General features: G+C 44.1%; 44 protein-coding genes and 1 pseudogene. 20 read left to right on the top strand and 25 right to left on the bottom strand.

Annotated elements, in window-relative coordinates:
* From FCV43_RS11435 to rpoC, 9 genes and pseudogenes are all read left to right on the top strand, one after another.
* Nucleotides 1-113 (top strand): annotated as a pseudogene (locus FCV43_RS11435) (elongation factor Tu); the annotation flags it as partial.
* A 257-nt stretch (nt 114-370) separates the two neighbouring features.
* Nucleotides 371-748, top strand: a complete 378-nt coding sequence (gene secE / locus FCV43_RS11430; protein ID WP_017053176.1) for a preprotein translocase subunit SecE — start codon at nt 371-373, stop codon at nt 746-748.
* Between the two features lie 12 nt (nt 749-760).
* Nucleotides 761-1,309, top strand: coding sequence for a transcription termination/antitermination protein NusG (nusG, locus tag FCV43_RS11425; RefSeq protein WP_017053177.1), 549 nt, complete (start codon nt 761-763; stop codon nt 1,307-1,309).
* A 138-nt stretch (nt 1,310-1,447) separates the two neighbouring features.
* Nucleotides 1,448-1,876, top strand: coding sequence for a 50S ribosomal protein L11 (gene rplK / locus FCV43_RS11420; protein ID WP_017053178.1), 429 nt, complete (start codon nt 1,448-1,450; stop codon nt 1,874-1,876).
* Nucleotides 1,877-1,880: 4 nt separating this feature from the next.
* Nucleotides 1,881-2,585 (top strand): 50S ribosomal protein L1, encoded by a 705-nt coding sequence (gene rplA / locus FCV43_RS11415; protein ID WP_017053179.1) that lies wholly within the window; start codon nt 1,881-1,883, stop codon nt 2,583-2,585.
* A 252-nt stretch (nt 2,586-2,837) separates the two neighbouring features.
* A complete protein-coding gene (gene rplJ / locus FCV43_RS11410) occupies nt 2,838-3,332 on the top strand; it encodes a 50S ribosomal protein L10 (RefSeq protein ID WP_017053180.1) in 495 nt (164 codons plus the stop codon).
* 57 nt (nt 3,333-3,389) lie between these two features.
* Nucleotides 3,390-3,758 (top strand): 50S ribosomal protein L7/L12, encoded by a 369-nt coding sequence (gene rplL, locus FCV43_RS11405; protein ID WP_017053181.1) that lies wholly within the window; start codon nt 3,390-3,392, stop codon nt 3,756-3,758.
* 251 nt (nt 3,759-4,009) lie between these two features.
* Nucleotides 4,010-8,038 carry a DNA-directed RNA polymerase subunit beta gene (rpoB, locus tag FCV43_RS11400; RefSeq protein ID WP_017053182.1) on the top strand — a complete coding sequence of 1,343 codons (4,029 nt, stop codon included), beginning with the start codon at nt 4,010-4,012 and terminating at the stop codon, nt 8,036-8,038.
* 66 nt (nt 8,039-8,104) lie between these two features.
* Complete coding sequence (gene rpoC, locus FCV43_RS11395; RefSeq protein WP_136995248.1) at nt 8,105-12,307, top strand: DNA-directed RNA polymerase subunit beta'; 4,203 nt, start codon at nt 8,105-8,107, stop codon at nt 12,305-12,307.
* Nucleotides 12,308-12,619: 312 nt separating this feature from the next.
* On the opposite strand, the gene FCV43_RS11390 is transcribed toward rpoC, so the two are convergent.
* Nucleotides 12,620-13,114: an Rsd/AlgQ family anti-sigma factor gene (locus tag FCV43_RS11390; RefSeq protein ID WP_040887246.1), complete on the bottom strand. Its 495-nt coding sequence runs from the start codon at nt 13,112-13,114 to the stop codon at nt 12,620-12,622.
* 172 nt (nt 13,115-13,286) lie between these two features.
* Here FCV43_RS11390 and nudC point away from each other — a divergent pair, with 172 nt between their 5' ends.
* Both nudC and hemE read left to right on the top strand, forming a co-directional pair.
* Nucleotides 13,287-14,072 (top strand): NAD(+) diphosphatase, encoded by a 786-nt coding sequence (gene nudC / locus FCV43_RS11385; RefSeq protein ID WP_136995247.1) that lies wholly within the window; start codon nt 13,287-13,289, stop codon nt 14,070-14,072.
* A gap of 292 nt (nt 14,073-14,364) precedes the next feature.
* Nucleotides 14,365-15,432: a uroporphyrinogen decarboxylase gene (gene hemE, locus FCV43_RS11380; protein WP_017053186.1), complete on the top strand. Its 1,068-nt coding sequence runs from the start codon at nt 14,365-14,367 to the stop codon at nt 15,430-15,432.
* A gap of 141 nt (nt 15,433-15,573) precedes the next feature.
* On the opposite strand, the gene FCV43_RS11375 is transcribed toward hemE, so the two are convergent.
* Nucleotides 15,574-16,518, bottom strand: a complete 945-nt coding sequence (locus tag FCV43_RS11375; RefSeq protein ID WP_136995246.1) for a D-2-hydroxyacid dehydrogenase — start codon at nt 16,516-16,518, stop codon at nt 15,574-15,576.
* Nucleotides 16,519-16,589: 71 nt separating this feature from the next.
* Between FCV43_RS11375 and FCV43_RS11370 the strand changes: the two genes are divergently transcribed.
* Nucleotides 16,590-17,183 (top strand): YjaG family protein, encoded by a 594-nt coding sequence (locus tag FCV43_RS11370; protein WP_017053188.1) that lies wholly within the window; start codon nt 16,590-16,592, stop codon nt 17,181-17,183.
* 60 nt (nt 17,184-17,243) lie between these two features.
* Here FCV43_RS11370 and FCV43_RS11365 read toward each other — a convergent pair whose 3' ends face one another.
* Entirely contained in the window at nt 17,244-18,341 is a 1,098-nt protein-coding gene (locus FCV43_RS11365; RefSeq protein WP_136995245.1) for a CNNM domain-containing protein, read from the bottom strand.
* 263 nt (nt 18,342-18,604) lie between these two features.
* Here FCV43_RS11365 and hupA point away from each other — a divergent pair, with 263 nt between their 5' ends.
* A complete protein-coding gene (gene hupA, locus FCV43_RS11360) occupies nt 18,605-18,877 on the top strand; it encodes a nucleoid-associated protein HU-alpha (RefSeq protein ID WP_017053190.1) in 273 nt (90 codons plus the stop codon).
* Nucleotides 18,878-18,920: 43 nt separating this feature from the next.
* Nucleotides 18,921-19,616 carry a DUF1481 domain-containing protein gene (locus tag FCV43_RS11355; protein WP_017053191.1) on the top strand — a complete coding sequence of 232 codons (696 nt, stop codon included), beginning with the start codon at nt 18,921-18,923 and terminating at the stop codon, nt 19,614-19,616.
* 71 nt (nt 19,617-19,687) lie between these two features.
* Here FCV43_RS11355 and purD read toward each other — a convergent pair whose 3' ends face one another.
* Complete coding sequence (gene purD / locus FCV43_RS11350) at nt 19,688-20,980, bottom strand: phosphoribosylamine--glycine ligase (protein WP_017053192.1); 1,293 nt, start codon at nt 20,978-20,980, stop codon at nt 19,688-19,690.
* Nucleotides 20,981-21,316: 336 nt separating this feature from the next.
* Nucleotides 21,317-22,909 carry a bifunctional phosphoribosylaminoimidazolecarboxamide formyltransferase/IMP cyclohydrolase gene (gene purH, locus FCV43_RS11345; RefSeq protein WP_136995244.1) on the bottom strand — a complete coding sequence of 531 codons (1,593 nt, stop codon included), beginning with the start codon at nt 22,907-22,909 and terminating at the stop codon, nt 21,317-21,319.
* Nucleotides 22,910-23,192: 283 nt separating this feature from the next.
* Between purH and zntR the strand changes: the two genes are divergently transcribed.
* The 3 genes from zntR (at nt 23,193) to FCV43_RS20770 (ending at nt 24,593) form a co-directional block, all read left to right on the top strand.
* Nucleotides 23,193-23,591 carry a Zn(2+)-responsive transcriptional regulator gene (gene zntR / locus FCV43_RS11340; RefSeq protein WP_017053194.1) on the top strand — a complete coding sequence of 133 codons (399 nt, stop codon included), beginning with the start codon at nt 23,193-23,195 and terminating at the stop codon, nt 23,589-23,591.
* Between the two features lie 81 nt (nt 23,592-23,672).
* Entirely contained in the window at nt 23,673-23,975 is a 303-nt protein-coding gene (locus tag FCV43_RS11335; protein ID WP_113795407.1) for a hypothetical protein, read from the top strand.
* A gap of 72 nt (nt 23,976-24,047) precedes the next feature.
* The gene (locus tag FCV43_RS20770; RefSeq protein ID WP_113795408.1) at nt 24,048-24,593 is read left to right on the top strand and encodes a prepilin-type N-terminal cleavage/methylation domain-containing protein; all 546 of its coding nucleotides are present in this window, start codon (nt 24,048-24,050) and stop codon (nt 24,591-24,593) included.
* A 119-nt stretch (nt 24,594-24,712) separates the two neighbouring features.
* Here the strand turns inward: FCV43_RS20770 and fis are convergent, their stop codons facing one another.
* The 6 genes from fis to aroQ all read right to left on the bottom strand — a co-directional run bounded on the left by fis (nt 24,713) and on the right by aroQ (nt 29,588).
* Nucleotides 24,713-25,009 carry a DNA-binding transcriptional regulator Fis gene (gene fis, locus FCV43_RS11325; RefSeq protein ID WP_004729744.1) on the bottom strand — a complete coding sequence of 99 codons (297 nt, stop codon included), beginning with the start codon at nt 25,007-25,009 and terminating at the stop codon, nt 24,713-24,715.
* Nucleotides 25,010-25,032: 23 nt separating this feature from the next.
* Nucleotides 25,033-26,001, bottom strand: a complete 969-nt coding sequence (gene dusB / locus FCV43_RS11320; RefSeq protein ID WP_040887248.1) for a tRNA dihydrouridine synthase DusB — start codon at nt 25,999-26,001, stop codon at nt 25,033-25,035.
* A gap of 139 nt (nt 26,002-26,140) precedes the next feature.
* Entirely contained in the window at nt 26,141-27,028 is an 888-nt protein-coding gene (gene prmA, locus FCV43_RS11315; RefSeq protein WP_136995243.1) for a 50S ribosomal protein L11 methyltransferase, read from the bottom strand.
* A gap of 189 nt (nt 27,029-27,217) precedes the next feature.
* On the bottom strand, nt 27,218-28,561 hold the full coding sequence (gene accC / locus FCV43_RS11310) for an acetyl-CoA carboxylase biotin carboxylase subunit (RefSeq protein WP_017053198.1): 1,344 nt from the start codon (nt 28,559-28,561) through the stop codon (nt 27,218-27,220).
* A gap of 15 nt (nt 28,562-28,576) precedes the next feature.
* A complete protein-coding gene (gene accB / locus FCV43_RS11305) occupies nt 28,577-29,044 on the bottom strand; it encodes an acetyl-CoA carboxylase biotin carboxyl carrier protein (RefSeq protein WP_136995242.1) in 468 nt (155 codons plus the stop codon).
* 94 nt (nt 29,045-29,138) lie between these two features.
* Nucleotides 29,139-29,588, bottom strand: a complete 450-nt coding sequence (gene aroQ, locus FCV43_RS11300; RefSeq protein WP_113795413.1) for a type II 3-dehydroquinate dehydratase — start codon at nt 29,586-29,588, stop codon at nt 29,139-29,141.
* A 131-nt stretch (nt 29,589-29,719) separates the two neighbouring features.
* Here aroQ and FCV43_RS20390 point away from each other — a divergent pair, with 131 nt between their 5' ends.
* Nucleotides 29,720-29,872 (top strand): hypothetical protein, encoded by a 153-nt coding sequence (locus FCV43_RS20390; protein WP_170961650.1) that lies wholly within the window; start codon nt 29,720-29,722, stop codon nt 29,870-29,872.
* 9 nt (nt 29,873-29,881) lie between these two features.
* Here the strand turns inward: FCV43_RS20390 and acs are convergent, their stop codons facing one another.
* From acs to FCV43_RS11285, 3 genes are all read right to left on the bottom strand, one after another.
* The gene (gene acs / locus FCV43_RS11295) at nt 29,882-31,831 is read right to left on the bottom strand and encodes an acetate--CoA ligase (RefSeq protein WP_136995241.1); all 1,950 of its coding nucleotides are present in this window, start codon (nt 31,829-31,831) and stop codon (nt 29,882-29,884) included.
* A 230-nt stretch (nt 31,832-32,061) separates the two neighbouring features.
* Nucleotides 32,062-32,697, bottom strand: a complete 636-nt coding sequence (locus FCV43_RS11290) for a 3'-5' exonuclease (RefSeq protein WP_017053202.1) — start codon at nt 32,695-32,697, stop codon at nt 32,062-32,064.
* 4 nt (nt 32,698-32,701) lie between these two features.
* Nucleotides 32,702-34,528 carry a DUF294 nucleotidyltransferase-like domain-containing protein gene (locus tag FCV43_RS11285; protein WP_136995240.1) on the bottom strand — a complete coding sequence of 609 codons (1,827 nt, stop codon included), beginning with the start codon at nt 34,526-34,528 and terminating at the stop codon, nt 32,702-32,704.
* A gap of 239 nt (nt 34,529-34,767) precedes the next feature.
* On the opposite strand from FCV43_RS11285, the gene FCV43_RS11280 reads away from it, so the two are divergent.
* Both FCV43_RS11280 and FCV43_RS11275 read left to right on the top strand, forming a co-directional pair.
* On the top strand, nt 34,768-35,958 hold the full coding sequence (locus FCV43_RS11280) for a 3-phenylpropionate MFS transporter (RefSeq protein ID WP_136995239.1): 1,191 nt from the start codon (nt 34,768-34,770) through the stop codon (nt 35,956-35,958).
* A 154-nt stretch (nt 35,959-36,112) separates the two neighbouring features.
* Nucleotides 36,113-39,550, top strand: a complete 3,438-nt coding sequence (locus FCV43_RS11275) for a PAS domain-containing hybrid sensor histidine kinase/response regulator (protein ID WP_136995238.1) — start codon at nt 36,113-36,115, stop codon at nt 39,548-39,550.
* 115 nt (nt 39,551-39,665) lie between these two features.
* On the opposite strand, the gene FCV43_RS11270 is transcribed toward FCV43_RS11275, so the two are convergent.
* The 11 genes from FCV43_RS11270 to FCV43_RS11220 all read right to left on the bottom strand — a co-directional run bounded on the left by FCV43_RS11270 (nt 39,666) and on the right by FCV43_RS11220 (nt 53,385).
* On the bottom strand, nt 39,666-41,369 hold the full coding sequence (locus FCV43_RS11270) for a sodium:solute symporter family protein (RefSeq protein WP_017053206.1): 1,704 nt from the start codon (nt 41,367-41,369) through the stop codon (nt 39,666-39,668).
* A 10-nt stretch (nt 41,370-41,379) separates the two neighbouring features.
* Nucleotides 41,380-41,646 carry a DUF4212 domain-containing protein gene (locus FCV43_RS11265; RefSeq protein WP_017053207.1) on the bottom strand — a complete coding sequence of 89 codons (267 nt, stop codon included), beginning with the start codon at nt 41,644-41,646 and terminating at the stop codon, nt 41,380-41,382.
* A 260-nt stretch (nt 41,647-41,906) separates the two neighbouring features.
* Nucleotides 41,907-42,542 (bottom strand): response regulator transcription factor, encoded by a 636-nt coding sequence (locus FCV43_RS11260; protein ID WP_017053208.1) that lies wholly within the window; start codon nt 42,540-42,542, stop codon nt 41,907-41,909.
* 207 nt (nt 42,543-42,749) lie between these two features.
* Nucleotides 42,750-44,600, bottom strand: coding sequence for a protein-disulfide reductase DsbD (locus FCV43_RS11255; protein WP_136995237.1), 1,851 nt, complete (start codon nt 44,598-44,600; stop codon nt 42,750-42,752).
* A gap of 177 nt (nt 44,601-44,777) precedes the next feature.
* Nucleotides 44,778-45,266, bottom strand: a complete 489-nt coding sequence (locus FCV43_RS11250; RefSeq protein ID WP_017053210.1) for an arginine repressor — start codon at nt 45,264-45,266, stop codon at nt 44,778-44,780.
* A gap of 322 nt (nt 45,267-45,588) precedes the next feature.
* Nucleotides 45,589-46,053 (bottom strand): aspartate carbamoyltransferase regulatory subunit, encoded by a 465-nt coding sequence (gene pyrI, locus FCV43_RS11245; protein WP_017053211.1) that lies wholly within the window; start codon nt 46,051-46,053, stop codon nt 45,589-45,591.
* 16 nt (nt 46,054-46,069) lie between these two features.
* Nucleotides 46,070-46,999: an aspartate carbamoyltransferase gene (pyrB, locus tag FCV43_RS11240; RefSeq protein ID WP_017053212.1), complete on the bottom strand. Its 930-nt coding sequence runs from the start codon at nt 46,997-46,999 to the stop codon at nt 46,070-46,072.
* 508 nt (nt 47,000-47,507) lie between these two features.
* Nucleotides 47,508-48,518, bottom strand: a complete 1,011-nt coding sequence (argF, locus tag FCV43_RS11235; RefSeq protein WP_017053213.1) for an ornithine carbamoyltransferase — start codon at nt 48,516-48,518, stop codon at nt 47,508-47,510.
* Between the two features lie 99 nt (nt 48,519-48,617).
* Entirely contained in the window at nt 48,618-49,532 is a 915-nt protein-coding gene (gene arcC, locus FCV43_RS11230) for a carbamate kinase (protein ID WP_017053214.1), read from the bottom strand.
* 107 nt (nt 49,533-49,639) lie between these two features.
* Nucleotides 49,640-50,860, bottom strand: a complete 1,221-nt coding sequence (gene arcA, locus FCV43_RS11225; protein WP_113795421.1) for an arginine deiminase — start codon at nt 50,858-50,860, stop codon at nt 49,640-49,642.
* Nucleotides 50,861-51,939: 1,079 nt separating this feature from the next.
* On the bottom strand, nt 51,940-53,385 hold the full coding sequence (locus tag FCV43_RS11220; protein WP_113795422.1) for a YfcC family protein: 1,446 nt from the start codon (nt 53,383-53,385) through the stop codon (nt 51,940-51,942).
* Nucleotides 53,386-53,534 lie beyond the last annotated feature (149 nt).

The raw sequence follows: 53,534 nt of genomic DNA, 5'->3' as shown, positions 1-53,534 counted from the left end.
AAATGACGGTTGAGCTAATCGCTCCAATCGCAATGGACGAAGGTCTACGCTTCGCAATCCGTGAAGGTGGCCGTACAGTTGGTGCTGGTGTTGTTGCTAAAATCTTTGCTTAAGATTTGACTAACTACTAGTAAAAAGGGCATCATTTGATGCCCTTTTTTCTGTGCTAACCTTTAAGGTTGTATAAAAGGGTAAGTTTGATGATTTTTTCATCAACACTTGCTTTAAAAGCATAGAAAAAAGGTTAAGTTTATCTTAATCGATAAATAAAGTAGCGGCTCTGAAAATGTTCTGGAGTGGTTACAAGGAAATAGCCCTGCAACAGCGGGGTATTGTCGTCTATATTTATGACTTATCACAGGTTGGTTTTATGAAAGCAAATGCTGAAACTCCTGATAGCTCAAGTGCAGCAGATACTTTTAAGTGGTTTATCGCTTTTGCTCTGTTAGCCGCCGCTGTTGTGGGTAATTACCTGTATGGTGAATTATCGGTAGTAATTCGCGTTGCAGGTGTCGTTGTTCTTATCGCTGGTGCATTAGGTACTGCGGCAACAACAACTAAAGGTAAAGCTGCGATCTCTTTTGCTCAAGAGTCTCGAGTTGAAGTTCGTAAAGTGGTTTGGCCTACTCGCCAAGAAACTATGCAAACTACTTTGATCGTATTAGCTGTATGTATTGTAATGGCATTAGTGCTGTGGGGCATTGACGGCATTATGGTTCGTCTTGTTGCATTCGCAACTGGTGTGTGAGGATTCTAATTCATGAGTGAAGCTCCAAAAAAACGTTGGTATGTAGTTCAAGCCTTTTCTGGTTATGAAGGTCGTGTATCTCAATCGTTACGCGAACATATTAAAATGCATGACATGGAAGAATTCTTTGGTGACGTACTTGTACCGACTGAAGAAGTGGTAGAAATGCGTGCAGGACAACGTCGTAAAAGCGAACGTAAGTTCTTCCCTGGTTACGTACTTGTGCAAATGATCATGAATGATGAATCATGGCACTTAGTTCGTAGCATTCCACGTGTTATGGGCTTCATTGGTGGTACCTCTGATCGTCCGGCACCAATCACCGACAAAGAAGCTGATGCTATCTTGAATCGTTTAGAGAAAGCGAGCGAAGCTCCACGTCCTAAAACGATGTTTGAAGCTGGTGAAGTGGTTCGAGTTAATGATGGTCCATTTGCAGATTTCAACGGTACAGTTGAATCAGTAGATTACGAGAAAAGCCGCATTAAAGTGTCAGTATCGATCTTTGGTCGTGCGACACCAGTTGAGCTTGAATTTGGTCAAGTGGAAAAACTTGATTAAAAACTGGCCTTTTAGGCTTGTTATAGGCGTGAAATGTGATTATAATTTCGCGCCTTTTTCCGCTATTGCGAAAAAGATTTTTACAAACGGGGAGCTTACCAATAGGTTGGCGTTAGTACCCAAAATTTAGGAAATATCATGGCTAAGAAAGTTGAAGCTTATATCAAACTGCAAGTAGCAGCTGGTATGGCAAACCCAAGTCCACCGGTTGGTCCTGCTCTAGGTCAACACGGCGTTAACATCATGGAATTCTGTAAAGCGTTCAACGCAAAAACAGAATCAGTAGAGAAAGGTCTACCGACTCCAGTTGTTATCACAGTATACAGCGATCGTTCTTTCACGTTCGTAACTAAGACTCCACCTGCTGCAGTTCTTCTTCTGAAAGCTGCTGGTGTTAAGTCTGGTTCAGGTCGTCCGAACACTGAGAAAGTTGGTACTGTTACTGACGCTCAAGTTCAAGAGATCGCAGAAACTAAAGCTGCAGACATGACTGGCGCAGACATCGAAGCGATGAAGCGTTCTATCGCAGGTACTGCTCGTTCAATGGGCCTAGTGGTAGAGGGTTAATAAAATGACAAAACTTACTAAGCGTATGCGCGTTATCCGCGACAAAGTTGAAGTGACTAAAGAATACGAAATCAACGAAGCAGTAGCTCTTCTTAAAGAACTAGCAACAGCTAAATTCGTAGAAAGCGTTGATGTAGCAGTTAATCTTGGTATTGACGCTCGTAAATCTGACCAAAACGTTCGTGGCGCAACTGTGCTACCACACGGTACTGGTCGTGATATCCGTGTTGCTGTGTTCACTCAAGGTGCAAACGCAGAAGCAGCTAAAGCAGCTGGCGCAGATATCGTAGGCATGGAAGATCTTGCTGAGCAAGTTAAGAAAGGCGAAATGAACTTCGACGTAGTTGTTGCATCTCCAGATGCGATGCGTGTTGTTGGTCAACTAGGTACAATCCTAGGTCCTCGCGGTCTTATGCCAAACCCTAAAGTTGGTACTGTAACTCCTAACGTTGCTGAAGCAGTTAAAAATGCTAAAGCGGGTCAGGTTCGTTACCGTAACGACAAAAACGGTATCATCCACACTACTATCGGCAAAGCTACTTTCGAAGCTGCACAGCTTCAAGAGAACCTAGAAGCTCTTCTAGTTGCTCTTAAGAAAGCTAAGCCTTCTTCAGCGAAAGGTACTTTCCTGAAGAAAGTAAGCATCTCTACTACTATGGGTGCTGGTGTTACTGTTGATCAAGCAAGCTTGAACACTGCAGTAAACTAATTTGCATAGGCGATGAGTTAGTGTATAATTCGTCGCCTAATAAATTGTGGTTGGGTGAAATTTGAAGCAATTCAATTCTCATCTATCTCCAAGACCGTAGGCGCTGTTATTTATCGAATGGTATTTGATGGCTTAATGCAACCTACGTAGGCGATTTAGGATTGTAGGTCATTTTTGGCTTTCATGAATATATCGTAAACGCTCTCTACATAACGTAGTGAGTGCTGTAATCACAACCAGAGGTTAATCCAAATGGCTTTAAATCTTCAAGACAAAAAAGCAATTGTTGCTGAAGTCAACGAAGCAGCCAGTGGTGCACTTTCTGCAGTTGTAGCTGACTCTCGTGGCGTTACTGTTGGCGCGATGACTTCTCTACGTAAACAAGCGCGTGAAGCGGGTGTTTACATGAGAGTTGTTCGTAACACACTAGCACGTCGTGCAGTAGAAGGTACTGAGTATGAGTGTCTACAAGACACATTTACTGGTCCATCTCTACTTGCATTCTCTAACGAGCACCCAGGTGCTGCAGCACGTCTTTTCAAAGACTTTGCTAAAGAGAATAAAGACTTCGAGATCAAAGCTGCTGCATTTGAAGGCGCAGTTACTGATGCTGATGTACTAGCGACACTACCAACTTACGACGAAGCAATTGCACGCCTAATGATGTGCATGAAAGAAGCTTCTGCTGGCAAGCTGGTACGTACTATCGCTGCTGTTCGCGACCAAAAAGAAGAAGCTGCGGCATAAGCCCTGCTTTAAACTGGTTGCTATTTAAACTTATTGTTGACTTAAAAGAGAATTGTTATGTCTATTACTAACGAGCAAATCCTAGACGCAGTTGCAGAAATGTCTGTAATGCAAGTTGTTGAGCTTATCGAAGCTATGGAAGAGAAATTTGGTGTATCAGCTGCAGCTGCAGTTGTTGCAGGTGGCGCAGCTGGCGGTGACGCTGCTGAAGAGCAAACTGAATTTGACGTAATCCTAACTGCAGTTGGCGGAAACAAAGTTTCTGTAATCAAAGCAGTACGTGGCGCTACAGGTCTTGGCCTGAAAGAAGCTAAAGGTCTAGTTGACTCAGCTCCTGCATCTCTAAAAGAAGGCGTTGAAAAAGCTGAAGCTGAAGCGCTTAAAGCGACTTTAGAAGAAGCTGGTGCAACTGTTGAAATCAAGTAATTATTACTTAATTTCTTAGCCTAACGGCTAATGGCTGGTGGTTTATTAACCACCGGCCTTTTTGCGCTGTAGGGTATAGGTGAATTTTCCGCTGTTTTAGCACCTTTATCTGAGCAAAAGTATTTCGCATAAACTTTGTTGAAATACCACTACTGGAAAACAGTTGTTAGTCACTACCCCCCTCCTTAGCACAAGATTAGGGAGCAGAGATTGGGTAGTTTGGGTCACTTATCAGCGAGCTGAGGAACCCCATGGTTTACTCTTATACCGAGAAAAAGCGCATCCGTAAGGATTTTGGTACTCGTCCACAAGTTTTGGACATTCCATACCTGCTATCGATCCAGCTTGATTCTTTCGATAAATTTATTGAACAGGATCCAGAAGGACAATACGGTCTTGAGGCTGCTTTTCGTTCTGTATTTCCAATTCAGAGCTATAACGGCAATTCCGAGCTGCAATACGTTAGCTATCGTCTTGGTGAGCCAGTTTTTGATGTTAAAGAATGTCAAATCCGTGGTGTAACTTATTCAAAACCACTACGCGTAAAATTACGTTTAGTTATTTTTGATCGAGATGCACCGGCAGGTACCGTAAAAGACATTAAAGAACAAGAAGTCTACATGGGCGAAATTCCGCTTATGACAGACAATGGTACCTTCGTAATTAATGGTACCGAGAGGGTTATCGTATCCCAGCTGCACCGAAGCCCAGGCGTGTTCTTCGACAGCGATAAGGGTAAGACCCACTCTTCTGGTAAAGTTCTATATAACGCACGTGTAATTCCTTACCGCGGCTCATGGTTAGACTTTGAGTTCGATCCTAAGGATAACTTATACGTACGTATTGACCGTCGCCGTAAATTACCTGCGTCGATCATTCTTCGTGCACTTGGTAAAACGACAGAAGAGATCCTAGATCTGTTCTTCGACAAAGTGAACTTCGAAGTTAAAGATCAAACGCTACTTATGGAACTTGTTCCAGAGCGTTTACGTGGTGAAACTGCATCATTTGACATTGAAGCAAATGGTAAAGTTTATGTAGAAACTGGCCGTCGCGTAACTGCGCGTCATATCCGCCAACTTGAAAAAGATGGCGTTGATTTCATCGAAGTACCTGTTGAGTACATCGTTGGCAAAGTTGCGGCTAAAGACTACATTGATGAAGCGACTGGCGAAGTTATTGTTGGTGCAAACCAAGAAATCAGCTTAGAAGCTCTTGCTAACTTGTCACAGGCAAGTCATAAGCAACTAGAAGTATTATTTACTAACGACCTAGACAATGGTTCGTTCATGTCTGACACATTGCGTGTTGACAGCACAGTAGATCGTATTTCAGCTCTAGTTGAAATCTACCGCATGATGCGTCCTGGCGAGCCACCAACGAAAGAAGCAGCTGAATCTTTGTTTGAAAGCTTATTCTTCTCAGAAGAACGTTATGACTTATCGACTGTTGGTCGTATGAAGTTTAACAGTTCAATTGAGCGTGAAGATGCTGGTGAGCAAGGTACGCTAGACGAAACTGACATCATCGCAGTAATGCGTAAACTGATCGGCATTCGTAACGGTAAAGGCGAAGTGGACGATATCGACCACCTTGGCAACCGTCGTATCCGTTCTGTTGGTGAGATGGCAGAAAACCAATTCCGTGTTGGTTTAGTTCGTGTAGAACGTGCAGTTAAAGAGCGTTTGAGCCTTGGTGACCTTGATGCAATCATGCCTCAAGACCTGATCAATGCTAAGCCTATTTCTGCCGCTGTTAAAGAATTCTTTGGCTCTTCACAGCTTTCACAGTTTATGGACCAAAACAACCCATTGTCAGAAGTAACGCATAAGCGTCGTATTTCTGCTTTAGGTCCTGGTGGTCTTACTCGTGAACGCGCAGGCTTTGAAGTACGTGATGTACACGTAACTCACTACGGTCGTCTATGTCCGATCGAAACGCCTGAAGGTCCAAACATCGGTTTGATTAACTCACTTTCAGCATTTGCACGTTGTAACGATTTCGGTTTCTTAGAAACGCCTTATCGTCGTGTTGTTGATGGTGTAGTTACTGACGAAGTTGATTACCTGTCTGCTATTCAAGAAGGCCAGTTTGTTATCGCTCAGGCGAACGCTGCTCTTACTGAATCTGGATCTTTTGCTGATGAGTTGATTACTGCTCGTCAAAAAGGTGAATCAGGTCTTCACCCTCGCGACCATGTAAACTACATGGACGTTGCAACAAACCAAGTAGTATCTATCGCTGCTTCGCTTATCCCGTTCCTAGAACACGATGATGCGAACCGTGCATTGATGGGTGCGAACATGCAACGTCAAGCTGTACCAACACTAAAAGCTGATAAGCCGTTAGTAGGTACAGGTATCGAACGTAACGTAGCGGTTGACTCAGGTGTAACTGCAGTCGCTAAACGTGGCGGTATGATTCAGTCTGTTGACGCGTCTCGTATCGTAGTTAAGGTTAATGAAGACGAGTTAGTACCTGGCGAAGCGGGTATCGACATCTACAACCTAACTAAGTACACACGTTCGAACCAAAATACATGTATTAACCAACGCCCAACCGTGCTTCCTGGTGAACCAGTATCTCGCGGTGATGTAATTGCTGATGGTCCTTCAACAGACCTTGGTGAGCTAGCGCTTGGTCAAAACATGCGTATCGCATTTATGCCTTGGAATGGTTACAACTTCGAAGACTCGATCTTAGTATCTGAGCGCGTAGTTCAAGAAGACCGTTTCACGACAATTCACATTCAAGAACTATCTTGTGTGGCTCGTGATACTAAGCTGGGTTCTGAAGAGATCACTGCTGATATTCCAAACGTAGGTGAATCTGCTCTGTCTAAACTAGACGAGTCAGGTATCGTTTACATTGGTGCTGAAGTTAAGGGTGGCGACATCCTAGTTGGTAAAGTAACCCCTAAAGGTGAAACACAACTGACTCCTGAAGAGAAGCTACTACGTGCTATCTTCGGTGAGAAAGCATCAGATGTTAAAGATACATCACTACGTGTACCTAACTCTATCTCAGGTACGATCATTGATGTTCAAGTTTTCACTCGCGATGGCGTAGAGAAAGACAAGCGTGCGCTTGAAATTGAACAAATGCAGCTGAAAGATGCTAAGAAAGACTTAACTGAAGAATTCCAGATTCTTGAAGGTGGTCTACTAGCTCGTGTTCGTACTGCACTACTCAATGGTGGTTACTCTGAAGCTAAGCTTGATGCGATTGATCGTAAGAAGTGGCTAGAACTAACGTTAGATGACGAAGCACAACAATCACAGCTTGAGCAACTTGCTGAGCAGTGGGATGAGCTTAAAGCAGACTTCGATAAGAAGTTTGAGACTAAACGTCGTAAAATCACTCAAGGTGATGATCTAGCGCCTGGCGTTCTTAAGATTGTTAAAGTTTACCTAGCGGTGAAACGTCGTATCCAGCCTGGTGATAAGATGGCGGGTCGTCATGGTAACAAAGGTGTAATCTCTAAGATTAACCCTGTTGAAGACATGCCATACGATGAGAAAGGTCAACCTGTAGACATCGTGTTGAACCCACTGGGTGTACCATCACGTATGAACATCGGTCAGATCCTAGAAGTACACTTAGGTTTGGCTGCGAAAGGTATCGGTGACAAGATCAACCAAATGCTGAAGGAACAACAAGAACTGCATAAGTTCCGTAACTTCCTACAGACGGTTTATGATCTCGGCAACACTCGTCAGAAAGTTGATATTGCTGAACTGTCTGATGATCAAGTGCGTACCTTGGTTCAGAACCTACGTGGTGGTCTACCAATCGCTACGCCTGTGTTCGACGGTGCTTCTGAAACGTTGATCAAAGAGCTATTGAAATTAGGTGACCTTCCTGAATCTGGTCAACTAAAATTATTTGATGGCCGTACAGGTGATCAGTTCGAGCGTCCTGTAACTGTTGGTTACATGTACATGCTAAAACTGAACCACTTGGTTGATGACAAGATGCACGCGCGTTCGACTGGCTCTTACAGCCTAGTAACTCAGCAACCACTTGGTGGTAAAGCTCAGTTCGGTGGCCAGCGTTTCGGTGAGATGGAAGTATGGGCACTAGAAGCATACGGTGCTGCATATACTCTACAAGAAATGTTGACTGTGAAGTCGGATGATGTGAATGGCCGTACTAAGATGTATAAGAACATCGTAGATGGCGATCACAGCATGGAACCAGGCATGCCAGAATCGTTCAACGTATTGTTGAAAGAGATTCGCTCGCTAGGTATCAACATCGAGTTAGAAGATAAAGAGTAATCCTTAGGGATTATTTGTTAGAAAGGCGCTCGCCGAGCGCCTTTTCACTCCTTACAGGGGCTGATCGTGAAAGACTTATTAAACTTTCTAAAAGCACAGCATAAGACCGAAGAATTTGATGCAATCAAAATCGGTCTTTCTTCACCAGACATGATTCGTTCATGGTCTTTTGGTGAAGTTAAAAAACCAGAAACAATTAACTATCGTACGTTCAAGCCTGAGCGTGATGGTCTGTTCTGTGCGCGTATTTTTGGTCCAGTAAAAGACTACGAATGTCTTTGTGGCAAATATAAGCGTCTGAAGCACCGCGGTGTTATCTGTGAGAAGTGTGGCGTAGAAGTTACACAAACTAAAGTTCGTCGTGACCGTATGGGCCACATTGAACTCGCTTCACCAGTTGCTCACATCTGGTTCTTAAAATCACTACCGTCTCGTATCGGTCTACTAATGGATATTCCATTACGTGATATCGAACGTGTTCTTTACTTCGAAATGTACGTAGTAACAGAACCGGGTATGACGGATCTAGAAAAATCTCAGATGCTTACTGAAGAAGAGTATCTAGATCGCCTAGAAGAGTGGGGTGACGAGTTCACTGCTAAGATGGGTGCAGAAGCGATCAAAGATCTGCTGTCTACTATGGATATGCACCAAGAAGCTGAACAAATGCGCGAAGAGTTAGAAACAACTAACTCTGAAACTAAGCGTAAGAAACTGACTAAGCGTCTTAAGTTAGTTGAAGCATTTATTCAGTCTGGCAATGATCCACAATGGATGATCCTTACGGTTCTTCCAGTACTTCCGCCAGATCTACGTCCTCTAGTACCACTAGATGGCGGTCGTTTTGCGACTTCTGATCTGAACGATCTATACCGTCGTGTGATCAACCGTAACAACCGTTTGAAGCGTCTTCTAGAGCTAGCTGCTCCGGACATCATCGTACGTAACGAAAAGCGTATGCTGCAAGAGTCTGTTGATGCACTTCTTGATAACGGTCGTCGTGGTCGTGCGATTACAGGTTCTAACAAGCGTCCTCTGAAATCTCTTGCTGATATGATCAAGGGTAAACAGGGTCGTTTCCGTCAGAACTTGCTTGGTAAACGTGTAGATTACTCTGGTCGTTCTGTAATCACAGTAGGTCCAACTCTACGTTTGCACCAGTGTGGTCTTCCTAAGAAGATGGCACTTGAGCTATTCAAACCATTCATCTACAGCAAGCTAGAAACTCGTGGCATGGCGACGACAATCAAAGCAGCTAAGAAAATGGTAGAGCGCGAAGAAGCGATCGTTTGGGATATCCTAGACGAAGTAATTCGTGAACACCCAGTACTATTGAACCGTGCACCAACACTTCACCGTCTTGGTATTCAAGCGTTCGAACCAGTACTAATCGAAGGTAAAGCGATTCAGCTTCACCCACTAGTGTGTGCGGCATATAACGCCGACTTCGATGGTGACCAAATGGCGGTACACGTACCACTGACTTTGGAAGCTCAACTAGAAGCTCGTACCCTAATGATGTCGACGAATAACATTCTGTCGCCAGCATCAGGTGATCCGATCATCGTACCTTCTCAGGACGTTGTATTGGGTCTTTACTACATGACACGTGACAAGATCAACGTGAAAGGTGAAGGTATGTACCTTGCTGGCCCTGAAGAGGCTGAGAAGGCATACCGTACTAAGACTGCTGAGCTACATGCTCGCGTTAAAGTACGTATCACTGAAACAGTAGTAGACGAAGACGGTAACAGCACAACAAACACTGGCTTAGTTGATACAACTGTTGGTCGTGCAATGCTATGGCAAATCGTACCGAAAGGTCTTCCATACAGCATCGTTAACCAAAAGCTTGGTAAAAAACAGATCTCTAACCTGCTTAACGAGGCATATCGTAAGCTTGGTCTGAAAGATACCGTTGTTTTTGCTGACCAAATCATGTACGCAGGTTTCGCATACGCAGCACTATCTGGTGTTTCTGTTGGTATCGACGATATGGTTGTACCTCAAGCGAAGTACGACGAAATCGACGCAGCTGAAGAAGAAGTTCGTGAAATCCAAGATCAGTTCCAATCTGGTCTAGTTACTGCTGGTGAACGTTACAACAAAGTTATCGATATCTGGGCGTCTACCAACGACCGTGTTGCGAAAGCGATGATGGATAACCTATCGTTCGAAACAGTAGTTAACCGTGATGGTGATGAAGAACAGCAAGAGTCGTTTAACAGCATCTACATGATGGCTGACTCGGGCGCTCGTGGTTCTGCTGCACAGATTCGTCAGTTGGCGGGTATGCGTGGTCTGATGGCGCGTCCAGATGGTTCAATCATCGAAACGCCAATCACAGCGAACTTTAAAGAAGGTCTAAACGTACTTCAATACTTCATCTCAACGCACGGTGCGCGTAAAGGTCTTGCCGATACAGCACTGAAAACGGCGAACTCGGGTTACCTAACTCGTCGTCTAGTAGACGTTGCACAAGATGTTGTAGTACATGAGCACGATTGTGGCACTCACGAAGGTATCGACATGATGCCTCACATTGAAGGTGGTGACGTTAAAGTTGCACTTTCTGAGCTTGCTCTTGGTCGTGTTGTTGCTGAAGATGTTCTTAAGCCTGGTACTGAAGATGTACTGATCCCACGTAATACTCTAATTAATGAGAAGTGGTGTCAGATCATGGAAGATAACTCAGTAGATAGCATGAAAGTGCGCTCAGTAGTTACCTGTGATGCAGACTTCGGTTGTTGTGCACAGTGTTACGGTCGTGACCTAGCACGTGGTCACCTAGTGAACCAAGGTGAGGCAGTTGGTGTTATTGCTGCTCAATCTATCGGTGAACCGGGTACACAGCTAACGATGCGTACGTTCCACATCGGTGGTGCGGCATCTACTGCAGCAGCAGAGAACAGCATCCAAGCGAAAACAACTGGTACTGTGAAGCTTCACAACGCTAAGTTTGTAATCAACAAAGACAAGAAACTGGTTATCACCTCTCGTGCATCTGAGATGACGATTGTTGATGAGTTCGGTCGTACTAAAGAGAAGCACAAACTTCCTTACGGTTCGGTTCTGAGCAAAGCAGACAACGATTCAGTAGAATCTGGTGAAGTTGTTGCTAACTGGGAAGCGCACACCATGCCAATCATCACTGAAGTGGCAGGTCGCATCCAATTTGTTGACATGATCGATGGTGTTACTGTTACTCGCCAAACAGATGACCTAACGGGTCTATCTTCAAGTGAAGTAACTGATGCAGCCGCTCGTCCAGCAGCAGGTAAAGATATGCGTCCAGCTATCAAACTTGTTGATGCAGCAGGCAACGATGTAATGATTCCTGGTACTGATATGCCAGCTCACTACTTCCTACCTGGTAAAGCGATTGTTAACATCGAAGATGGCGCAGAAGTTGGCATCGGTGACACATTATCCCGTATCCCTCAGAAATCTGGCGGAAACAAAGATATCACCGGTGGTCTACCACGCGTAGCTGACCTATTCGAAGCTCGTAAGCCGAAAGAGCCTGCGATCCTTGCTGAGCACACAGGTACTGTGTCGTTTGGTAAAGAAACGAAAGGTAAGCGCCGTTTAGTTATTACTCGTGATGGCGGTGACGCTTACGAAGAGATGATTCCTAAGCACCGTCAGCTAAACGTATTTGAAGGTGAGAAGATTGAACGTGGTGATGTAATCGCCGACGGTCCTGAAACTCCACATGATATTCTACGTTTACGTGGTATCCGCGCAGTAACTCAGTACATCGCAAACGAAGTACAAGAAGTATACCGTCTACAAGGCGTTAAGATTAACGATAAGCACATTGAAACTATCGTTCGTCAAATGCTTCGTAAGTGTACTATCACTAAAGCGGGTGACTCTGAGTTCCTGCCTGGTGAGCAAGTTGAATACTCACAAGTTAAGATCGCTAACCGTGTACTAGAAGCAGAAGGCAAGGAGCTAGTGAGCTTCGAGCGTGAACTACTAGGTATCACTAAAGCATCTCTTGCAACTGAGTCATTCATCTCAGCAGCGTCGTTCCAAGAAACGACTCGCGTACTAACAGAAGCTGCGGTTTCTGGTAAACGTGATGAGTTACGCGGCCTGAAAGAGAACGTTATTGTTGGTCGATTGATTCCAGCTGGTACTGGTTTCGCTTACCACCAAGAGCGTCAAAAACAGCGTGAAGAAGAGCAAGAAGGTCCATCTGCTGAACAAGCAACAGATAACCTAGCGGCACTTCTAAATGCAGGTTTCTCTTCTAACGAGTAAGCTAGTGTAGAGATAAAGGCAGCGTAATGTTGCCTTGATAGATAAATCCTCGGGCCATGCTCGGGGATTTTTTTTATCTTTAGAAAATGAGCCATTTAATGCTGGTTGCTTTCTATCTGTAGGGAACAACTCAAGTAGTAAAGAAGAAAGAAGAAAGAAGAAAGTTAAGGAAAGGAGCTAAATCGCTGATGAGAAGCGATAGTTCGACCTCCTAAGCTGATTAGAGCTCTTAGGCTAGCATTGCGGTGCACAAAACCCTCTTACCATCGTAAGAAGGTTTCGGTATCTAATATTATCTTAGATATCGTGTTATCAAGCGCCTGGTGGAACGGCTAAGCTGTCAGCGATGAGTCGAATGAGCTGATCTTCAACTTCAAAGCGAGCTTCCGTTACTTCGCCAATAAATGAGAGATCGCTGTCTAGATTCTCAAGTAAATCTTCGCTCTGTATCGCTGCGTATTTGTCCGTAAAATTCAGTAGGGGCTCTGTGGTTAACACAATCTTGCCATAAGCTTGATTGATCTCTTCTGTCACTTCGAAACCTGTAGAACGCCACTTATCCATGACCATATCGTAAATTTTGAAATGTCCTTCAGAAATATAATCAACGAGATGTTGGCAAAATACCTGAAGCTCTTTTGGTGAAGGGAGCTCTGAGACAGCGCTGTTTGTTGTACAGGGCTGTAAAGTTGCGAGTTTACAGTATTCAACAATCAGTGATTGTCTGGTCTCGAGCCAATGGTCGATGACCTCACTTGAGCCACCCCACTGTTCTTGTACTTGTTTGAATTTATTTAGCATGACCATGTCCTCATGATCGGACCACAAGAGTGGTGATCGTCATCCGTGAAAAGCAAAGTATCCATAACACAATTTAAATTCTTATCTACCTGAGTTTTCGTTGATATTTCAATCTAAATTCTGGTATGAATTTAGATTGCCAGTAAAATGGAATAACTGCAAGTGGAGAGGAACAGAGATGTTAAAAAAAAGTGACAAAACAACCAGCGACGTTTATTGGTGCATCGTTCTTGGCAGTGACTTATGGGTTGTAGATGGCACGCTTCCTTTAGGGAGTGCAAGTGAACTCGGCTTACCTTATGAAAAAGCCGTAAACATTGGAACCTATCAGGGGATTCCAGTGATGTGGTTAAACGATGCTGATGTAGATTGTCGCTATCCATTGACCTCTTTGCGCGAGTTACTATTATTACCTGAAGCACTTTTTCTTCTCGCAAGCAAAGCTGTGCAGTATGGACACATGACACAAACTATGCGTTTCTGCGCTCAGTGCGGAGGACGCAATCACCTAAACCATAATCAGGTGGCGATGCAGTGTGGTGATTGTCGGACATTGCATTATCCGCGTATTTTTCCATGCATTATTGTTGGGGTAAGAAATAGTAAGCAGATACTGTTAGCGCAACATCCAAGGCACCGTAATGGTATGTACACAGTTATTGCAGGCTTCTTAGAAGTGGGCGAGACGTTAGAGCAATGTGTAGCGAGAGAAGTAAAAGAAGAAACTGGAATTGATGTGAAAAATATTCAATATTTCGGTAGCCAACCATGGGCATTTCCATCCAGTATGATGATGGCTTATATCGCAGAATATGAGTCAGGGGAGTTAAAACCAGATTATAGCGAGCTGACCGATGCGCAGTGGTTCTTGCCGAGTGAGATGCCAGCTGTTGCGCCTGAAGGGACGATTGCTCGTGCGTTGATTGAACATACGCTCGATCTGCTACATGAACCGACCACGTGAAAACGATAGTAATTCAACAAAATAGCTTTCAAATGATAAAAAAAACCCTCCGGTCAAGGAGGGGGTAAGTAAGATGTCGTTATGAGATGCTGAGTACTCTCATACTCAGTATTTATTATTTTAATTTTCGCTAGCGAGCAAATTTTTATCACGCTCTATAAACAGGTGCAAATTAAGCATTGATTTAAAAGTTAATAACTTGATCTAGGTTGCAAAGCACACAGCTTTTACAGTTAAATCAGTGTTAGAATAATGGCAAATAAATAGATATAGCTTTAATTGGAAGAACGGAATGACAGAATTAAAAAATGATCGCTATCTACGCGCCTTACTTAAGCAACCTGTAGATTGCACTCCGGTTTGGATGATGCGCCAAGCAGGCCGTTACCTACCAGAATATAAAGCTACGCGTGCACAAGCAGGCGATTTCATGTCTTTGTGTAAAAACGCAGAGCTAGCATCAGAAGTGACGCTTCAGCCTTTGCGTCGTTTCCCTCTTGATGCTGCGATCTTATTCTCAGACATTTTAACCATCCCTGACGCTATGGGACTTGGCCTATACTTTGAAACTGGCGAAGGTCCGAAATTCGAGCGACCAATTACTTGCAAAGCAGATGTAGAAAAAATCGGTGTGCCAGATCCTGAAGGTGAACTTCAGTACGTAATGAATGCAGTACGCCAAATTCGTAAAGATCTAAAAGGCGAAGTGCCTTTGATTGGTTTTTCTGGTAGCCCTTGGACACTAGCGACATACATGGTTGAAGGTAGCAGCTCTAAAGCCTTCACAAAGATCAAAAAAATGATGTATGCAGAGCCAGCAACCTTGCACCTGCTGCTAGATAAACTGGCTGACACGGTTATTGAATACTTAAATGCACAGATTAAAGCTGGCGCTCAGTCGGTGATGGTATTTGATACGTGGGGTGGAGTATTAACGCCTCGTGATTACAATGAGTTCTCACTTCGTTACATGCATAAAATTGTTGATGGACTGATTCGTGAAAACGAAGGTCGCCGTGTTCCAGTTACTTTGTTTACCAAAAATGGTGGCATGTGGTTAGAATCAATTGCGGCAACAGGTTGTGATGCGGTTGGCCTAGATTGGACGATTAACATAGCTGATGCAAAAGCTCGCATTGGTGACAAAGTCGCTCTACAAGGCAATATGGATCCATCGATTCTTTACGCTCAGCCTGAACGTATTCGCCAAGAAGTTAGCTCTATTCTTGAAGGGTTTGGTGATGCAGGAACAGGACATGTTTTCAACTTAGGTCACGGTATCCACCTAGATGTTCCACCTGAGAATGCAGGTGTGTTTGTTGAAGCGGTGCATGACTTGTCTAAGCCATACCATAAATAACGAATTGGTTATTTAATTGATTTAAAACGCCGACTTATCACAAGTCGGCGTTTTTATTTATCAGTTCCAAGGGTGGCTAAATGAGTGCGAACATAAGGAAGAACGCTCTGCTCGAACCAGTTATTTTTCTTGAGCCAAATATTAATAGCCCTTATCAAAATCAATTATATTATTGAGTTGGAAGCCATCTCGCCAAAGCTGGTAGTTGTGCGCGAGTATATTGACCACCTGACGAGGTTCACTCAAGGCCGCGATATGTGGAGTCACTGTTATCTGATTAAGCTTCCAGAAAGGGTGCGTAGGAGACAGCGGCTCATTTTCAAACACATCCAGAAAAGCATGTTCAATCCAACCGTTTTTTAGTGCCAATAAAAGAGATTTATTATCTAAAGTCTCACCTCGCCCAACATTAAATAGCAACGCTCGTTTGCAGTAACTCAATGTCTCTTCATTTAAGAGTGAACGGGTATTTTCAGTTGCAGGTAACGTATTTACAATAATATCCGCTTGCTGAAAGGCGGCTTTTATTTCATTGATATGGAAAGTGTCTTTAAAGCTAAACTTTTCATTCACACTTAGGTTTTTGGTTGGGATCCCTGTTCGATTTATTCCAATAGTATGTAACCCGAGAGCTGACGCAGTTTGAGCAAGGTGGCTACCAATGGATCCCGTGCCCAGAATAACCATCACTTTTCCGGTCAGTGACTGATAGAAGTGGGGTTGCCATTGCTGTTTGGCTTGTTGCTGGTGGTAGAGCGCAAAATGGCGGTAGTGGCTCATTGAGTAGCCCAATACATATTCTGCTATCGCTGGTCCAAAAATGCCTTTGATGTTCGTTAGCGTATAGTCTTGACGCAAATCACCCGACACTAAAGCATTAATTCCTGCATAAGTGGATTGGAGCCAATCGAGTTGCGTGAACTCATTGAGTTTCGCCGCTGCAAGTGGGGGAGAAGCGAGTACAATGTCAGCTTGAGCAGGATCCTCACAGATCTCTAAATCGGGTAGAGACTGATTTTGAATGAGTTGTTTATAGGTGTCATCGTGTTCTGTGAGAATATACAGCTTATTCGAGAAATTGTTCATAGGCTTGTCTTTTTTCCCTAAGGTTTATCAAGTACACTTCTGCTGTCCTTTTCTGCAACTATTGAGTCACTATGCTACAGAATCCACTTCAGGTTCGTCTTGAAAAATTTGAACCTTGGCAACAAATTACTTTTATGGCTTGCCTGTGCGAGCGTATGTACCCTAACTATGCCATGTTTTGTGATAATACGAAATTTGCAGAAGCTCGCGTATATCGTGACGTGCTTGATAGTATCTGGGAAATTTTGACGGTCAAAACGGCTAAAGTTAATTTTGAACGTCAATTAGAAAAATTAGAAGAGTTATTTCCAAGCGCTGATGATTTTGATATCTACGCTGTCTATCCTGCAATGGATGCGTGCCAAGGGCTATCTACGTTATTGCATGGATTACTGGATCGTGAACAGCTATTTGACTGCATGATTAAGCTGAGCCAACAATCAGTACTGACGGTTGCTCATTTAGAGCAAGCTCAAGGCGAAGATGAAATCACAAACGACAATCAAAAAGATAATGAAGCAGTTTGTGAGGAGTGGGACGTTCAATGGGCTATTTTCAGACCATTACGTGAAGCGGAAACTCGTGACATTGAATTAATCAAAGATTTGCGTCAAGAATTGCGCGATGAACCGTTAAGTAATATCGGTATCACGATCGATTACTAATCACGGAAACCATGTCTAAAACAAAAAAAGCTCCTCGTAGGAGCTTTTTTTATACCGATGTTATTCGTGATTTTTAGTCTGTTCGTACTCATTTGAGATGGTGTCGTCGTCATCTCGACTTTCAATCACACCATGCTTGGTTTTCCACACTTCCCAGCGCTGAAACGCGAGTTCCTGCATATCCGTATTTTTATCCGCTTCATCGATAATCTCTTCCCCTAGTAGGTATTCAAAAATATCTTCTAAGGTGATTAAGCCTTGAATTGTTCCGTACTCATCCACGACGAGAGAGAGTTGCAGTCGATTAGCCATCATTTGGTCGAATGCTTTCGGGAGTGCTAGGTTATTGAGCATGACGTGAATCGGGCGCATGACCGCACCGAGCCGCTTCTCACCTTGGCCTAACTGCTGGAGCCTGAATAACTCAAGTCGGTGCACAAACCCGATGATATTGTCTTTCTGCTCGCTGTATATTAAAGGGCGAGAGAATGGTGTGTCTTTATGATGATTAAGAAAATCATTGATGCTTATCTCTGCATCGACCCGAAAAACGACCGTTCTTGGCGTCATGACTTGGGTGACCGGTACTTCTTGGATACCCAGTAAATTACTTAGAATTTTAGATTCACCTTCTGCAAATTCGCCGCTTTCTTTGGCGAGAATTGCCATTGCGGATAATTCATCACGCATTTTGGGCGCTACATGCCCTCGCGCCAAACGTTTGGTGATTTGTTCTGAGAACCATACAAAAGGAGTCAATGCCCATACCATCCAGCGCAGTGTGGTTGCCGTCATTGGAGAGAGTTGACGCCAATAAGTGGCACCGATTGTTTTCGGAACAATTTCAGAAAAAACTAAAATCCCCAGAGTTAACACAGCTGAAAAAACACCAAGCCATTGACTGCCGAAAACTACAGAAGCTTGAGCACCTGCCGTCGCGGCACCAATAGTGTGTGCGATGGTATTTAAAGTTAAGATCGACGCTAATGGTCGGTCAATGTCTGATTTCAGTTTAGATAACGCTTCAGCCGCAGGGTGTTCTTGTTGGCGCAGTTGTGCGATGTAACTAGGGCTGATACTCAGTAATACCGCTTCGAGAACTGAACAGATGAATGACACTCCAATTGCGATGGAGATGTAGATAATTAACAGCAGCATAATGCCTCTATATAAAAATAATTAAGGTCTCAATTGCACACGTTTTCAACGGTTTTACTGCAACTGAGACTCTATAAATTGGTTCTCAAAGCAGTAAAAACAAGGCATGGAGAAGGTTAATAGGTAACAAATTGTGAGTTATTACTCATATTATGGTTAAAAGTACGGCATTGGGACTAAAGATCGATGACAAACCTTTGCCAGATGGGGCATTTATGTTTTAGAGTGAGTTGAATTCGATAACCTATGAGAAGGGAAACCTAATGAACAAGACCCAATTAATCGACTTTATTGCTGAAAAAGCAGACCTTTCTAAAGCACAAGCAAAAGCGGCACTTGAAGCAACTCTTGGTGGCGTAACTGACGCTCTTAAAGAAGGTGACCAAGTCCAACTAATTGGTTTTGGTACATTCAAAGTGAACCATCGCAATGCACGTACTGGCCGTAATCCTAAGACTGGTGATGAGATCCAAATTGCTGCTGCAAATGTTCCTGCGTTTGTTGCTGGTAAAGCACTGAAAGATTCAGTGAAATAATTTAGACTACGCCGAGGTACTTTTATCTCGGCGTGATTCCTTAATGAAAAAACTTCTTTTAGCTTCTGTACTCACTTCTTTCCTACTTGGATGTTCCACGACATCACCACGCCCTAATTTAGATCAGTTTTCAGAGTATTCTGGCGGCCTGTCTATGGGTGATGCAACAAGCTTCTATTGGTACACCGAAAAGTTAACCAAACCAAACACCGCCGCTGATTATGTGAGTGCCGGGGATTACGGTTGGTATAAATCTGATTACCGATGGGATGAAAATCAACTGCGTGAATTCATTCGAGAAGGTCAACAGCTCAGCTTTTCTGACAACGGCTTGGTGCCATATCGCATTCATGTTCGTTTTAATAAAGAAGGTGACGCGATTTATCAGCAATACCGTTTGAATGGAAAAGTATTGCCTTTGCAACGTGAACAATTGCAGCGTTATCAACAAGAGTCGCTCGCTATTATTGATACAACAAAACAGCAGAATAGAGATGGTGTAGAGCTCATTCAAGGTTATTGGGACGGCAGCGAGTTTGAAACGTGCTCTGGACGCGAGTTTAATAAATTTGAATTTAATCAAACGTTACCGAGCTTTGTGATAAACCGTTTAGCCTCCATTGATAGCTATGTGGCGTTTTTAGGTAGGCAATCAAATCGTAAGCTTGAAGTGACAGAGTTGTTGATGCTTGCCGATGACGATCACGACTGTATTGAAAGAACATCGTTGCTTGACTAGCAAGAAGATGATTAAGAATTAAAAAAAGGCGCTCATTGAGCGCCTTTTTTGTGTCACATTAACGGGCCGGATTATTTTAGCTCGTTTTCGCGCTCAATCGCACGGTAACCAATGTCATTGCGGTGGAACATGCCATTCCAGCTTACTTGCTTTGTTAACGCGTAAGCACGTTCCTGAGCTTCAGATACGCTATTTCCCAGAGCGGTAGCACATAGTACTCGTCCCCCGTCGGTGATCACGTCACCAGCAGTGTTATTCGCAGTACCAGCGTGGAAAACCTTTTGGCCTTCAACTTCGCTTGTTGGTAGTGAAATTACATCACCTTTTGCGTAGTCAGCAGGGTAACCGCCAGCCGCAAGAACCACACCGATAGACGCTCGTGGATCCCATTTAGACTCTGCTTCATCGAGTTTCTCGTCGATAGCCATTAGGCAAAGCTCAACAAGATCCGATTCCATACGCATCATGATAGGTTGCGTTTCTGGATCGCCGAAGCGGCAGTTGTATTCGATAACCTTAGGTGTGCCGTCAGCATCGATCATTAGGCCTGCGTAAAGGAAACCGGTGTAAGGTGCACCTTCTGCATCCATGCCACGTACCGTTGGGTAGATAACTTCCTCAAGGATACGGTTGTGGATTTCAGGAGTTACCACTGGAGCAGGAGAGTAAGCACCCATGCCGCCAGTATTAGGACCCGTGTCTTTGTCGCCAACACGTTTGTGGTCTTGGCTGGTGGCCATAGGCAGAACGCTAGAACCATCAACCATTACGATGAAGCTTGCTTCTTCGCCTTCAAGGAACTCTTCGATAACCACGCGGCTGCCTGCTTCGCCAAATGCGTTGCCCGCTAGCATATCTTTGATTGCGTCTTCAGCTTCTTCAAGCGTCATCGCAACGATAACGCCTTTACCCGCCGCAAGACCGTCAGCTTTTACGACGATTGGTGCACCTTGCTCACGTACGTAAGCGATAGCTGGGTCAATCTCAGTGAAGTTTGCGTAATAACCCGTTGGGATGTCATGACGAGCTAGGAAGTCTTTAGTGAATGCTTTAGAGCCTTCAAGCTGCGCTGCTGCTTGAGTTGGGCCAAAGATCGGCAGACCGACTTCGCGGAATGCGTCAACCACACCAATAACCAGTGGCGCTTCAGGGCCAACAATAGTCAGTTCGATTTTTTTCTCTTGAGCAAACGCGACTAAACCTGCGATGTCTTCAACACCGATGTTTACGTTCTCAAGTTTCGGCTCAAGCGCAGTGCCTGCGTTACCTGGAGCGATGAATACCGTTTCAACGTTTGGGTTTTGTGCTGCTTTCCAACCTAGTGCGTGCTCACGACCGCCGGCACCAATAATCAATACATTCATTTATTTATCCCTTGATAGCTGCGCCATATTGCTAATCTCTGTGTCGAGCTTGCTCATTTATACTTATAAACTCCGCGAGCTCTCCTTGACCTTATCAATATGGCTTTGCTCTAAAATGAAAATTTCTAAATTAAGAGTATTTCAAATTAGCTAAATTAAATAAGTTTTGCTCAAAGTAGTTGGTGCTTGCGTCATTCAACTATTCGAGGTCTCTTTAAATCAGTGGGAGCGCTAACAAGGCGACAAGCGAGCTTATCCCTATGAGCATAGCTCGCTATGTGATTAGGGTAAGCGAGCGTAGTCAACGCAGTTACCGCCCCAATGATGACAAGAGAATTAGTGGCGGAAGTGACGCATACCAGTAAAGATCATCGCCATGCCATGTTCGTCTGCTGCTGCGATAACTTCATCATCACGCATAGAGCCGCCTGGCTGGATAACGCACTTGATGCCTGCTTCTGCTGCCGCGTCGATACCGTCACGGAATGGGAAGAACGCGTCAGATGCCATCACACAACCTTCAACTTGTAGACCTTCGTCAGCCGCTTTGATGCCTGCTATTTTCGCAGAGTAAACGCGGCTCATTTGGCCAGCGCCGACACCAATCGTCATGTCACCTTTCGAGTAAACGATAGCGTTAGACTTAACGTACTTCGCTACTTTCCAGCAGAATAGTGCATCTTTTAGCTCTTCAGCTGTAGGTTGGCGCTTAGAAACGACTTTTAGGTCGTCTTCAGACACCATGCCTTGGTCGCGATCTTGTACTAGTAAGCCACCGTTAACGCGTTTCACGTCAAAACCAGTCGTCTTCGTTGTCCACTCACCACACTCAAGCAGGCGAAGGTTTTTCTTAGCCGCTACGATTTCTACTGCCTCAGCAGAAACAGAAGGTGCAATGATAACTTCAACGAATTGGCGCTCAGTGATAGCCGTTGCTGTAGCTGCGTCTAGTTCACGGTTGAATGCGATGATGCCGCCAAATGCAGACGTTGGGTCTGTTTTGAATGCACGGTCGTAAGCTTCTAGGATGTCTTCACCTAGTGCTACACCACATGGGTTAGCGTGCTTAACGATCACACATGCTGGCTGGTCGAACTCTTTCACACACTCAAGTGCTGCGTCGGTGTCAGCGATGTTGTTGTAAGAAAGGGCTTTACCTTGAATTTGGCGAGCAGTAGAAACAGATGCTTCTTCAGGGTTCGCTTCAACATAGAATGCAGCAGCTTGGTGGCTGTTCTCACCGTAGCGCATGTCTTGTTTTTTCTCGAACTGTTGGTTGAACGTGCGAGGGAATTTCGATTCAGTATCGCCTTCCTTGTTCTCGCCGTAGCTAGGAACCATAGTACCGAAGTAGTTAGCTATCATGCCGTCGTAAGAAGCTGTGTGCTCGAATGCTGCGATAGCGAGGTCGAAGCGAGTCTCTAGCGTTAGAGATTTCTCGTTCGCGTCCATTTCAGCAACAACGCGCTCGTAGTCGTGTGCGTTAACCACGATAGTTACATCTTTGTGGTTTTTCGCTGCAGAGCGAACCATTGTAGGGCCACCGATGTCGATGTTTTCAACAGCGTCAGCGAGGGTACAACCTTCTTTAGCAACGGTTTCTGCGAATGGGTATAGGTTTACCACAACCATATCGATAGGGTTGATACCGTGAGTGGCCATTACGTCATCATCTTGGCCACGACGGCCAAGCACGCCACCGTGAACTTTCGGGTGCAGAGTCTTAACACGGCCATCCATCATTTCAGGGAAACCAGTGTAGTCAGATACTTCTGTCACAGAGATGCCTTTTTCAGCAAGCAGGCGAGCGGTACCGCCTGTCGATAATATATCTACACCACGGTTAGTTAGAGCTTGTGCAAACTCAACGATACCAGTTTTGTCTGATACGCTGATAAGAGCGCGGCGAATAGGGCGAGCGTTATTCATGCTTCCATCTTCCTCAAATTCACGGAGTTAAAGTTAAACTAAAGATATTTGCCAAAAAATGAACCTGTTCTTATTGCATTTTAAAGTCATACATTAAAAACTGGGTTTATTTTGGTAAAGACCTTTTGCGTTAATGGAGTGTATCTGTAACTCAAATTTGATGGCGCACATTCTAACCAATTAATGACATAAAAGCTCGCGCAATCGATTGGCATCTCAAAAATAATTATAAAAAAGTGCATTTAGGCGCTTAAAAGTAACGAAATGGTTAATAGAGGACATTATGTTTCAGATAGGAGAATTGGCAAAACGTTGTGGTGTAAGTACTGATACGCTACGTTTCTATGAGAAAAACCAGTTGCTTCATCCTGCTGGGCGAAGTGAATCTGGGTATCGTCTATATAATGAAAAAAATCAGCAACAAGTTACCTTCATCTTAAAAGCAAAATCTCTAGGGTTAAGTTTGGACGAGATAAAAGAGCTATTAGAGATTAAGTTGGAAGCAACACAGCATAGTTGTGCGGAAGTAAAATCGATCACGTCTTCTAAGCTCGATATGATTGATGAGAAGATTGCAGAATTGACGAAGATCAGAAGTGCATTGAAAAAGATTAATGACGCCTGTTGTGGGCATGTTGACGATGATGCGAGCCACTGTTCTATCTTGGCTGCATTAGAATAATGAGGGTTTTGTCTAGGCTCTTTCGATATTTGACGGCGAGATCAACTACACTGCTATAGTGTGTTTTATTTGGAGCAAAGAATGGCAGATCAAAATGTAGCGCAAATTTTAACGGCGTTTAGCAAAATTGAAGCTCAGCTGACGGCTCAGAATCGCACCTTGTCTGAATTGGCTGGAAAAGTCGATAAGCTTGAAAAGCAAAATATACAGCTGGTTAAGATGATTCAAGAAAAAACACACCTTGATAAATCAATGCAACAGTTAGATGGTGAGGGTAAAGTTGAAGTTACTCGACGCTTAAAGGTGTTGGAAGATAAATCAAAGAAAATTATCGATATGCTACAAGCGGGTGGTATTGGTGGTAAGAAAAGAGCTTGGCCTTAATGAATTCTATTTAGTCTTTGATACTTCAGATAGAATACGTGCCCATTTGTTGTTCAGTTAGTAGACGTGAAAATGAAATTAACGAAAGGTTTTACATTAATCGAGTTGGTTGTTGTGATTGTTGTTTTGGCTATTTTAACCGTTGTCGCTGCGCCAAGGTTTTTATCTATTAATGAAGATGCCGACGTATCCGTGGTTAAAGGTCTTAAAGGTGCATTATCATCATCGTTTGGGATCGCCTATGGAAAGTTGATTGTTGATGAGCATGATGTGACAAATCGCGTAATACTATTGGACCCACGAGATCCGGAAGATGCTTGGTGTAAGCCAATAGCACCAGAGGTTCAATGTTCATTTGCTTATGGCTACCCTTCAAGCCGTGGCACGATTAAATCGGTAACTGAACTTGGTGATGATTGGAATATTAACCAGAGTGGTGGGGATCAAAAAGTATTTAAAATATATCTTAAAAAAGATGCCGATACGACGAGCACCGAAGGTACTTATAGTGATTTTTCACCATTAGCAGGCTCTTGCTATGTTGAATATATCGTGGATTACACACTAGGTTTAGAACTCGATGACCGGATCCGAATAGCAAATAAAAACTGCGGCTAATGTTATACCGTTGATGGTTATTTTTCGCAGTTAGTCTAGTTCACTTTCATTGTTTCATTTACAAAAAAAGCCAAACTACGAATAGCTTGGCTTCAAAGTAAAATCACAGACGAACTGTATTAGTTCATGCCGTATTTTTTAAGTTTCTTACGAAGAGTACCACGGTTGATACCCATCATAGTTGCTGCGCGAGTTTGGTTGCCGCGAGTGTATTGCATGATAGTGTCTAGTAGTGGCTGTTCAACTTCTGCCAAAACTAACTCATATAATTCGCTGACTTCCTGACCATTTAATTGAGCAAGATAGTTTTTCAACGATGCTTTAACAGAGTCACGTAGTGGCTTCTGAGTGATTTGATCTTGTGATGTAACTGTAGTCACTGTTAATGCTTCTGAAGTCAGATTTTGTTCGAACATATTTGGTCTAGCTCTTCTCGTAATTATGATGCAACGTTATCAAAATAACCTTCTAACGCTTCAAGTTGCAGCGGTGCTGCTTCTATCGCATTGAAGGTACGGCGAAACTCACTGGCTTGCTCATGCTCTTTTAGATACCAACCCACATGCTTGCGAGCAATGCGAGGGCCTAAGTACTCCCCATAAAACTGGTGAAGTGCGTCAACATGACCAAGTAAAATGCTTTTTACCTCCTCAAGAGGAAGTGCAGGCATCGTGGTACCGTTTACCAAGTAGTGTTGGATTTCCTGAAAAATCCAAGGTCGGCCCTGGGCGGGACGTCCTATCATTAAAGCGTCTGCGCCAGTGTACTCCAGCACATACTTCGCTTTCTCAGGACTGTCGATATCACCATTGGCGATAACCGGAATCGAGATAGCTTGTTTAACCGCTTTAATATTGTCGTATTCGGCCTCTCCTTTGTACATACAAGCTTTTGTGCGCCCATGTAGCGCTAAAGCTTGGATGCCGCAGTCTTCGGCTAATTTCGCAATATGGACACAGTTTCTGTTTTCTGTGTCCCAGCCAGTACGGGTTTTCAATGTCACAGGAACATCGACTGCATTGACTACCGCCTTAAGAATATCTTCGATAATCTCTGGATACTGTAGCAAAGCAGAACCGGCCAGCTTTTTATTTACTTTTTTTGCTGGGCAACCCATGTTGATATCGATGATTTGCGCACCGTTTTCAACACTAAATTGAGCTGCCTCGGCCATAAGCTGTGGGTCAGCACCTGCAATCTGTACAGAGCGAATGCCCGATTCGCCCTCATGTACCATGCGTTGTTGCGACTTCGATGTTTTCCATACTTTGGGGTTAGAGGACATCATTTCACTGACAGCCATCCCCGCACCATAGCGAAGACATAACTCACGGAACGGTCTATCCGTTACTCCAGCCATAGGGGCCACGATTAGATTGTTCTTAAGTTTATAATTTCCGATTTTCAAAACATCATCACAGTTCTGTACCAGCAAGGGCGCGCATTTTACGCATTTTTTCGCTCCGTGAAAAGACTAATATTTGAGCATTTACAATTTGTTTATGTAATTTGTATAAATTTCAGTCAATTAGGGCGTAAAGTCTTATCTAGCCTTGCTTGTAACCAGATATACGACACCACTCTTGCTGCTCTACTATCGGATCTATGTGAAGCTCATCACGATAATAATTGGCAACATCTTCAGCTTGTGTATCTAAAACACCCGACATGGCAAGTTGACCATTTGGCTTAATTAAGCCTTTGATGATGCCTGAAAGTTCACGCAGTGGACCAGCAAGAATGTTGGCAACGACCACATCAGCAGTGAAATTTTCAGGTTGGTCTTGAGGTAGGAATAGCTCAAGTTGATCGGCAACACCATTGCGTTGTGCATTATCTTTAGAGGCCGTTAATGCTTGAGGATCGATATCGATCCCAACCACTTTTGCCGCACCAAGCTTGATCGCCGCGATCGCAAGGATCCCTGAACCACAACCGAAATCAAGAACCGTTTTTCCTTTTAGGTCTAGGCCCTCTAGCCACTCTAAGCAAAGTGATGTTGTTGGGTGAGTACCTGTACCGAACGCTAAGCCAGGATCAAGCATCACGTTAATCGCATCAGGTTCTGGAACGTCACGCCAGCTAGGGCAGATCCATAAACGCTCACCAAATTTCATTGGGTGGAAGTTGTCCATCCATTCGCGTTCCCAGTCCTTGTCTTCAAGCTGCTCAACTTTGTACGCGAAACCAGTCTCAAGCATGTTGCTGTTCTTGATTAGAGTGATGACTAGCTCAGTATCGGCTTCTGCGTCATATAACGCGACGATATCGGTGTCTCCCCAGAGTCGGGTTTCCCCCGGCAGAGGTTCAAATACAGGCGTATCGTGTGCGTCTAAAAAGGTGACGGATAATGCACCCGTCTCTTCCATTAGCATGTCGCCAATTTGCTCTGCGTTGGCGTTAGTCGCATTAAGTTTGATTTGAATCCAAGGCATGATATTTGCTCTTTCGTTTCACGATGATTGAAAATTTGCTGCAGAGTCTACCAGAGTTCTACACAATTCAGAAAATAGAATAAAAAATGCCCACCGAAGTGAGCATTTTATGCGTTTTATGTTTCAATATTTCTGTACTTGATACGTCAATATCGAACACTTAAGCTTTTGTGTACAAGCTAAAAGTGATTATTGAAGGCCAAGTTTTTTCTCAAGGTAGTGGATATTTGCACCACCGTGTTGGAAATTCTCGTCATTCATAATGGCTTGCTGTAGCGGTACGTTCACGTGAATACCTTCCACAATCATTTCTGAAAGGGCGTTCTTCATGCGAGCGATTGCAACGTCGCGGTTCTCACCGTAAGTGATGAGCTTACCGATCATTGAATCGTAATGTGGCGGTACTGTGTAGCCCGTGTAGATATGAGATTCCCAACGAACGCCCATACCACCTGGAGCGTGGAAGCGTTGAATTTTGCCTGGAGAAGGCAGGAATCGCACAGGATCTTCAGCGTTAATACGACACTCAATTGAGTGACCACGCAGTTTGATATCATCTTGTGTAAATGATAACGGCTGACCAGCAGCAATGCGCAGTTGCTCTTTCACTAAATCGATACCAGTAACCATTTCAGTGATAGTGTGCTCAACTTGAATACGAGTATTCATTTCGATGAAGTAGAATTCGCCATTTTCGTATAGGAATTCAAATGTACCAGCGCCACGGTAACCAATTTCGATACAGGCACGAGTACAACGCTCACCGATGTATTTACGCATCTCTTCAGTGATGCCTGGTGCCGGAGCTTCTTCCACTACTTTTTGGTGGCGACGCTGCATTGAACAGTCACGCTCACCTAGGTGGATTGCATTACCTTGGCCATCTGCTAGCACTTGTACTTCAATGTGACGTGGGTTTTCTAGGAATTTCTCCATGTAAACCATGTCGTTGTTGAAACATGCTTTTGCTTCAGCACGCGTCATCGCGATAGCTTCTGTTAGCTCTGATTCAGAACGAACCACACGCATACCACGACCACCGCCGCCGCCAGAGGCTTTAATGATTACTGGGAAGCCGATACGTTTCGCGTGAGCTTTATTCTTTGCATCATCATCGTTAAGAGGGCCGTCTGAACCAGGTACACAAGGTACGCCCGCTTTTTTCATTGATGTGATAGCCGATACTTTGTCGCCCATCATGCGGATGGTTTCGGCTTTAGGGCCAACAAAGATAAAGCCAGAGCGTTCTACTTGCTCAGCAAAATCTGCGTTTTCAGATAGGAAGCCGTAGCCTGGGTGAACAGCAACGGCACCTGTTACTTCCGCTGCGCTGATAATGCGAGGAATGTTCAGGTAGCTGTCGATACCACGAGCAGGACCAATACAGATGGTCTCGTCAGCAAGGAGTACGTGTTTTAAATCACGGTCAGCAGTAGAGTGAACTGCAACGGTTTTAATGCCAAGCTCTTTACATGCACGCAAAATACGTAGCGCAATTTCGCCACGGTTTGCGATAACTAATTTATCTAACATATCGAGTGACCTCTATTATTCGATCACAACAAGTGGTTGATCAAACTCAACGGGTTGGCCATCTTCAACAAGAATGGCAACCACAACACCAGATTTATCGGCTTCGATTTGGTTCATCATTTTCATCGCTTCAACGATGCAAAGAGTTTCGCCAGCAGTCACTTGTTGGCCTACTTTAACAAATGGTTTTGCATCTGGGCTTGACGCTCCGTAGAAAGTACCAACCATTGGCGAAAGAACTTGGTGTCCTGCTGGTGCTGCTGGTGCAGATTCTTCAGCTGTTGCTGCCACTGCAACTGGTGCCGCGGCTACTGGTGCTGCTGCAGGAGCGGCCATCGGTGCTGCTGCGTATTGGACTGGAGCTGGTGCGCCTGTGTGGTTACGACTGATTCGTACCGACTCTTCACCTTCAGAGATTTCAAGTTCAGCAATACCAGACTCTTCTACTAGTTCGATAAGTTTTTTGATTTTACGAATATCCATCTTTTCTTTCTCTTTGTCTTGTTAAGTGACCTAAACTCTATGACCGAGTAGGTAAGTATTAGTTCTATCTATCTATTCTTATGTAATAAATAGACTACTTCGACTGGAGCTTGTTCAGTGCCGCAGCCAAAGCAAATTGGTAACCTTGCGCGCCTAATCCACAAATAACGCCTTCTGCTTTATCGGATAGATATGAGTGATGGCGGAATGGTTCACGTGCATGAACATTGGATAAGTGCACTTCAATAAATGGGATCGCAACCCCGAGCAATGCATCACGTAGTGCTACGCTCGTATGAGTAAAAGCGGCAGGGTTGATGATGATAAAATCAACCTTTTGGTATGCAGCATGGATTGCTTCGATCAGTTCATATTCACGATTTGATTGCAGGTGGGTTAACTCCACCTCGGCTTCCTTAGCTTGTTCTGACAGGGCCGTCACTATTTGATCTAACGTTTGAGAACCGTAATGTGCGGGCTCTCTTAAACCGAGTAGATTAAGATTTGGGCCATTCAGAAGTAGAATGCTTAACTTTGCAGGCATCTTGGGCTTATCTTCCTTTATCGTGAAACGAATACCAATATTCCCATATTATTTACAAATCAGCGTTAATTTCTAGTGAAAAAAACACTGATTTTTAAATTTAGAACCAGATTATAGCTAATTCAGCGCAAATGGCAGCAATTTACTGGTCTTATCTCTCTGTTAGGGGGATGGTTTTTGTAACCAAGTTAACAAAAATGGTCGTTATCCTGCCATTTAATACGGATATTTGTGAGCTGGAATGGATCAAAAAAGCCGCCAATACGCTGGCGGCTTGTGATTAATTAAATGTCTTAGGCAAGTTCTGCTTTTTCAGCAATCAGCTTATCAACAACACTCGGGTCGGCAAGGGTGGATGTATCTCCGAGGTTACTGGTGTCTCCGGTAGCGATTTTACGCAGAATACGACGCATGATTTTACCTGAACGTGTTTTTGGTAAGGAGTCAGTCCAATGCAGTACGTCTGGCGTAGCTATCGGGCCAATCTCCTTACGAACCCAATCTTTGACTTCTTTATGCAGCTCTGCACTTGGGAATTCACCATCATTAAGAGTGATGTAAGCGTAGATGGCTTGGCCTTTAATGTCATGTGGCACACCAACAATCGCAGCTTCAGCAATTTTATCGAATGCGACGAGCGCGGATTCGACTTCTGCGGTTCCCATTCGGTGACCTGATACGTTGAGAACATCATCCACACGACCGGTGATCCAGTAGTAACCGTCTTCATCTCGTTTTGCACCGTCACTGGTGAAGTACATGCCCTTGAACGTTGAGAAGTAGGTCTGTTCGAAGCGCTCGTGATCGCCATAAACGGTACGCATTTGGCCTGGCCATGAATCGAGAATAACCAGGTTACCTTCAGCGGCGCCATCAATGATATTCCCCATATTATCGACTAACGCCGGTTGTACACCGAAGAATGGGCGAGTGGCTGACCCCGGTTTTAGGTCGGTTGCTCCTGGTAGTGGGGCAATGAGGATCCCGCCTGTTTCTGTTTGCCACCAAGTATCAACAATCGGTGAATTTTCATTACCTATGGTTTTGTAGTACCACTCCCATGCTTCAGGGTTAATCGGTTCACCAACCGATCCCATGATGCGTAAGCTACTACGTGAGGTATCTTCAACCGCTTCGTTACCTTTCGCCATTAATGCTCGGATAGCCGTCGGCGCAGTATAAAGAATATTTACTTGGTGTTTATCGACCACTTTACTCATGCGATTGGTGTTCGGGTAATTAGGAACGCCTTCAAACAGAATGGTTTTCGCACCGTTGGCAAGTGGCCCATAAATGAGATAAGTGTGTCCTGTGATCCAACCTACATCGGCGGTACACCAGAACACTTCGCCTGGTTGGTAGTCAAAGACATATTTGAATGTCATGGTGGCATAGACGAGGTATCCACCTGTGGTATGCAGCACGCCTTTAGGTTTACCTGTTGAGCCAGATGTGTAGAGGATGAATAGTGGATCTTCCGCCTTCATCTCTTCTGGGGGGCAAATTTCAGAAACCGTTGATGTTGCTTCATGCCACCATATATCACGATGATCGTGCCATTCCACATCACCGCCAGTACGTTTGAATACGATGACCTTATCAATGGTTTTTACATCAGAGTTAGTCAGCGCTTCATCGACGTTTTTCTTCAGAGGTACTGCTCGTCCACCACGAACACCTTCATCCGCAGTGACGACAATTTTTGAATTAGAGTCAATGATACGACCTGAAAGCGCTTCAGGTGAGAACCCGCCAAATACAACAGTATGGACTGCGCCGATACGAGTACAAGCTAACATGGCGACAGCCGCTTCAGGCACCATTGGCATGTAAAGACAAACGACGTCACCTTTACGAACGCCTTGCTCTTTGAGAGCGTTTGAGAACAGGCACACTTCTTTGTGAAGTTGATTAAAGGTTAGGGTTTTATCATCTGCTGGGTCATCGCCTTCCCAAATAATCGCCACTTCATCACCGCGTTCCGCTAGGTGGCGATCAATACAGTTGGCTGACACATTGAGTGTACCGTCATCAAACCAGCGAATATCAACATGACCCGTATCGAAAGACGTACTTTTTACGTGAGTAAAGGGTTTAATCCAGTCTACTATTTTCCCGTGTTCGCCCCAGAATCCTTCTGGATCTGAAACGGATTGTTGGTACATCGCTAGGTAGGTATCTTCATCTGCGTGGGTTTGCGCTTTGATGTTCTCTTTTACTGGATAAATATGGGCTTCACTCATTGCATCTCTCCTTGTGCCTTGATCTTTTATCTTCTGGGCAAATTCCGTTTAGGCGTTGTTGTGATTGTTTGATATTGAATACCGCTATGCCTATAACTCTCTGCCAGTAGGCGAGTTTCTACAATTAGACTTTAGGATGAGTGTGAGATTTATGCTTAATTATCGGGAGGTTAACTAGGTTATAAATGAGAGGTTGATCGGCTCCTGCGGGTTTTAGTTGGCAGATAGGGTTAATGTTTAAAGTAAGCGGATGTGAATTCGGGTAAGTCACCTTTGGTCAGGCGAACAAAAACCAGTGCGGCAGATATCGCATCTTGCAGTGCGTCATGTTTGTCTTGAATGGGTAACTGAAGGTGATTACAGATCGCATCTAAGCTTAAGTCGATATAGGCATTTGGCAGCCGCTTTTCGAGCTGATCATGATAGATTTGACTGACTTCAATCAACTGATTGGGGAGGGGGAAGCCGAGTTGTTTTTTACACGCGATATCGAGAATCGTTTTATCGTAGCGGATGTGATAACCGACAAGCGGTCGATTGCCGATAAAGGCGAGTAGTTTCTCTAAGGCTTGTTTTTCACTGACGCCATCGAGAAGATCTTGATGGCGTATTTTGTGAATCTTTACTGAGCCAGAATCTAGCGATTGTGGGGCTCTTAAACGAACTTCAAAAGGTTGACTGGTGATGATCCGGTTATCGATAATTTTAGTGGCGGCAATGGTGACGAGTTCGGCTCGCTTGGGATCTAAGCTGGTCGTTTCACAATCTAAAGAGACAAACTCGCCTTGTTGTGGCGCAGCGAATAGTGACTGATAAGCGGAGCCTTGCAGTTTATAGTGCCACCATTTTCGAGAGAGCCAGTTCATTGGTTTAATCTCTCACTTGGTAGTGATAGCCAAGCCATTGCTTAAACTTTTTGACCACATGCAAGCTGTGGCGAAGCAAATCACGTTCGGTTCGCTCTAATAGCTTAATGTCGATTTTATTGCCGCTATGTTGTTCTGAAAGTTGCTGAGCCAGACGTAGCTTAAAGAACTGTTTGAGAGCTTCACTGAGATTGTCCGCGGTCTCTTGCTCCAATACTTTTTGTTGGACTAAAGCGTCGATACGTTCAAATGTGTTATTCACCCTGATTCTGTGCTCTAAACTCAAAGCCCGAACACCATGAACAATCGGAAAAATACCCCCTTGCTTGATATCGACGCCTGATTTTGATTTTTTCACATTGCCAAAGAGGGTGAGTGGCACGGAGAAATTCAGGGCAGGGCGAATAAACTCCATGAGGATTAGCTCTTGATCCGCCATGAGTTCACTTAAATGCGTTTTAATCGGTGCTAAGAGCTCTCTATTTCCCGCCACGGCATGAGCGTCGGCGACAATTGCAATATCCATCACTTGCTCTGAACGCGCCTTTTTTACCCATTTTGACAGTGTCGCCTTCCATTCTGTTTGGCTCTTCACCCACTTTTCGTTATTCACCATGACATTACCGGGGCAGAGTGGGTAACCAAGCTGTTGCAGCGTGTGGGTTAAAGTATTCATGACCGATTCACACTGTTGCCACTGTAATCCATCTTTAAGGATGAGCGCATTGTCTTGGTCGGTTTTGATGATCTGCTCACCGCGACCTTCGGAACCAAGCACGATAAGGCAGCACTGATCATGCAGAGCTGGTGGAACCACGAGTTCGAATGCTTTCTCTATGATCTGCTCATTGACCGCCGAGATGAGTTGCATGATGAAGCGAGTACGTATGCCATTGCCCAATAAACTTTCAACCAATTGTCGTTGTTTATTGGAAGCCAGTGCAAGCTCTTCAACGCTGGATGCTCGTGCAATCGTCAGGCTTAGCACGTGCGAATGGGTAGAGAATGAACTCAATATTTGAGTCATATCGAGCATGCCGACCGCTTCATTTCCATCGCATACCATCACGCGTTTCATGCGGTTACGAGTCATGGTGATCATGGCGTTAAATAAGAAATCACCATCATCGACATGAAAGACAGGGAAGGTGGCGATTTGACTGACGGGTGTATCGAGTGGATGTTGATCTAGCATGACCGCATGCAACATATTGGTCCGAGTCACGATCGCATAAGGGTGAAGGGTTGGGTTCTCTATGCGTCGAGGGTCGTCTTCAGACAGTTGAACAAGTGCTGAATCTAAAGCGTGTTCTTTTAGCTGCTTGGTGACGTCATTGATCGGCTGATCTGGTTGCAAAATCATTGGGGGGTGATAAATGCTGGCATCCACTTTGGTTAGAATGAATTCGGCAAGATTTTGCTGTTGCTGAGCCGATTCAATTAATGCTTGTCGCTTGGCTAAGTTGTTATCGAAATAGGCGGAAAACTGGCCGTTTTGATTATAGAGATCAATGAATACCTCTTTGGATAGTAAATAGCACAGCGTATCTTCTAGAGTGATGTATTGGTGTTTGGTGTGAGAATCAAATAGCGCACGAACATCAAACATATCGTCGTTAGCGTAGTGAGCGAAAACCTCTTTGCCATCTGCAGATCGCTCTTCTACGGCCCCTTTAATTAACATATAAAGGTAATGGGACGGCTGCTCGGCGGCGATGATGGTCTCTTTATCTCGGTAGTAAGCGACATCTAATGAAGCGCGTAGCGTTCGCTGCTGCTTTTCTGTGAGTCGGTCAAAAGGAGGCGCTTGCATATTGAATTTTTCAGGCATAGCAGAGTTCACTTACATTAAGAGGCTGACTCTAGTGTGGCAAAATACCGTTTAACCTCCAGACGACTTTGGTCTAATAACGAAATTTGTTTCTCTTCTGAGAGAAAAATATCGCCCTTATTGTTTGATTTATAGAATGCGGAAATACGCTTACGATTTTATTCCCTTTTTTCATGTTGTCTGACAGTGCATAATTGCGCGGATCTTTCTTCCCATGTGACTTTTTGTAGGACACGCCAATGTTTAACCCTTCTCCTTATGGCTGGATTTCTCAGTATTTTCTTGGTTTCTTCTTTGCGTATGGGGTGTATCTGCCTTTTTGGGCGCTATGGTTTGAGGGGCAAGGTGTATCGCCGACCGATATCGGTATTTTAATGGGGATTGGTTTTGCAACCCGTTGTGTGGCGAATTTAGTGTTAACGCCACGGATTCATAAAGTGGAACATTTGATGCCCGCCCTTCGGTGGTTAAGCTTCGCAGCGTTAATTTTTGTTGGTTTTCACTTTTTCACTGGTGGCAGTTTCTTGCTCATGGTGGCTGCGACGATCTTATTCAACCTATGTTGTGGTCCCATTATTCCGTTGTCCGATGCCATGGCAAACTATTACAGTCGCTTAAAGATGCTTGATTATGGGCGCACTCGTTTGTGGGGCTCAATTGCGTTTATTGCTGGTTCAACTGCGGTTGGTTTTTTAGTCGCGCAGTATGGTTCGGATATGATTTTGTATACCGCAATGGCAGGGGTGTTGTTCTCTATGCTAGTCGCAATGCGTAACCCTAATGTGATGCCTGTGACGGAACATGAAAAGCATGCAGAAAGACCGAAACTGACAGAGTTACTCAAAGAGTGGCCGATTATCCGCTTTCTGACTTTGATTGCTTTGATTCAAGGGAGCCATGCCGCCTACTACAGTTTTAGTGCTATTTATTGGAAAGAAGCAGGGCATTCCGAAGTCATCATCGGCTATCTATGGAGCCTTGGGGTGGTAGCCGAAGTCGCAGTATTCGCGTTCAGTAAACGCTTATTTTCTGGCTGGTCATTACGAACGCTATTTTTGGTTGCTTCTTTTGGTGTGATTGCTCGTTGGGGGTTAACGGCTTCAACGACGATGCTGGTGGCTCTGGTTGTTATCCAGCTGCTGCACGGTGTGACTTTTGCGCTTGCTCATATCGCGGCCATTCAATATATCCAATCGGCACCACAGCATAAAATGGTGGCACTACAGGCATTGTATAATGCACTTCCATTAGGGGCGGTAATTGCACTGATGACGACATTAAGTGGCTGGGGTTATGAACAGTGGGGTGCCAATGTATTCTGGGGGATGGCATTGATGGGTGTATTGGCTCTATTTGTGCGAGTAGATGCAACGGATACACAAGATGATGCAATTTTAGCCACAAAATCTGAGCCTAAACCACAGAATTAGAGCCAGTTGATTGAGTTCAAAAACTATCCTTAGTTAAATGAAAAGCCAGAGCATGATGATTGCTTTGGCTTTTTTGTTACATGGACTGTAACGCCACTTGATGTAACGGCTGACGCGCGGTTAATTGGGCGGTGTGAAAACAAGGATATACTGGATGCAAGGTTGGATTGTCGTTCCTGTTTCTCTCGCCTATTTGGGTGTGCTGTTTTTGATCGCTTGGTATGGTGATCGGCAAACCAAGTGGCTAGCACGTTGGCGACCTTGGATTTATAGCCTGTCGATTGCGGTGTATTGTACCTCATGGACCTTTTACGGCACCGTAGGCCAAGCCAGTAATAACCCGTGGTCATTCTTGCCCATCTATATCGCGCCAATTCTTGTCTTCACCTTAGGGTGGCGACTCCTCGCTCGGTTGATTCTAATTGCCAAGCGTGAACATATTACGTCGATAGCGGATTTTATTGCTGCCCGTTATGGTAAATCTCAAGGCTTAGCGGTGGCGGTGACGTTAATTGCGGTGGTGGGCATTTTGCCTTATATCGCGTTGCAACTTCGTGGAATTACCATGGGGCTGGATATTGTTGCCCCTCAGTTAGCCGAACAGTTCGGATATGGTAATTATCATGTCTCTTGGTTTGTTGTCGGGGCACTTGCCATCTTTACCATGCTGTTTGGCACCCGCCATATTGATAATACCGAGCATCATAGAGGCATGATGATGGCGGTGGCATTTGAGTCCATCATCAAACTGGTTGCTTTTCTGACGGTCGGTTGCTTTATCATCTATTTAGCGTGGAATCGGGACAGTATTGATCTGTTTGAAATTGCGTCGCTGACCTATCAATCCCCTAATATACCGACACTAATCATCCATACTATTTTAACCATGCTGGCGATTGTCTGCTTACCACGCCAATTTCATACGATGGTGGTTGAAAATGAACGCGCGCAAGATCTGCACACCGCGCGTTGGTTATTTCCGATTTATCTGATTTTGATGGGGCTGTTTGTGCTGCCTATCGCTTGGGTCGGACAAGGTTTACTCGGCTCAAGTCCTGCTGATACTTTCGTAATCAGTATTCCGATGGCGGTCGGAGCCAGTGATATTGCTCTTCTGGCATTTTTAGGTGGGACTTCGGCGGCCAGCGGTATGGTGATTGTATCGACCATCGCCTTGGCAATCATGGTTTCCAATGACTTGGTGATGCCTCTTTTGCTGAGAAGAATGCGTTTAACTCAGCGTACTCACCAACACTTTTCTGGCCTGTTACTGATGATCCGTCGGGCGCTCATTTTGTTACTGCTTCTTGGTGCTTGGGGCTTCTATCAAGTTCTCGACAGCATTCACTCTTTATCCGCTATCGGCTTCCTATCATTTGCCGCAATTGCACAATTTTCACCGGCACTCATTGGTGGATTGTATTGGCGACAGGGGAACCGAAAAGGTGCGTATGTCGGGTTGCTTGTGGGTTTCATTATTTGGTTGATGACCTTAATGAGCCAGACCGACATGCTCGCTGGAGACGCTGGAAGTAATGTGCTGCTGTGGGTGATCACACCGCCTGAGTTTCTGGCTCAATTTAACCTTCAAGCATCAGATTGGGGCATCGTTCTGAGTGTGACGTTAAATGCACTCTGTTACGTGTTGATCTCCATGGTCACTCGTCCAAGCCTAAGTGAGCGCTTACAATCGGCTTCCTTTGTTGGCACACCGATGCCAGAAAACGAAAACATCAGCTTGTATCAAAGCCGTGTTACGGTCGCGGAACTAGAAATGTTGGCATCTCGTTTTGTTGGACGAAAGCGAGTGAAAACTGCCTTCAAGCACTACTGGACACAGCACAGCAAGGTACTATTGCCCAATCAGCAAGCCCCTTCCGGTTTGATTCGGCATACCGAAAGAGTGTTGGCTGGTGTGTTTGGAGCCTCGTCTGCAAAGTTAGTGCTTACTTCGGCATTGCAGGGTAAAAACATGCAGCTAGAGGAAGTGGCGACCATTGTCGATGAGGCGTCTGAACTGTATGACTTTAGCCGAGGGCTACTGCAAGGGGCGATTGAACACATAGGCCAAGGCATCGCCGTGGTGGATAAACAGTTGCGGCTGGTGGCTTGGAATCAGCGTTATTTAGAGTTGTTTGAGTTTCCGGCTGGGCTCATTCAAGTTGGGCGACCGATTTCAGATGTCATTCGCCATAATGCAGAGCAAGGTTTATGTGGACCCGGAGATCCAGAAGAGCATGTTAAGCGTCGGGTTTATCATTTAGAGCAAGGTTCTCGGCACACCTCTTCTCGAACCCGAGCGGATGGACGAGTGATTGAAGTGCAAGGTAACCCCATGCCGGGCGGTGGGTTTGTGATGAGCTTTACCGATATCACCGTATTTAGAGAGGCCGAAAAGGCACTTAAAGATGCCAATGAGACGTTGGAGTTTCGAGTGCATGAAAGGACTCAAGAGTTAGAAACCCTGAACCGAAAATTAGTCTCAGCGACTCAAAAATCCGAACTGGAGTCGCAGTCTAAATCACGATTTTTGGCGGCGGTGAGCCATGATCTTATGCAGCCGTTGAATGCGGCTCGTCTGTTTTCATCTTCATTAACGGAAGTCGCGCAAGATAAAGAAGTGAAGCGCTTGGCCAGTTACATTGAAAGTGCATTGGAAGCAGGGGAAGATTTGATTGGCGACTTGCTTGATATTTCGCGGTTAGAATCTGGAAAGATGGACGTAAATGTACACAGTTTTGCTATTAATGATGTCTTAGCCAATTTAAATGCTGATTTCAGTGCTCTCGCCAAGCAACAAGGGATCGATTTCCACATGATGCCCTCTTCGTTGTATGTCATGTCTGACCCTAAATTACTGAGACGGGTAGTGCAAAACTTTCTGACCAACGCCTTTCGATACAACCCTAAAGGCAAAGTGGTTCTTGGGGTAAGGCGAGTGAAAGGTCAAGTTCGTATTGATGTGTGGGATAACGGCATTGGAATCGAGCAAGATAAACAGCAAGAAATATTCGAAGAGTTTAACCGAGGTAGCCAAGTTCGTTCCGATCAAGGGTTAGGGCTTGGTCTTGCGATTTCAAAAGGGATTGCTCATGTTCTGGATCATCAAATATCAATGCGTTCATGGCCAGATAAAGGCAGCGTCTTCTCTCTGACGCTAGAGAAGTCACAGTATGTGGAACCCGAGCAGCAAGCTTTGAAACAGGAAACGAATTCAGACCTTAATCATATTCGAGTGTTGTGTGTCGATAATGAAACGGAGATTTTATTGGGGATGGAGGATTTATTGGCTCGTTGGGGATGTGAAGTGAAAACCGCGACCGATTTAATGCAAAGTCTTAAAACGTTAGAGAATGGCTGGGTGCCCGATGTCATTTTCTCTGATTATCGACTCGACAATGGCAGAACCGGGCTTGAGGTATTGCAACAGTGTCGTCTGCGTTTGGGTGATAGTTTTGAAGGCGTGATCATTAGCGCAGATCGTACCGATGACATGATGGACGGAATTAAAGGTAACGGCTTTAGTTTCATTGCCAAGCCAGTCAAGCCATTGAAGTTAAGGACGATATTGAATCGAGTCGATAAAGGGTAAATCATAACATTAAGCATAGCCCATATTATTTCAATAAATGAAAAAGCCGATGCAATGGCATCGGCTTTGGTTTCCGTGAGGGGCTGAGCTCCCTACAAGCTCAGTCCTTATTGGATTAATGGTCGTGAGCTTCACCCGCACCTTTAGGGAAACGGATAGACTCAACCATCTCTTGTACATCTTCAGGAACTTCAGCCGTTACTTTGTTTACCGCAATAGAGATAATAAAGTTTAGACACATACCTAGCGTACCGATGCCTTCTGGGCTGATACCAAACCACCAGTTTTCAGGTGAGCTTGCTGCTGGGTTGATGAACTTGAAGTAGATAATGTAGCTTGCTGTGAAGGCGATACCTGCCAACATACCTGCAATCGCACCTTCCTTGTTCATCTTCTTATAGAAGATACCTAGGATAATTGCAGGGAAGAAGGACGCCGCAGCAAGACCGAATGCGAACGCTACCACCTGTGCAACAAAGCCTGGAGGGTTAATACCTAAGTAGCCCGCACCAACAATCGCAACCATTGCAGCCAATCGAGCGGCGAGCAACTCTTGTTTGTCGGTCATGTTAGGTCTAAAGCCTTTCTTCAGTAAATCATGTGAGATAGACGTCGAGATAACCAGTAATAGACCCGCAGCGGTTGATAGTGCAGCCGCTAAGCCACCTGCCGCCAGTAAGCCAACAACCCAGTTTGGTAGTTTTGCAAGTTCTGGAGACGCTAGTACGATAATGTCACGATTGATTTTCATCTCGTTACGCTCATCGCCCGAGTAGAACATCTTGCCATCGCCGTTCTTATCTTCCCAGCCAACAAGACCTGTGCTTTCCCAGTTTTTATACCAGCTTGGTGCTTCTTCACCAGAGACACCTTGCATGTCCGGGCCATTAATTGTTTCAATCATATTTACACGAGCAAAGGCAGCAACACCTGGTGCGGTTGTGTAAAGCAATGAGATGAACAGTAGTGCCCAACCTGCTGAGATACGCGCATCACGAACACGAGGAACTGTGAAGAAACGAATGATTACGTGTGGCAGACCCGCAGTACCAACCATTAGAGCAGCACAGATGAAGAAGACATCGACCATGCTCTTATTACCTTCGGTATAAGCGGTAAAGCCGAGCTCTTCCGTTAAGCCATCCAGTTTGTCGAGTAGGTAAACATCGCTACCCGTAATTGTAGAACCCATACCGACTTGTGGTAGTGGATTGCCCGTCATCATAATTGAGGTAAAGATCGCAGGGACAAGGAAAGCGAAAATGAGAACACAGAATTGAGCAACCTGCGTATAAGTGATGCCTTTCATGCCACCAAGTACGGCGTAGAAGAACACAATACCCATGCCGATGATGATGCCGAGGTTAATATCAACTTCGAGGAAACGAGAGAATACAACGCCCACACCACGCATCTGACCTGCAACGTACGTAAACGATACGAAGATTGCACAGAATACCGCTACCATACGAGCTGTTTTCGAGTAGTAACGCTCACCAATGAAATCAGGCACCGTAAACTGGCCGAATTTACGCAGGTAAGGGGCCAAACATAGCGCAAGTAGTACGTAACCACCTGTCCAACCCATAAGGTAAACCGCACCGTCGTAACCAACGAATGAGATGATACCTGCCATAGAGATGAATGATGCTGCTGACATCCAGTCGGCTGCAGTTGCCATGCCGTTTGCTACAGGGTGTACACCACCGCCTGCAACGTAGAACTCACTGGTTGATCCAGCACGAGCCCAGATAGCAATACCGATATATACCGCAAAGGTAATACCGACCAATATAAACGTCCAAGTTTGAATATCCATGTTCTAGCCTCTAGTCTTCCTGTACGTTGTATTTTTTGTCGAGCGCATTCATGCGAACAACGTAAATAAAGATTAAGGCGACAAAGGTATATATTGAACCTTGTTGTGCGAACCAAAACCCTAGCTTAAAGCCACCAAACTGAATGACATTCAAAGCATCGACAAATAAGATGCCTGCTCCATATGACACGACAAACCATATGGCAAGTAGTGACCCCATTATCCCCAAGTTTTCCTTCCAGTAGGCTTGAGCATGTTCTGTTGATTCGAACGACATGACCTTCTCCTTGATTCCATTTCGTAGAAACTGTTTTTGTAGATAATTACCGTGTTAACGTAATGTTACGATTTAGAAGATAGCAGCCTAAAATCAAGAGATCTGTGCAACTTTAGTCGGGAGGAATAAAACAAAAAACGCCCGAAAAATGGGCGCTTAATCAGATAGGAGGGGTAAAGTGTGATGTTAATTTGTTGTTAAATTAGCCTAAGGTCTAACGTTCAATAGGAATCAGAGAAGATTTATCTTAAGACGATCGTCTAGAGCTCACTTTCCATTTGTTGTAAAACAATGACCGCTTGAGTTCGGTTTTTAACATCGAGTTTTCTAAATATTGCGGTCATATGCGCTTTGATGGTGGCTTCGGAGACATGTAACTCATAAGCGATTTGCTTGTTGAGCAGGCCATCAGACAGCATGCCGAGCACTTTGTATTGCTGAGGGGTAAGAGTGGCGATCTTCTCTGCAAGGTCATTGCAGGCCGCATTGTTGGTAATTAATCCTTCAGGGAAGAAAGGGTCGCCTGCGAGGACTTGATTGAGCGCGCTAATCAGTGATCGCATATCGCTCGATTTAGGGATGAAGCCAAATGCACCATGACTTTTCACTTGTGCGACAACACTTGCATCTTCACTTGCAGAGATCACCACAATGGGTAGATCGGGATGTTCTGCACGTAATTGAATTAACCCTGACATCCCGTTTGCTCCTGGCATTTTTAAATCCAGCAGTAGCAGATCAGGTTCTTCACCTTTAGCAAGAAGATCAAGCAGCGCACTGAGTGAATCTGCTTCTAAGAGATTTGCGCCACTGATCGCCATATGTACAGACTGGAATAGGGCGTTACGGAATAAGGGGTGATCATCGGCAATGATAATGGTGTAGGTCGAATCCATGACGTTATACACTTTTTATAATTTAGTTAAATTTATTATTATCGCTAAACCTGTTTTGAACAATATTTATGCACTAAAAGTCTGAAGCATATCGACTTTTATTCATATGCACCCATGATCTTGCATTGGATTCAAAAAAAAGCCGTTCACGCAGAGGTAAACGGCTTAATTACGGGTATCAATCAACTCTGAAAAGTTGATTCTGTTTTATAAGTTATGAGCTTGAATGTGGTGAAGAAAAGGTTTTGCTTGCATAAAACCGGTAATTCGAGCATTTGGAACATAGTTACCCTTACCGTCCCAGAACTCGATAGTTGGTAAGCCAAGAACATTCAATTGCTTTAATAATTCAATGTCTTGTGGCTGGTTCTTAGTCACATCGGCCTGGAGTAATACGAACTCTTTTAGCTTCTGTTCAACCTCTTGCTGGTGGAAGGTGTATTTCTCAAACTCTTTACAAGCGACACACCAATCTGCATAGAAATCGAGCATGACTGGCTTGCCTGACTTTTTCGCTTCCACTAGTTGTTGTTCTAGCTCTGTAACATTGTTCACGCGGATAAAACTGCTCGTCGTTTCTGTTCTAGTTTGTGGTGAGCTACTGTCTGAGAACCAATAGTTGAGTGCTGGCTGCGCCGAGGCAAACAGACCTAAAACCGCAATTATACCGATCAAGCTCTGTTTCCATCCTCCAAATGGTAAGGCGTTTTTGGTGTGATACAGCCAACCAAATGCCGCAAAACCTAGTGTTGACCAAAGCACGGTTGACCAAAACTCAGGAAGAATACGTTCAAGCAAAAATATTGGAGCCGCGAGTAAGATAAAACCGAAAACAGTTTTCACTTTATCCATCCAACCACCGGCTTTAGGCAGTAACTTATTTCCGAATACGGCAACTAATATGAGAGGTATCCCCATCCCCATTGCGAGCGCATAAAGGGCGATACCACCCGTAAGTAGATCACCACTTTGCGCGACATAAAGCAGTGCGCCAGATAAGGGAGCTGTCGTACACGGAGAGCAGACTAGCCCTGAAATTGCCCCCATGACAAATACACCGAAACTATTGCCGCCTTGCTGCTTATTACTTTGAGTATTCAACCATGTCTGCACGCTGCTTGGGAGTTGTAAGTTATAAACGCCAAACATCGACATCGCTAACCCAACAAATAGCACGCTCAAACCTATTAATACGTAAGGATGTTGCATTGCGGCTTGAAATTGCATTCCAGCGGAAGCAACCACTAGCCCGAGTAAGGTATAAGTGAGAGCCATTCCTTGCACATAAATAAAAGATAGCCCTAATGCTCGTCGATGATTGAGCTTGCCGCTCCCTAATACGATACCCGTTAAAATAGGGTACATAGGTAAAACGCACGGAGTGAAAGCAAGGCCAACACCTAGCGCGAGAAATAGGAAAGGTGTCCACCAATTATTGCCAAGTTTATCGGCTAAGCTTGAATCGTTTGAAGCCGGAGTGACATTCGCAGAATTAGGATTCAAAGTAGTCGATGGCACTACGGCAACAGGAGTCTCGGACTGAGTTATTGCTGAGGTTGCCTTTTGAGGTGGGCGTGGATCAGTCGCCGTTTTATCGCCATTAGTATTGAATGGGCTGAGGTCTATCACTCGGGTTTCTGGTGGGTAACAAAATCCCGCTTTTGCACAGCCTTGATATTGCACAATCAAGCGTGCGCCAGTTTGGTATTCGCTCAGCGGAACGTCAACAAACAGTGGCTGAGTGTAGATGTTTACCTTGCCAAAAAACTCATCTTGGTAAGGTTTCCCATCGCGCATTTGAATATCGCCTAAAGTGACGTTTTCTGCACTGATTGAAATACGATCTTGGTAGAGGTAGTAATCTTCTTTGACTTGCCAATCCAAAGATATTTGGTTGCCTTGTTGATAAAAGTTCAATGGGAAGGCTTGATCAACAGGCACAAAACTATTGTCTGTTGGAGCAAAAGCAGCGGATTTATCGCTGTTACCAAATAGAGCAAGGGCAGGGCTAGATACGGTCATTAACCCAATGAAAAACAGAGTGACGAGTGCGCGCATAATGAAATTTACTAGAATTAAGTTAAAAGTATATTAACTCAATGAGACCCGATTTTATGGGGATAAGTTTCATTATTAAAAAATAAATATGATTTATGTGGTGGGGGGGGGAACACAGAGATGCGAGTTGCAGAAGAGCAATGGCCTAATGATTAGGCCATTGTATAGAATGAAAGCTTATAGTACGCCAAGACGCTCTTTTACGACGCGCTCACATGCTTCAATATTGCTGACATCTTTTGGTGCGACGATCACGGTGTCATTACCACCGACAGTCCCTAAGATCTCTCCGTGTGGATCGATATCAATTAAGCGCGCAACAAGCTGTGCACTGCCAGGGTGAGTTTTAATCACAACCATTAATTGGTTATGTGTAATAAATTCAATTTGAGAAGAGATCGACGAGCCAACACGAACTGGCGCACTTTCCACTGTCATGCAGTACACTTTCTTACCGCAAGCGTTTTGCACTTTAACGACACCCAATTGGGATAATAAGCGTGATACTGTTGATTGACTTATCCCTTCATACCCAAGTTCAATTAAACGCAAACGTAGGTCATTTTGCGTCGCAAAACTTTGTTGTTGAAGTAAACGCTTACATGCAGCGGTTAATGTTTTATCGTCGGCAGTTAGCGCCGTAGCCTGTATGTTTTCAGTATTCACGGACAACTCCTTATTAGTCTGCTTTTAGTCACAAGCTTAGGTTCAGTGTTGAACGAAAAGGCTAAAGGCGATGAGAGAGGCAAATATTATTAACTAGTATGCCGATGTTATCAGTATCTTTATATTGGTTTATTGAGCTTAATCACCAAATAAAAAACTATAATTAAGCTTTTTGATGGGTTCTTTGTTCTGAATTTTAACATCTAAAGTGCGCTAAAATAGTTGAAGTTATTGCAAAGGTGTTAAATATAAAAAACGGCCCATACTGACTATAATATCAGTATGGGCCGAGTTAGCATGTTTGTCTTTAAATCGACTTAAATTAGCGTTTTTCTGTCATGATTCCACGTGAGAATACTTTCTCACAGTATTTACATTTAAGCTGTACACGCTCTTTTTTCAGTAGAACTTTGAAGCCACTTTCCACTGGTTCGCCATGAGAAATACAGTTGCTGTTTGGGCACTCAAAAATCGCGTTGATTTGCTCTGGTAACGATAGTGTGAGCTTATCGACAACTTTGTAATTTTCGATTTGGTTTACTGTTGCTGCTGGGGCGTAAAGCGCCAATTGGTTCGCTTGTTCATTAGTAATGAACACATTCTCAATTTTGATTAAATCTTTATGACCTAGTGCTGATGACGGTAGGTTTAAGCCAATCGTAACGCGCTCGTTGGTTTTATGCATATTAAAAAGCTTCAGAACTTTTATGCCAACGTGAGCAGGGATGTGGTCAATTACTGAACCATTACAGATTGCTTCTACTTGTAGTTGAGTCTCTTTTACCATGATAAATTCCCCCTGCTTAAAGTTCTTTGTTTAGGACTAGTGCTAACAATGCTTCACGAGCATAAACGCCATTTTCGGCTTGCTCAAAATAGTATGCGTGTTTGGTCTTATCGACATCTGTTGTGATTTCATCCACACGAGGTAGCGGGTGAAGAATCTTCAGATTATCTTTTGCGGGCTCTAGCATTGATGCCGTTAAGATATAAGCCGCTTTCATGTGCGCGTATTCAGATTCATCAAAGCGTTCTTTCTGTACGCGAGTCATGTACAGAACATCCAATTCAGGTACTACTTCTTCGATGTTTTTGTGCATGCTGTATTTAATGCCAGCATCATCCAACTCTTCACAGATGTAATCAGGCATAGATAGAACTTCAGGAGCAATAAAGAAGAAGCGAACGTTGTTGAATTTTGCAAGCGCTTGGGTCAGTGAGTGAACCGTACGTCCGTATTTCAAGTCACCAACAAAAGCTACATTCAAGTTATCCAGTGTTCCTTGAGTCTCATAGATTGAGAACAAATCTAACAGTGTTTGAGTTGGATGTTGGTTCGCACCGTCGCCGCCATTCACAATTGGCACGCCATTTGAGAATTCAGACGCTAAACGTGCAGCCCCTTCTTGTGGGTGACGCATAACAAAGGCATCCACATAAGATGAGATAACTTGCACTGAATCGGCAAGAGTTTCGCCTTTCTTCGCTAGTGATGTATTGCCACCGTTATCAAAACCAATGACAGTTCCACCTAAGCGTTGAACGGCGGTTTCAAAAGAGAGGCGAGTACGAGTTGAAGGTTCGAAGAAGCAACTTGCTACCACTTTGTTTTTTAATAACTCAGGGTTTGGTTCTGCTTTAAGTTGCCCAGCGGTCTCTACGATCAACTCTAGCTCACTACGAGATAGCTCTGGAATTGAAATGATATGTTTATTAAATAACGAATGCGCCATAACGTTTTTCCTTTAACAACGAAACAAACTGATGAATCAAAGCTGCCCTATAGCGGGCCGCACCAAATTTAAGACAAAAAAAAGCCTCCAATAATAGGAGGCTTTTAATAGGATCTTTTCAATAACAACCAAAATTCGAAAAAATATGAAATAGATAACGACGCCATTTTCAGGCTCGGTGCAATCAAATATTGTAGATTGGTCGTCTTCATTTCTTTCTCTATTTTGGCAAATTGCGAAGGATTATACGTAGAATTCTATACAGTGCAAACGTTTTCGTAAACTAATTTTCAGGTGAAAGTTTATGCGGGAAGTATGCGAATTACTTGTCAGGAGGGTTGGCGTTAAGATTTTGAATTTTATTAATTTTGTTGGGCTTTAACTTTTATCGGTGCAAAAAAATATGCGAGTAATATCCAAGATATTACTCGCAATATGACAGTTAAGAACAATAGGAGAGCCTAATAATATGCGCTTAACTATGGTTCATGCATCAAACTATAATCAATTACTGACCTAGTGTCGCAACCATGATTGCTTTGATTGTGTGCATGCGGTTTTCAGCTTCATCGAATACGATAGAGTGCTTAGATTCAACCACTTCATCTGTTACTTCAACGCCGTCTTTAAGCATTGGGTATTCTTGAGCAAGTTCTTTACCAACTACTGTATCTTCACCGTGGAATGCAGGTAGGCAGTGCATGAATTTAACATGTGGGTTGCCAGTTGCTTTTAGCATTTCCATGTTTACTTGGTAAGGCATCATTAGGTCGATACGTGCAGCCCAAGCTTCTTTCGCTTCGCCCATTGATACCCAAACGTCAGTGTAAAGGAAGTCACAACCTTCAACACCTTCTTGAACGTTTTCAGTAACAGTGATTTTCGCACCAGTTTCTTCAGCGATTTCACGACATTGAGCTACTAGCTCTTCTTCAGGCCAGAATGCTTTAGGAGCAACTAGACGAATGTCCATACCCATTTTCGCAGCACCAACCATTAGAGAGTTACCCATGTTGTTGCGAGCATCACCTAGGTAAGCAAAAGTCATTTCGTGTAGCTGTTTGCCACGGCCGTGCTCTTGCATAGTTAGGAAGTCAGCAAGAATTTGAGTTGGGTGGAACTCATCTGTTAGACCATTCCATACTGGAACACCAGCGTATGCGCCAAGATCTTCAACGATTTCTTGACCGAAGCCACGGTATTCAATGCCATCGTACATGCGGCCAAGAACGCGTGCTGTATCTTTCATTGACTCTTTGTAACCGATTTGAGAACCAGAAGGGCCTAAGTAAGTTACGTTAGCGCCTTGGTCATATGCAGCAACTTCAAATGCACAACGAGTACGAGTAGATGCTTTTTCAAAGATAAGCGCGATGTTTTTACCCGTTAGGCGAGGCTGCTCGTAACCGTTGTACTTCGCTTTTTTCAACTCAGCTGCTAGTTCTAGCATGTGTTGGATTTCACGTGGAGTGAAGTCTAGAAGTTTTAGGAAGTTACGGTTGCGTAGGTTAAAAGCCATGATGTATTCCTTCTTGTATTATGACTCCCTACGACAATAGGTGTAGGGAGCATGTCTAAATTAAGTATGGGGTTTAAGTATTTTTATCTTTCTAAACTATTAAGCGTCGCGTTTGATGTTAGTTCCCGCTTCGCCCTTCAAGATGCGTAGGCCATCTTCAAGTGCGCCGATACCAACTAACTTGCCGCCTTGTTTGATGAATTCACATGAAGCTTCAATCTTAGGCCCCATTGATCCTGCATCGAATTCGTACTGAGATAATTCGCTTGGTGTGGTTGCGCTTAGAGCATGTTGCGTTGGTTTGCCCCAGTCTAGGTATACCGCGTCAGCGTCAGTTAAAATAAGTAGTGCATCTGCGTCTAGCTGTTTCGCAAGGAAAGCTGCTGACATGTCTTTGTCGATAACTGCTTCAACACCGACTAATTTACCGTTCTCTTCTTTTACTGGGATGCCGCCACCGCCAGTACAGATTACTAAGTGGCCTTGATCGATAAGCGTAGTGATAGCGTCGCTTTCGATGATGCCTGTCGGTTGTGGGCTAGGCACAACACGACGGAAATGTTTGCCGTCTGGCTTAATTGACCAGCGGTATTTCTCAGCCAATTCTTTCGCTTCCGCTTCTTCGTAAATTGGACCGATTGGTTTTGTTGGGTCTGCAAACGCTGGATCTTTTGGATCAACAGTCATTTGAGTCAACATGCAAGAGATATGCGTTTGAGGAAGGTAGTTTCTAAATTCCTGCATTAACATGTAGCCGATCATGCCTTGAGTTTCTGCTCCCAGAACGTCTAATGGGTATGGACTTACTTTTTTGTATTCCAAACCTTGTAGTGCTAATAGACCAACTTGCGGGCCGTTTCCGTGCACTAGAACTACGTTGTACTCTTCGGCGATCTTAGAGATAGTTTTAACTGCGGTTTCAATATTTTCACGTTGGATATCAGCTTCAAGTGGCTGACCACGGCGTAGTAGTGCATTACCACCCAACGCTACGACAACAGTTTGCTTAGTCATAATCGATTCTCTTTGAATTCTGACTAAGGTCGAAATCGTTATTCCGACCTTAGTATTTAGCTTAGTTTTTGTTGCTTTAACACGAATTGCTTAGTTGAAGGTGGCGATTAGATACCGTCACGTTCGATTGGGCAGCTCATGCAGCGTGCGCCGCCACGGCCACGACCAAGTTCGTCACCTGGGATAGGTAGAACTGTGATGCCCGCTTTGTCGTATTTTTCGTTAGTGTAAGTGTTACCTTCGTAACCAATTACAACACCTGGTTTAACAGTTAGTACGTTGTTAGCATCGTTCCATTGCTCACGTTCTGCAGTGAAGTTGTCACCACCAGTTGTGATTAGGTTTAGCTTGTCTACGCCTAGTGCTTTTTCGATAGCAGTAACGAAGTAACCTTCTTCTTTAACGTTAACAGCGCCAGTTTCGTCGCCAGTTAAGCTCCAGCATTGAACGTCTTTACGAACCACTTCTGGGTAAACAGAGAATGTATCTTCGTTCATGTGCGTCATTACTGTATCTAAGTGCATGCAAGAACGGTGTTTAGGAAGTTCCATTGCAATAACTTGTTTCGCTTGGCCATGTTTGAATAGGCTAGAAGCTAACTGCTCAACACCTTGTGGCGTTGTACGCTCAGACATACCGATAAGTACAGAACCTTTACCAATTACAAGAACGTCGCCGCCTTCAATTGTAGAGTGGTCGTACATTTTTTCTTCGTCGCCGTAGTACTTAACAAAGTCTGCACCAGCGAACGTTGGGTGCCAGCGGTAAATTGCACGAACGTGGTTAGTTTCACGTTGACGAGCTTCTTTAGCCATTGGGTTGATAGAAACACCGCCGTATACCCAGCAAGAAGTATCGCGAGTAAATAGGTGGTTTGGTAGAGGCTCGATGATGAAGTCTGTCGGAGCGTGCATGCTTTGCATCATAGAAGATGATTTCATTGGCATTTCAGCGTAAGACAAACCACCCGTTAGGATTTTAGCAAGTTCAACGTTTGGTAGGTCAGCTAGGTAGCAACGTACGTCATTTGCAAATGTTTTACCTAAACGGTAATCAGAAACTTGACGAGTCAGCAACCATTCTTTCGCTTCAGCTACTGCTAGAGTGTCAGCAAGAAGGTCTGTTAGAAGTAAAACTTCAACGCCTTGGTCACGTAACGTTTTAGTAAATGCATCATGCTCTTTACCTGCACGTTCTACTGCTAACACATCATCAAATAATAAGTCGTGGCAGTTAGATGGTGTTAGGTGGCTAAGTGAACGTCTTGGACGGTGAACTAGAACGCGACGTAGTTGGCCAACTTCAGAACCTACATAGAACTTACTCATAATCTTATCTCTCTATTTGAATGCTTTTATATTTAAAAGCACATTATTATTTCGTAGGGAATAAAGGATTAATTTAAATATCCAGTTTTTCTTTCTGGAGCCCATATTACTCCAGAGTGAATAGGATTCTTAGAGGTTAGTCACAAATAGATTATTCACGTGAAACCCTTGTGTGGCGGGGCTTGTAACAAATTTTATGCAGCAATTTACTTTAAATTGACATGGGTTTTTAGTGGTTTTTTCGCGTAATTATTCGCTATTTATGCCGTTGTGGGTTGAATGCTGGATTTTTATGGGAAATTTATTCAATAATAATTTCTGTGGTAATGCGGATATGCAATTTTCTTATTCACTATAACTGTGTATCTATATGCATTTAGATTGGATTGTGTGTTTTTTTAACAAAACTTTTTTACGTAAAGTGCTTGTAGGTCACATTTTATATTTTGGGTTAATTGTGTTTTTTTTAGCGAATCAGAGTCGTTTTTATTATTCAAAATGAGTCGGCGATAATATTGTAATATTTCTTTTTTTATAGTTATTCAAAAATACTCATTAATTATGTTCCAACCATTTAATTAGCCATAAATGTTATGGATGAATGGCCGTGATATATATAAATCTATCAAAATCAATTAATAAACACGCATAGATAATAGGGGTTTACTTACACTGTTGGTCTACTTCTACTTCTACTTCTACTTCTACTGTTGATGTTGATGCGACCATGGCTTGATGGTACGTCTCCGTGTGTATGCTTGATTTGAAGATTTGAAGATTTGAAGATTTGAAGATTTGAAGGAGAGGCCTATGGGCTGAATAGGCTGGGCAGTTTAATGGCCCACGCCGATCTAGCGGCTCGCATGTCGATACCTGTAGATTGATGGCCAGGCATCACTGGCGATAAGAAAAGAGAAAAGGGTCAGCATGACGACTCATGGGTCAGCATGCGGTAGAAGAGGTAATGCCCATGAGTAAGAGCTGGGGCATGTGATGGACGATAGGAAAGGACGTTGAGCAAGACAAATACAGAGCGAAAAAAAACCGCCCGTAGGCGGTTTTTACAGTCAAGACTGTGATTACATGATAGCGCCGATACTTAGCGTAACCATGATTACAACCAATAGGATTGCAAGTAGCGGAGCGACCCATTTAACCCAGCGAACGTATGGTACACGAGCGATAGCAAGACCACCCATAACCACTGCAGACGTTGGTGTCATTAAGTTCACTAGACCAGATGCAGATTGGTAAGCCGTTACAACGAGTTCACGTCCTACGCCAGCAAAGTCAGCTAGAGGTGCCATGATAGGCATTGTTAGTACCGCTAGACCTGAAGATGAAGGAACTAGGAATGATAGTAGAATTTCTAATAGGAACATCACGTTGATGAACACGATAGATGACAAGCCAGTTACTGCGTTTTCTGCAGCAAACAGGATAGTATCAGTGATCATACCGCGGTCCATTACTACCACGATACCACGTGCGATACCGATGATTAGCGCAACACCTAATAGGTCACGAGCACCATCAATGAAGCTAGTGGTGAACTCTTCTTCACTCATGCGAGCGATAAGGCCGATAAGGATAGTTGAACCTAGGAACATCGCAGAGATTTCTGCCATCCACCAGCCAGCAACCGATACACCGTAAATCATTACACCGAATGAAGCTGCGAAGATAGTTAGAATGATTTTACGAGTGGTTGTGAAATCAAGAAGCTCACCAGTTTGGTTTCCAAGGAAGTGCGCTTTGTTTTCTTCGTATTTGTCGTAAACGATTGATTTAGTTTGGTCTGCACGCACCATTTTTGCATAGCGCATAACGTAACCAACACAGATAACCCAACCGATAACAAGCATAAGAACACGTAGCACGATACCGTCAGTGAACGGGATACCTGCTGCGTTTGCTGCGATAACAGTAGCGAACGGGTTAATCGTTGAACCTAGAGTACCGATACCAGCACCTAGTAGAACCGTTGCTGCTGCCACTAATGGGTCAAAGCGAGCGGCCATCATTACTGGAACAAGTAGCGTGTAGAATGGTAGAGACTCTTCCGCCATACCATAAACCGTACCACCAGCAGCAAAGAGCGCCATGAGTATCGGAATCATTAACTCTTCTCGCCCCTCAAGACGAGCGGTTACACGTTCGATACCTGCATCGATAGCACCTGTTTTAGTTACTAGGCCAAGGAAGCCACCGATAACTAGAATGAAAAGTGATACATCAATCGCAGCCGCTTCATAGCTGTTGTGATCGTAGAAACCATCGATTGGAGCCATTAGTACATCAACAACGCCTTGCGGGTTACCGTCAGTCGCTTTATAGGTACCAGTAATTGGCACTTCACGGCCTAGGTCTTCGTTCATAGCACGGTCGTATTGACCTGCTGGAACGATCCAAGTTAGAAGTGCAACAGTTGCAATCAGTAGGAATAAAATAGTGTAAGCAGAAGGGAATTTAAAGTTAGCAAAAAAGCCGCCTTTTTCTTCCTTTTGAACAGTTTCGGTAGTCATAGCAATCTCCTTTCACGTCATTGCTCTAAAGGCAGTTCAGTGTGAATTCGCGAGTCAAAAATAAATAGCTGATCCAAAATTGGGTAAATAAAGAATTTTAATCAAAATGCGAAATGATTAGTTAATTAAATAATGCATTAAACCAATAA

This window comes from Vibrio genomosp. F6 (assembly GCF_005146325.1).
Classification (GTDB): Bacteria; Pseudomonadota; Gammaproteobacteria; order Enterobacterales; family Vibrionaceae; genus Vibrio; species Vibrio cortegadensis.
The sequence above is the reverse complement of the archived record's forward strand: the minus strand, read 5'-3'. Positions and strand labels throughout refer to the sequence as shown.

What these genes read in the sequence shown, in the direction of transcription:
- secE (WP_017053176.1), top strand. Translation starts at nt 371, where the DNA reads ATGAAAGCAAATGCTGAAACTCCTGATAGCTCAAGTGCAGCAGATACT.
- nusG (WP_017053177.1), top strand. Translation starts at nt 761, where the DNA reads ATGAGTGAAGCTCCAAAAAAACGTTGGTATGTAGTTCAAGCCTTTTCT.
- rplK (WP_017053178.1), top strand. Translation starts at nt 1,448, where the DNA reads ATGGCTAAGAAAGTTGAAGCTTATATCAAACTGCAAGTAGCAGCTGGT.
- rplA (WP_017053179.1), top strand. Translation starts at nt 1,881, where the DNA reads ATGACAAAACTTACTAAGCGTATGCGCGTTATCCGCGACAAAGTTGAA.
- rplJ (WP_017053180.1), top strand. Translation starts at nt 2,838, where the DNA reads ATGGCTTTAAATCTTCAAGACAAAAAAGCAATTGTTGCTGAAGTCAAC.
- rplL (WP_017053181.1), top strand. Translation starts at nt 3,390, where the DNA reads ATGTCTATTACTAACGAGCAAATCCTAGACGCAGTTGCAGAAATGTCT.
- rpoB (WP_017053182.1), top strand. Translation starts at nt 4,010, where the DNA reads ATGGTTTACTCTTATACCGAGAAAAAGCGCATCCGTAAGGATTTTGGT.
- FCV43_RS11390 (WP_040887246.1), bottom strand. Translation starts at nt 13,114, where the DNA reads ATGGTCATGCTAAATAAATTCAAACAAGTACAAGAACAGTGGGGTGGC.
- nudC (WP_136995247.1), top strand. Translation starts at nt 13,287, where the DNA reads ATGTTAAAAAAAAGTGACAAAACAACCAGCGACGTTTATTGGTGCATC.
- hemE (WP_017053186.1), top strand. Translation starts at nt 14,365, where the DNA reads ATGACAGAATTAAAAAATGATCGCTATCTACGCGCCTTACTTAAGCAA.
- FCV43_RS11375 (WP_136995246.1), bottom strand. Translation starts at nt 16,518, where the DNA reads ATGAACAATTTCTCGAATAAGCTGTATATTCTCACAGAACACGATGAC.
- FCV43_RS11370 (WP_017053188.1), top strand. Translation starts at nt 16,590, where the DNA reads ATGCTACAGAATCCACTTCAGGTTCGTCTTGAAAAATTTGAACCTTGG.
- FCV43_RS11365 (WP_136995245.1), bottom strand. Translation starts at nt 18,341, where the DNA reads ATGCTGCTGTTAATTATCTACATCTCCATCGCAATTGGAGTGTCATTC.
- hupA (WP_017053190.1), top strand. Translation starts at nt 18,605, where the DNA reads ATGAACAAGACCCAATTAATCGACTTTATTGCTGAAAAAGCAGACCTT.
- FCV43_RS11355 (WP_017053191.1), top strand. Translation starts at nt 18,921, where the DNA reads ATGAAAAAACTTCTTTTAGCTTCTGTACTCACTTCTTTCCTACTTGGA.
- purD (WP_017053192.1), bottom strand. Translation starts at nt 20,980, where the DNA reads ATGAATGTATTGATTATTGGTGCCGGCGGTCGTGAGCACGCACTAGGT.
- purH (WP_136995244.1), bottom strand. Translation starts at nt 22,909, where the DNA reads ATGAATAACGCTCGCCCTATTCGCCGCGCTCTTATCAGCGTATCAGAC.
- zntR (WP_017053194.1), top strand. Translation starts at nt 23,193, where the DNA reads ATGTTTCAGATAGGAGAATTGGCAAAACGTTGTGGTGTAAGTACTGAT.
- FCV43_RS11335 (WP_113795407.1), top strand. Translation starts at nt 23,673, where the DNA reads ATGGCAGATCAAAATGTAGCGCAAATTTTAACGGCGTTTAGCAAAATT.
- FCV43_RS20770 (WP_113795408.1), top strand. Translation starts at nt 24,048, where the DNA reads ATGAAATTAACGAAAGGTTTTACATTAATCGAGTTGGTTGTTGTGATT.
- fis (WP_004729744.1), bottom strand. Translation starts at nt 25,009, where the DNA reads ATGTTCGAACAAAATCTGACTTCAGAAGCATTAACAGTGACTACAGTT.
- prmA (WP_136995243.1), bottom strand. Translation starts at nt 27,028, where the DNA reads ATGCCTTGGATTCAAATCAAACTTAATGCGACTAACGCCAACGCAGAG.
- accC (WP_017053198.1), bottom strand. Translation starts at nt 28,561, where the DNA reads ATGTTAGATAAATTAGTTATCGCAAACCGTGGCGAAATTGCGCTACGT.
- accB (WP_136995242.1), bottom strand. Translation starts at nt 29,044, where the DNA reads ATGGATATTCGTAAAATCAAAAAACTTATCGAACTAGTAGAAGAGTCT.
- aroQ (WP_113795413.1), bottom strand. Translation starts at nt 29,588, where the DNA reads ATGCCTGCAAAGTTAAGCATTCTACTTCTGAATGGCCCAAATCTTAAT.
- FCV43_RS20390 (WP_170961650.1), top strand. Translation starts at nt 29,720, where the DNA reads ATGGCAGCAATTTACTGGTCTTATCTCTCTGTTAGGGGGATGGTTTTT.
- acs (WP_136995241.1), bottom strand. Translation starts at nt 31,831, where the DNA reads ATGAGTGAAGCCCATATTTATCCAGTAAAAGAGAACATCAAAGCGCAA.
- FCV43_RS11290 (WP_017053202.1), bottom strand. Translation starts at nt 32,697, where the DNA reads ATGAACTGGCTCTCTCGAAAATGGTGGCACTATAAACTGCAAGGCTCC.
- FCV43_RS11285 (WP_136995240.1), bottom strand. Translation starts at nt 34,528, where the DNA reads ATGCCTGAAAAATTCAATATGCAAGCGCCTCCTTTTGACCGACTCACA.
- FCV43_RS11280 (WP_136995239.1), top strand. Translation starts at nt 34,768, where the DNA reads ATGTTTAACCCTTCTCCTTATGGCTGGATTTCTCAGTATTTTCTTGGT.
- FCV43_RS11275 (WP_136995238.1), top strand. Translation starts at nt 36,113, where the DNA reads ATGCAAGGTTGGATTGTCGTTCCTGTTTCTCTCGCCTATTTGGGTGTG.
- FCV43_RS11270 (WP_017053206.1), bottom strand. Translation starts at nt 41,369, where the DNA reads ATGGATATTCAAACTTGGACGTTTATATTGGTCGGTATTACCTTTGCG.
- FCV43_RS11265 (WP_017053207.1), bottom strand. Translation starts at nt 41,646, where the DNA reads ATGTCGTTCGAATCAACAGAACATGCTCAAGCCTACTGGAAGGAAAAC.
- FCV43_RS11260 (WP_017053208.1), bottom strand. Translation starts at nt 42,542, where the DNA reads ATGGATTCGACCTACACCATTATCATTGCCGATGATCACCCCTTATTC.
- FCV43_RS11255 (WP_136995237.1), bottom strand. Translation starts at nt 44,600, where the DNA reads ATGCGCGCACTCGTCACTCTGTTTTTCATTGGGTTAATGACCGTATCT.
- pyrI (WP_017053211.1), bottom strand. Translation starts at nt 46,053, where the DNA reads ATGGTAAAAGAGACTCAACTACAAGTAGAAGCAATCTGTAATGGTTCA.
- pyrB (WP_017053212.1), bottom strand. Translation starts at nt 46,999, where the DNA reads ATGGCGCATTCGTTATTTAATAAACATATCATTTCAATTCCAGAGCTA.
- argF (WP_017053213.1), bottom strand. Translation starts at nt 48,518, where the DNA reads ATGGCTTTTAACCTACGCAACCGTAACTTCCTAAAACTTCTAGACTTC.
- arcC (WP_017053214.1), bottom strand. Translation starts at nt 49,532, where the DNA reads ATGACTAAGCAAACTGTTGTCGTAGCGTTGGGTGGTAATGCACTACTA.
- arcA (WP_113795421.1), bottom strand. Translation starts at nt 50,860, where the DNA reads ATGAGTAAGTTCTATGTAGGTTCTGAAGTTGGCCAACTACGTCGCGTT.
- FCV43_RS11220 (WP_113795422.1), bottom strand. Translation starts at nt 53,385, where the DNA reads ATGACTACCGAAACTGTTCAAAAGGAAGAAAAAGGCGGCTTTTTTGCT.